Annotated in this window: 59 protein-coding genes (1 of these 59 only partly in view); 39 read left to right on the forward strand and 20 right to left on the reverse strand. The window is 56.2% G+C overall.

Annotated features, from left to right (window positions below):
* Nucleotides 1-340: 340 nt before the first annotated feature.
* The gene (panM, locus tag ACMWKK_RS20955; protein ID WP_112781577.1) at nt 341-724 is read right to left on the reverse strand and encodes an aspartate 1-decarboxylase autocleavage activator PanM; all 384 of its coding nucleotides are present in this window, start codon (nt 722-724) and stop codon (nt 341-343) included.
* Nucleotides 725-1,148: 424 nt separating this feature from the next.
* Between panM and livK the strand changes: the two genes are divergently transcribed.
* The 10 genes from livK (at nt 1,149) to ugpQ (ending at nt 11,213) form a co-directional block, all read left to right on the forward strand.
* A complete protein-coding gene (gene livK / locus ACMWKK_RS20960) occupies nt 1,149-2,258 on the forward strand; it encodes a high-affinity branched-chain amino acid ABC transporter substrate-binding protein LivK (RefSeq protein ID WP_045328899.1) in 1,110 nt (369 codons plus the stop codon).
* A 46-nt stretch (nt 2,259-2,304) separates the two neighbouring features.
* Complete coding sequence (gene livH / locus ACMWKK_RS20965; RefSeq protein ID WP_008500099.1) at nt 2,305-3,231, forward strand: high-affinity branched-chain amino acid ABC transporter permease LivH; 927 nt, start codon at nt 2,305-2,307, stop codon at nt 3,229-3,231.
* The gene (locus ACMWKK_RS20970) at nt 3,228-4,505 is read left to right on the forward strand and encodes a high-affinity branched-chain amino acid ABC transporter permease LivM (protein WP_045328897.1); all 1,278 of its coding nucleotides are present in this window, start codon (nt 3,228-3,230) and stop codon (nt 4,503-4,505) included. Before livH ends, ACMWKK_RS20970 begins: the two co-directional genes overlap by 4 nt.
* Nucleotides 4,502-5,269 carry a high-affinity branched-chain amino acid ABC transporter ATP-binding protein LivG gene (livG, locus tag ACMWKK_RS20975; RefSeq protein WP_023310024.1) on the forward strand — a complete coding sequence of 256 codons (768 nt, stop codon included), beginning with the start codon at nt 4,502-4,504 and terminating at the stop codon, nt 5,267-5,269. The genes ACMWKK_RS20970 and livG overlap by 4 nt, the downstream gene beginning before the upstream one ends.
* 1 nt (nt 5,270) lies before the next feature.
* A complete protein-coding gene (gene livF / locus ACMWKK_RS20980) occupies nt 5,271-5,984 on the forward strand; it encodes a high-affinity branched-chain amino acid ABC transporter ATP-binding protein LivF (protein WP_072265650.1) in 714 nt (237 codons plus the stop codon).
* A 246-nt stretch (nt 5,985-6,230) separates the two neighbouring features.
* The gene (ugpB, locus tag ACMWKK_RS20985) at nt 6,231-7,547 is read left to right on the forward strand and encodes a sn-glycerol-3-phosphate ABC transporter substrate-binding protein UgpB (RefSeq protein ID WP_032644689.1); all 1,317 of its coding nucleotides are present in this window, start codon (nt 6,231-6,233) and stop codon (nt 7,545-7,547) included.
* Nucleotides 7,548-7,668: 121 nt separating this feature from the next.
* Nucleotides 7,669-8,556, forward strand: coding sequence for a sn-glycerol-3-phosphate ABC transporter permease UgpA (gene ugpA / locus ACMWKK_RS20990; RefSeq protein ID WP_023618241.1), 888 nt, complete (start codon nt 7,669-7,671; stop codon nt 8,554-8,556).
* On the forward strand, nt 8,553-9,398 hold the full coding sequence (gene ugpE / locus ACMWKK_RS20995; protein ID WP_028015153.1) for a sn-glycerol-3-phosphate ABC transporter permease UgpE: 846 nt from the start codon (nt 8,553-8,555) through the stop codon (nt 9,396-9,398). The genes ugpA and ugpE overlap by 4 nt, the downstream gene beginning before the upstream one ends.
* Before the next feature lies 1 nt (nt 9,399).
* Nucleotides 9,400-10,470 (forward strand): sn-glycerol-3-phosphate import ATP-binding protein UgpC, encoded by a 1,071-nt coding sequence (locus tag ACMWKK_RS21000; protein WP_112781576.1) that lies wholly within the window; start codon nt 9,400-9,402, stop codon nt 10,468-10,470.
* Nucleotides 10,467-11,213, forward strand: a complete 747-nt coding sequence (gene ugpQ, locus ACMWKK_RS21005) for a glycerophosphodiester phosphodiesterase (RefSeq protein ID WP_112781575.1) — start codon at nt 10,467-10,469, stop codon at nt 11,211-11,213. The genes ACMWKK_RS21000 and ugpQ overlap by 4 nt, the downstream gene beginning before the upstream one ends.
* On the opposite strand, the gene ACMWKK_RS21010 is transcribed toward ugpQ, so the two are convergent.
* Nucleotides 11,197-11,574, reverse strand: coding sequence for a DUF2756 family protein (locus tag ACMWKK_RS21010; protein WP_045328887.1), 378 nt, complete (start codon nt 11,572-11,574; stop codon nt 11,197-11,199). The two genes, ugpQ and ACMWKK_RS21010, sit on opposite strands and share 17 nt — an antisense overlap.
* A 123-nt stretch (nt 11,575-11,697) precedes the next feature.
* Between ACMWKK_RS21010 and ggt the strand changes: the two genes are divergently transcribed.
* Nucleotides 11,698-13,443, forward strand: a complete 1,746-nt coding sequence (ggt, locus tag ACMWKK_RS21015) for a gamma-glutamyltransferase (protein ID WP_181663681.1) — start codon at nt 11,698-11,700, stop codon at nt 13,441-13,443.
* Between the two features lie 86 nt (nt 13,444-13,529).
* Here ggt and yhhY read toward each other — a convergent pair whose 3' ends face one another.
* Nucleotides 13,530-14,018: an N-acetyltransferase gene (gene yhhY / locus ACMWKK_RS21020; protein WP_112781574.1), complete on the reverse strand. Its 489-nt coding sequence runs from the start codon at nt 14,016-14,018 to the stop codon at nt 13,530-13,532.
* 256 nt (nt 14,019-14,274) lie between these two features.
* On the opposite strand from yhhY, the gene ACMWKK_RS21025 reads away from it, so the two are divergent.
* The 5 genes from ACMWKK_RS21025 to gntU all read left to right on the forward strand — a co-directional run bounded on the left by ACMWKK_RS21025 (nt 14,275) and on the right by gntU (nt 19,216).
* Nucleotides 14,275-15,312: an oxidoreductase gene (locus ACMWKK_RS21025; protein WP_112781573.1), complete on the forward strand. Its 1,038-nt coding sequence runs from the start codon at nt 14,275-14,277 to the stop codon at nt 15,310-15,312.
* A gap of 123 nt (nt 15,313-15,435) precedes the next feature.
* Complete coding sequence (locus tag ACMWKK_RS21030; protein WP_008503360.1) at nt 15,436-16,131, forward strand: pirin family protein; 696 nt, start codon at nt 15,436-15,438, stop codon at nt 16,129-16,131.
* A 91-nt stretch (nt 16,132-16,222) separates the two neighbouring features.
* A complete protein-coding gene (gene gntR / locus ACMWKK_RS21035; protein WP_021242747.1) occupies nt 16,223-17,218 on the forward strand; it encodes a gluconate operon transcriptional repressor GntR in 996 nt (331 codons plus the stop codon).
* Nucleotides 17,219-17,344: 126 nt separating this feature from the next.
* The gene (gntK, locus tag ACMWKK_RS21040) at nt 17,345-17,872 is read left to right on the forward strand and encodes a gluconokinase (RefSeq protein WP_045328885.1); all 528 of its coding nucleotides are present in this window, start codon (nt 17,345-17,347) and stop codon (nt 17,870-17,872) included.
* Nucleotides 17,873-17,875: 3 nt separating this feature from the next.
* On the forward strand, nt 17,876-19,216 hold the full coding sequence (gntU, locus tag ACMWKK_RS21045) for a gluconate transporter (RefSeq protein ID WP_014833577.1): 1,341 nt from the start codon (nt 17,876-17,878) through the stop codon (nt 19,214-19,216).
* A 118-nt stretch (nt 19,217-19,334) separates the two neighbouring features.
* Here the strand turns inward: gntU and plsB are convergent, their stop codons facing one another.
* Complete coding sequence (gene plsB / locus ACMWKK_RS21050; protein WP_112781572.1) at nt 19,335-21,755, reverse strand: glycerol-3-phosphate 1-O-acyltransferase PlsB; 2,421 nt, start codon at nt 21,753-21,755, stop codon at nt 19,335-19,337.
* 154 nt (nt 21,756-21,909) lie between these two features.
* Between plsB and ACMWKK_RS21055 the strand changes: the two genes are divergently transcribed.
* From ACMWKK_RS21055 to ACMWKK_RS21070, 4 genes are all read left to right on the forward strand, one after another.
* Nucleotides 21,910-22,278: a diacylglycerol kinase gene (locus ACMWKK_RS21055; RefSeq protein WP_045328882.1), complete on the forward strand. Its 369-nt coding sequence runs from the start codon at nt 21,910-21,912 to the stop codon at nt 22,276-22,278.
* A gap of 108 nt (nt 22,279-22,386) precedes the next feature.
* Nucleotides 22,387-22,995, forward strand: a complete 609-nt coding sequence (gene lexA, locus ACMWKK_RS21060; RefSeq protein WP_045328881.1) for a transcriptional repressor LexA — start codon at nt 22,387-22,389, stop codon at nt 22,993-22,995.
* Nucleotides 22,996-23,058: 63 nt separating this feature from the next.
* Nucleotides 23,059-24,396, forward strand: coding sequence for an MATE family efflux transporter DinF (dinF, locus tag ACMWKK_RS21065; RefSeq protein ID WP_112781571.1), 1,338 nt, complete (start codon nt 23,059-23,061; stop codon nt 24,394-24,396).
* Between the two features lie 120 nt (nt 24,397-24,516).
* Nucleotides 24,517-24,726 (forward strand): CsbD family protein, encoded by a 210-nt coding sequence (locus tag ACMWKK_RS21070; RefSeq protein ID WP_024906712.1) that lies wholly within the window; start codon nt 24,517-24,519, stop codon nt 24,724-24,726.
* A 47-nt stretch (nt 24,727-24,773) separates the two neighbouring features.
* Here ACMWKK_RS21070 and zur read toward each other — a convergent pair whose 3' ends face one another.
* Nucleotides 24,774-25,286, reverse strand: a complete 513-nt coding sequence (gene zur, locus ACMWKK_RS21075) for a zinc uptake transcriptional repressor Zur (protein WP_032644700.1) — start codon at nt 25,284-25,286, stop codon at nt 24,774-24,776.
* Nucleotides 25,287-25,401: 115 nt separating this feature from the next.
* Here zur and ACMWKK_RS21080 point away from each other — a divergent pair, with 115 nt between their 5' ends.
* Together ACMWKK_RS21080 and ACMWKK_RS21085 are read left to right on the forward strand one after the other, a co-directional pair.
* Nucleotides 25,402-25,890, forward strand: coding sequence for a cupin domain-containing protein (locus ACMWKK_RS21080; RefSeq protein ID WP_112781570.1), 489 nt, complete (start codon nt 25,402-25,404; stop codon nt 25,888-25,890).
* Nucleotides 25,891-26,062: 172 nt separating this feature from the next.
* Nucleotides 26,063-27,373 carry a conjugal transfer protein TraF gene (locus ACMWKK_RS21085; RefSeq protein WP_112781569.1) on the forward strand — a complete coding sequence of 437 codons (1,311 nt, stop codon included), beginning with the start codon at nt 26,063-26,065 and terminating at the stop codon, nt 27,371-27,373.
* Nucleotides 27,374-27,407: 34 nt separating this feature from the next.
* On the opposite strand, the gene ACMWKK_RS21090 is transcribed toward ACMWKK_RS21085, so the two are convergent.
* A complete protein-coding gene (locus ACMWKK_RS21090; RefSeq protein WP_023334163.1) occupies nt 27,408-27,743 on the reverse strand; it encodes a type II toxin-antitoxin system HicB family antitoxin in 336 nt (111 codons plus the stop codon).
* Nucleotides 27,740-28,003, reverse strand: coding sequence for a type II toxin-antitoxin system HicA family toxin (locus ACMWKK_RS21095; protein WP_112781568.1), 264 nt, complete (start codon nt 28,001-28,003; stop codon nt 27,740-27,742). The genes ACMWKK_RS21090 and ACMWKK_RS21095 overlap by 4 nt, the downstream gene beginning before the upstream one ends.
* A 147-nt stretch (nt 28,004-28,150) precedes the next feature.
* Between ACMWKK_RS21095 and dusA the strand changes: the two genes are divergently transcribed.
* Together dusA and pspG are read left to right on the forward strand one after the other, a co-directional pair.
* Nucleotides 28,151-29,146, forward strand: a complete 996-nt coding sequence (gene dusA, locus ACMWKK_RS21100; RefSeq protein ID WP_112781567.1) for a tRNA dihydrouridine(20/20a) synthase DusA — start codon at nt 28,151-28,153, stop codon at nt 29,144-29,146.
* A 136-nt stretch (nt 29,147-29,282) separates the two neighbouring features.
* Nucleotides 29,283-29,525 (forward strand): envelope stress response protein PspG, encoded by a 243-nt coding sequence (pspG, locus tag ACMWKK_RS21105; RefSeq protein ID WP_014882144.1) that lies wholly within the window; start codon nt 29,283-29,285, stop codon nt 29,523-29,525.
* Between the two features lie 184 nt (nt 29,526-29,709).
* Here pspG and ACMWKK_RS21110 read toward each other — a convergent pair whose 3' ends face one another.
* The gene (locus ACMWKK_RS21110; protein ID WP_112781566.1) at nt 29,710-30,693 is read right to left on the reverse strand and encodes a quinone oxidoreductase; all 984 of its coding nucleotides are present in this window, start codon (nt 30,691-30,693) and stop codon (nt 29,710-29,712) included.
* Between the two features lie 66 nt (nt 30,694-30,759).
* Between ACMWKK_RS21110 and dnaB the strand changes: the two genes are divergently transcribed.
* The gene (gene dnaB / locus ACMWKK_RS21115) at nt 30,760-32,172 is read left to right on the forward strand and encodes a replicative DNA helicase (RefSeq protein ID WP_023310046.1); all 1,413 of its coding nucleotides are present in this window, start codon (nt 30,760-30,762) and stop codon (nt 32,170-32,172) included.
* 16 nt (nt 32,173-32,188) lie between these two features.
* Entirely contained in the window at nt 32,189-33,268 is a 1,080-nt protein-coding gene (gene alr / locus ACMWKK_RS21120; protein ID WP_112781565.1) for an alanine racemase, read from the forward strand.
* 42 nt (nt 33,269-33,310) lie between these two features.
* On the opposite strand, the gene ACMWKK_RS21125 is transcribed toward alr, so the two are convergent.
* Nucleotides 33,311-33,865 carry a hypothetical protein gene (locus ACMWKK_RS21125; RefSeq protein ID WP_112781564.1) on the reverse strand — a complete coding sequence of 185 codons (555 nt, stop codon included), beginning with the start codon at nt 33,863-33,865 and terminating at the stop codon, nt 33,311-33,313.
* Nucleotides 33,866-34,167: 302 nt separating this feature from the next.
* Between ACMWKK_RS21125 and ACMWKK_RS21130 the strand changes: the two genes are divergently transcribed.
* Entirely contained in the window at nt 34,168-34,761 is a 594-nt protein-coding gene (locus ACMWKK_RS21130; protein WP_223239951.1) for a response regulator transcription factor, read from the forward strand.
* 92 nt (nt 34,762-34,853) lie between these two features.
* On the opposite strand, the gene ACMWKK_RS21135 is transcribed toward ACMWKK_RS21130, so the two are convergent.
* The 7 genes from ACMWKK_RS21135 to ACMWKK_RS21165 all read right to left on the reverse strand — a co-directional run bounded on the left by ACMWKK_RS21135 (nt 34,854) and on the right by ACMWKK_RS21165 (nt 38,358).
* Nucleotides 34,854-35,138 carry a hypothetical protein gene (locus ACMWKK_RS21135; protein WP_045328856.1) on the reverse strand — a complete coding sequence of 95 codons (285 nt, stop codon included), beginning with the start codon at nt 35,136-35,138 and terminating at the stop codon, nt 34,854-34,856.
* A gap of 1 nt (nt 35,139) precedes the next feature.
* A complete protein-coding gene (locus tag ACMWKK_RS21140) occupies nt 35,140-35,544 on the reverse strand; it encodes a hypothetical protein (protein ID WP_045328855.1) in 405 nt (134 codons plus the stop codon).
* A gap of 71 nt (nt 35,545-35,615) precedes the next feature.
* A complete protein-coding gene (locus ACMWKK_RS21145) occupies nt 35,616-36,152 on the reverse strand; it encodes a hypothetical protein (RefSeq protein WP_127902846.1) in 537 nt (178 codons plus the stop codon).
* 24 nt (nt 36,153-36,176) lie between these two features.
* Nucleotides 36,177-36,659 carry a ribonuclease domain-containing protein gene (locus ACMWKK_RS21150; protein ID WP_112781563.1) on the reverse strand — a complete coding sequence of 161 codons (483 nt, stop codon included), beginning with the start codon at nt 36,657-36,659 and terminating at the stop codon, nt 36,177-36,179.
* A gap of 14 nt (nt 36,660-36,673) precedes the next feature.
* On the reverse strand, nt 36,674-37,123 hold the full coding sequence (locus ACMWKK_RS21155; RefSeq protein WP_112781562.1) for a lysozyme: 450 nt from the start codon (nt 37,121-37,123) through the stop codon (nt 36,674-36,676).
* On the reverse strand, nt 37,123-37,725 hold the full coding sequence (locus ACMWKK_RS21160; protein ID WP_112781561.1) for a DUF2589 domain-containing protein: 603 nt from the start codon (nt 37,723-37,725) through the stop codon (nt 37,123-37,125). Before ACMWKK_RS21160 ends, ACMWKK_RS21155 begins: the two co-directional genes overlap by 1 nt.
* 75 nt (nt 37,726-37,800) lie before the next feature.
* Nucleotides 37,801-38,358, reverse strand: coding sequence for a DUF2589 domain-containing protein (locus ACMWKK_RS21165; protein WP_045328850.1), 558 nt, complete (start codon nt 38,356-38,358; stop codon nt 37,801-37,803).
* Between the two features lie 206 nt (nt 38,359-38,564).
* Here ACMWKK_RS21165 and tyrB point away from each other — a divergent pair, with 206 nt between their 5' ends.
* From tyrB to ACMWKK_RS21185, 4 genes are all read left to right on the forward strand, one after another.
* Nucleotides 38,565-39,758: an aromatic amino acid transaminase gene (gene tyrB, locus ACMWKK_RS21170; protein WP_048994414.1), complete on the forward strand. Its 1,194-nt coding sequence runs from the start codon at nt 38,565-38,567 to the stop codon at nt 39,756-39,758.
* A gap of 270 nt (nt 39,759-40,028) precedes the next feature.
* Complete coding sequence (gene aphA, locus ACMWKK_RS21175; RefSeq protein WP_112781560.1) at nt 40,029-40,742, forward strand: acid phosphatase AphA; 714 nt, start codon at nt 40,029-40,031, stop codon at nt 40,740-40,742.
* A 113-nt stretch (nt 40,743-40,855) separates the two neighbouring features.
* Nucleotides 40,856-41,272 (forward strand): secondary thiamine-phosphate synthase enzyme YjbQ, encoded by a 417-nt coding sequence (locus ACMWKK_RS21180; protein ID WP_045328847.1) that lies wholly within the window; start codon nt 40,856-40,858, stop codon nt 41,270-41,272.
* Nucleotides 41,273-41,274: 2 nt separating this feature from the next.
* Nucleotides 41,275-41,628, forward strand: a complete 354-nt coding sequence (locus tag ACMWKK_RS21185; RefSeq protein WP_045328846.1) for an MmcQ/YjbR family DNA-binding protein — start codon at nt 41,275-41,277, stop codon at nt 41,626-41,628.
* A gap of 3 nt (nt 41,629-41,631) precedes the next feature.
* Here the strand turns inward: ACMWKK_RS21185 and uvrA are convergent, their stop codons facing one another.
* The gene (uvrA, locus tag ACMWKK_RS21190) at nt 41,632-44,454 is read right to left on the reverse strand and encodes an excinuclease ABC subunit UvrA (protein WP_045328845.1); all 2,823 of its coding nucleotides are present in this window, start codon (nt 44,452-44,454) and stop codon (nt 41,632-41,634) included.
* Nucleotides 44,455-44,705: 251 nt separating this feature from the next.
* Between uvrA and ssb1 the strand changes: the two genes are divergently transcribed.
* Nucleotides 44,706-45,236: a single-stranded DNA-binding protein SSB1 gene (gene ssb1, locus ACMWKK_RS21195; RefSeq protein ID WP_006177466.1), complete on the forward strand. Its 531-nt coding sequence runs from the start codon at nt 44,706-44,708 to the stop codon at nt 45,234-45,236.
* Nucleotides 45,237-45,298: 62 nt separating this feature from the next.
* On the opposite strand, the gene ACMWKK_RS21200 is transcribed toward ssb1, so the two are convergent.
* Nucleotides 45,299-45,580, reverse strand: a complete 282-nt coding sequence (locus ACMWKK_RS21200) for a YjcB family protein (RefSeq protein ID WP_032644710.1) — start codon at nt 45,578-45,580, stop codon at nt 45,299-45,301.
* A 536-nt stretch (nt 45,581-46,116) separates the two neighbouring features.
* Here ACMWKK_RS21200 and ACMWKK_RS21205 point away from each other — a divergent pair.
* Entirely contained in the window at nt 46,117-47,682 is a 1,566-nt protein-coding gene (locus tag ACMWKK_RS21205; protein WP_045328775.1) for an EAL domain-containing protein, read from the forward strand.
* A 6-nt stretch (nt 47,683-47,688) separates the two neighbouring features.
* On the opposite strand, the gene soxS is transcribed toward ACMWKK_RS21205, so the two are convergent.
* Nucleotides 47,689-48,015, reverse strand: coding sequence for a superoxide response transcriptional regulator SoxS (soxS, locus tag ACMWKK_RS21210; RefSeq protein WP_013095071.1), 327 nt, complete (start codon nt 48,013-48,015; stop codon nt 47,689-47,691).
* A gap of 98 nt (nt 48,016-48,113) precedes the next feature.
* On the opposite strand from soxS, the gene soxR reads away from it, so the two are divergent.
* The 4 genes from soxR to ACMWKK_RS21230 all read left to right on the forward strand — a co-directional run bounded on the left by soxR (nt 48,114) and on the right by ACMWKK_RS21230 (nt 53,226).
* Nucleotides 48,114-48,572: a redox-sensitive transcriptional activator SoxR gene (soxR, locus tag ACMWKK_RS21215; protein ID WP_014882155.1), complete on the forward strand. Its 459-nt coding sequence runs from the start codon at nt 48,114-48,116 to the stop codon at nt 48,570-48,572.
* A gap of 540 nt (nt 48,573-49,112) precedes the next feature.
* Nucleotides 49,113-49,784, forward strand: coding sequence for a glutathione S-transferase family protein (locus tag ACMWKK_RS21220; RefSeq protein ID WP_112781403.1), 672 nt, complete (start codon nt 49,113-49,115; stop codon nt 49,782-49,784).
* Nucleotides 49,785-50,079: 295 nt separating this feature from the next.
* Complete coding sequence (gene ghxP / locus ACMWKK_RS21225) at nt 50,080-51,429, forward strand: guanine/hypoxanthine transporter GhxP (protein ID WP_008503390.1); 1,350 nt, start codon at nt 50,080-50,082, stop codon at nt 51,427-51,429.
* Between the two features lie 150 nt (nt 51,430-51,579).
* Nucleotides 51,580-53,226 (forward strand): Na+/H+ antiporter, encoded by a 1,647-nt coding sequence (locus tag ACMWKK_RS21230; RefSeq protein ID WP_047716125.1) that lies wholly within the window; start codon nt 51,580-51,582, stop codon nt 53,224-53,226.
* A 74-nt stretch (nt 53,227-53,300) separates the two neighbouring features.
* On the opposite strand, the gene ACMWKK_RS21235 is transcribed toward ACMWKK_RS21230, so the two are convergent.
* Nucleotides 53,301-54,188: a LysR family transcriptional regulator gene (locus ACMWKK_RS21235; RefSeq protein ID WP_045328768.1), complete on the reverse strand. Its 888-nt coding sequence runs from the start codon at nt 54,186-54,188 to the stop codon at nt 53,301-53,303.
* Between the two features lie 102 nt (nt 54,189-54,290).
* Between ACMWKK_RS21235 and ACMWKK_RS21240 the strand changes: the two genes are divergently transcribed.
* The gene (locus ACMWKK_RS21240) at nt 54,291-54,701 is read left to right on the forward strand and encodes a CidA/LrgA family protein (protein ID WP_044597314.1); all 411 of its coding nucleotides are present in this window, start codon (nt 54,291-54,293) and stop codon (nt 54,699-54,701) included.
* Nucleotides 54,694-54,945 carry the start of an LrgB family protein gene (locus ACMWKK_RS21245; RefSeq protein WP_045328765.1) on the forward strand. The gene runs 438 nt beyond the window's last position, so the window shows 252 of its 690 coding nt (coding positions 1-252); its start codon is at nt 54,694-54,696; the stop codon falls past the right edge of the window. The genes ACMWKK_RS21240 and ACMWKK_RS21245 overlap by 8 nt, the downstream gene beginning before the upstream one ends.

A 54,945-nucleotide genomic window follows, 5' to 3' on the forward strand; every position in this document is an offset into this window, starting at 1 on the left:
GGGAGCCCGGGTCGCCAGGGTGGTGGCGATTGAGCCACCCTGGCACGTTCACCGGTCATGTCGTCACAGAGTAGCAAGGCACATGAAGTGAACGGAATGACCACTACAGCCGTATGTTCCCCCCCTCACCCCAACCCTCTCCCTCAATGGAGAGGGGGCCGACTGTGCTGGCATTATTTTGTGGGGATCCCTCTTCCCGTGGGAGAGGGCCGGGGTGAGGGCAACAGACCGCACAATTCAGGCCGCACAGCCCCTCTTTTGCCCGGTGGCGCTTCGCTTACCGGGCCTACAAACCGCAGTTCGTAGGCCGGGTAAGGCGAAGCCGCCACCCGGCTTTTTTTTAGCGCTTCGCCCACCCGCTCTCCTGAGCCGTAAACCCTAACGCCTGCATAAACGCCGCCATCACGCCGCGATCTTCCACGCCCACGTCGGCCATCCACCATGAGGTTACGCTCGGGTTTTCGCGGATCGCTTCTTCAATTAAATACTGTCCCACGCCGCGACGGCGGGTGACGTCACGCACGCGCAGCGAGTCCAGCGCCCCTTCCGTACCGCTCAGGGTGACGCGAACCGCTGCCAGCAGGCGCTCGTTAAAGCGGGCGGCATAAATGCGGTGGGTCTCATCCACGCGCAGTGATGAAGGGGAATATTCCGGCCAGATCTTGCCCAGGTCGATATGATCCTGGTCGCTAAAGGTCACCAGACGCACGATAGTCAGTTTCATTAGCTACTTGTCCAAATCAAATTGAGTAGGGGCAGTGTACTCAATTTATCCACCCAGCGGCTTCCTCTTTTTATTCTCATTAACCAGGTGATTAGTTTTTTGGCAACGCGATGGGCAGTCTGAAAACACATGGATCGAAAAATAAGCAGAATTTTAACCTGAATGGTAGTGATTTATTCGGCGCTTTGTACCGTTATTTTATGCTGCAAACTCTACTTTTAGTTGTTTATCTCTGCCTGATTTCAGAATATTATCTTTGCTTAATCGCCTGAAAAATAGAGATTTTAGTCTGGTTTTTGGCAAAAACCTGCGCTAAACCATTAAAGGCACTGGTAAAAATAGCGTTGTTCATTAAAAGTACAGAATGCTTTTTAACCATAATAAAACAAAATATAAACACGACATCACGAATGGGGATTCAGAGATGAAAAGGAACGCGAAAACATTTATCGCGGGAATGGTTGCACTGTCGATCTCGCATGCCGCTATGGCGGAGGACATTAAAGTTGCGGTAGTGGGCGCAATGTCCGGCCCCGTTGCCCAGTGGGGTGACATGGAGTTCAACGGCGCGCGCCAGGCCATCAAAGACATCAACGCGAAGGGCGGCATTAAGGGCGACAAGCTGGTGGGCGTGGAATATGACGACGCCTGCGATCCAAAACAGGCCGTCGCGGTCGCTAACAAAATCGTCAACGACGGTATCCAGTATGTGATTGGCCACCTGTGCTCATCCTCCACCCAGCCCGCGTCTGACATCTACGAAGACGAAGGCATCCTGATGATCACCCCCGGCGCGACCAACCCGGAGCTGACCCAGCGTGGCTACCAGCACATCATGCGTACCGCCGGTCTGGACTCCTCCCAGGGGCCAACCGCCGCCAAATACATCCTTGAAACCGTCAAGCCTCAGCGCATTGCCATCATTCATGACAAGCAGCAGTACGGCGAAGGCCTGGCGCGCTCCGTACAGGACGGCCTGAAAAAAGGCGGCGCAAATATCGTCTTCTTCGACGGCATTACCGCCGGTGAGAAAGACTTCTCCGCGCTGATCGCCCGTCTGCAAAAAGAGAACATCGACTTCGTTTACTACGGCGGCTACTACCCGGAGATGGGTCAGATGCTGCGTCAGGCGCGCGCCACCGGCCTGAAAACCCAGTTTATGGGGCCAGAGGGCGTGGGCAATGCCTCGCTGTCGAACATCGCGGGGGATTCTGCAGAAGGCATGCTGGTGACGATGCCAAAACGCTATGACCAGGATCCGGCCAACAAGGCTATCGTGGATGCGCTCAAGGCGCAGAAGAAAGATCCGAGTGGTCCATACGTCTGGATCACCTACGCCGCCGTGCAGTCTCTGGCCACCGCGCTGGAGCGTACCGGCAGCAAAGAACCGCTGGATCTGGTGAAGGATTTAAAAGCACACGGGGCGAACACCGTGATTGGGCCGCTGAACTGGGATGAGAAAGGCGATCTGAAGGGATTTGAGTTTGGTGTCTTCAAGTGGCACGCCGACGGGTCTTCCTCGGCCGCCAAATAATTATCCCACCGCCCGGACCGCCGGGCGGGTATAAAAAGGTTTGCATATGTCCGAGCAGTTTCTCTATTTCCTGCAGCAGATGTTTAACGGCGTTACGCTGGGAAGCACCTACGCGCTGATCGCCATCGGCTATACGATGGTTTACGGCATTATCGGCATGATTAACTTCGCCCACGGCGAGGTCTACATGATCGGTAGCTATGTCTCCTTTATGATTATCGCCGCCCTGATGATGATGGGCATCGACAGCAGCTGGCTGCTGGTCGCCGCCGGGTTTGTCGGCGCGATTGTGATTGCCAGCGCCTACGGCTGGAGCATCGAGCGCGTGGCCTACCGGCCGGTGCGCAGCTCCAAACGCCTGATTGCGCTGATTTCCGCGATCGGGATGTCCATCTTCCTGCAAAACTACGTCAGCCTGACCGAAGGCTCGCGCGACGTGGCGCTGCCGAGCCTGTTTAACGGCCAGTGGATTGTGGGGGCCAGTGAAAACTTCGCCGCTTCTATTACCACCATGCAGCTCGTCATCTGGGTTGTGACCTTTATTGCGATGCTCGCCCTGACGCTGTTCATCCGCTACTCGCGGATGGGGCGCGCCTGCCGCGCCTGTGCGGAAGATCTGAAGATGGCGAGCCTGCTCGGCATCAACACCGACCGCGTGATTGCTCTGACCTTCGTGATCGGCGCCGCGATGGCTGCCGTTGCAGGTGTCCTGCTAGGCCAGTTCTACGGCGTAATCAATCCGTATATCGGCTTTATGGCCGGGATGAAAGCCTTCACCGCGGCGGTGCTGGGCGGCATCGGCAGTATTCCGGGCGCGATGATCGGCGGCCTGATCCTGGGCGTGGCGGAGGCGCTCTCTTCGGCGTATCTGAGCACGGAATATAAAGACGTGGTGTCGTTTGCCCTGCTGATTCTGGTTCTGCTGGTGATGCCTACCGGTATTCTGGGCCGTCCGGAGGTAGAGAAAGTATGAAACCGATGCATTTTGCGATGGCGCTGCTCTCTGCCGCCATGTTCTTCGTGCTGGCGGGCGTCTTTATGGGCGTCCAGCTAGGTCTGGACGGGACGAAGCTGGTGGTGGATACCGCTCCCGATATCCGCTGGGAGTGGGTATTTATCGGCACTGCCGTGGTGTTCCTGTTCCAGCTGCTGCGTCCGCTGTTCCAGAAGTCGCTGAAAAACGTCTCCGGGCCGAAGTTCGTCCTGCCGGCAATCGACGGTTCTACCGTGAAGCAGAAGCTGTTCCTCGTGGCGCTGCTGGTGGCCGCCGTGGCGTGGCCGTTTGTGGTCTCGCGCGGAACCGTGGATATCGCTACCCTGACCATGATCTACGTGATTCTCGGTCTCGGCCTGAACGTGGTGGTGGGGCTCTCTGGCCTGCTGGTGCTCGGCTACGGCGGCTTCTACGCCATCGGCGCCTACACCTTCGCGCTGCTGAACCACTATTACGGCCTCGGCTTCTGGACCTGCCTGCCGCTGGCGGGGCTGGTCTCTGCCGCCGCAGGTTTTCTGCTCGGCTTCCCGGTGCTGCGCCTGCGGGGTGACTACCTGGCGATTGTGACCTTAGGCTTCGGCGAAATCGTCCGTATCCTGCTGCTGAACAACACCGACGTGACCGGCGGCCCGAACGGCATCAGCCAGATCCCGAAACCGACCTTCTTCGGCCTGGAGTTCAGCCGGACCGCCCGCGAAGGCGGCTGGGACACCTTCAGCAACTTCTTCGGCGTGAAGTATGACCCGTCCGACCGCGTCATCTGGCTCTATCTGGTGGCGTTGCTGCTGGTAGTGATCACCCTGTTCGTGATTAACCGCCTGCTGCGCATGCCGCTGGGCCGCGCGTGGGAAGCGCTGCGCGAAGATGAGATTGCCTGCCGCTCCCTGGGCCTGAACCCGACCCGCATCAAGCTGACCGCGTTCACCATCAGCGCCGCGTTTGCCGGTTTCGCCGGAACGCTGTTTGCCGCGCGTCAGGGCTTCGTCAGCCCGGAATCGTTCACCTTCGCCGAATCCGCCTTTGTGCTGGCGATCGTGGTGCTGGGCGGGATGGGCTCGCAGTTTGCCGTTATCCTCGCGGCCATTCTGCTGGTGGTCTCGCGCGAGCTGATGCGCGACTTTAACGAATACAGCATGTTAATGCTGGGTGGTTTGATGGTGCTGATGATGATCTGGCGTCCGCAGGGCCTTCTGCCGATGACCCGTCCACAGCTGAAGCTGAAGAACGGGCAAGCAAAAGGAGAGCAGGCATGAGTCAGCCATTATTATCCGTTAACGGGCTGATGATGCGTTTTGGCGGCCTGCTGGCGGTCAACAACGTGAATCTGGATCTGCACAAGAAAGAGATTGTCTCCCTTATTGGCCCCAACGGCGCGGGGAAGACTACGGTCTTCAACTGCCTGACCGGCTTCTACAAGCCGACGGGCGGCACCATCATGCTGCGCGACCAGCACCTTGAAGGGCTGCCGGGCCAGCAGATTGCCCGCATGGGCGTGGTGCGTACCTTCCAGCACGTGCGTCTGTTCCGCGAGATGACGGTGATTGAGAACCTGCTGGTGGCACAGCATCAGCAGCTGAAAACCGGGCTGTTCTCCGGCCTGCTGAAAACCCCCGCCTTCCGCCGCGCCCAGGATGAGGCGCTCGACCGCGCCGCCACCTGGCTCGACCGCATCGGCCTGCTGCAGCACGCCAACCGTCAGGCGAGCAACCTGGCCTACGGCGACCAGCGTCGCCTGGAGATTGTGCGCTGCATGGTGACCCAGCCGGAGATCCTGATGCTCGACGAACCGGCGGCAGGGCTCAACCCGAAAGAGACCAAAGAGCTGGACGAGCTGATTGCCGAGCTGCGCGATAGCCACGACACCACTATCCTGCTGATTGAGCACGACATGAAGCTGGTAATGGGTATTTCTGACCGTATCTACGTGGTCAACCAGGGCACTCCGCTGGCAAACGGCACGCCGGAAGAGATCCGCAACAACCCGGACGTGATCCGCGCATACCTGGGCGAGGCATAAGATGGAAAAAGCGATGTTAACGTTCGACAAGGTCAACGCGCACTACGGCAAGATCCAGGCGCTGCACGACGTCAGCCTGCATATCCATCAGGGGGAAATCGTCACCCTGATTGGCGCCAACGGCGCGGGAAAAACCACGCTGCTCGGCACCCTGTGCGGCGACCCGCGCGCCACCAGCGGGCGGATTGTGTTTGATGGCAAAGACATTACCGACTGGCAGACCGCAAAAATCATGCGCGAGGCGGTGGCGATTGTCCCGGAAGGGCGCCGCGTGTTCTCCCGCATGACGGTGGAAGAGAACCTGGCGATGGGCGGCTTCTTCGCCCATCGCGATGAATACCAGACCCGCATCAAGTGGGTGTACGAGCTCTTCCCGCGCCTGTGGGAGCGCCGCATCCAGCGTGCGGGCACCATGTCCGGCGGTGAGCAGCAGATGCTGGCAATTGGCCGCGCGCTGATGAGCCAGCCGCGCCTGCTGCTGCTGGACGAGCCGTCGCTCGGTCTGGCACCGATCATCATCCAGCAGATCTTCGACACCATCGAGCAGCTGCGTAAAGAGGGGATGACCATCTTCCTCGTCGAGCAGAACGCCAACCAGGCGCTGAAGCTCGCCGACCGTGGCTACGTGCTGGAGAACGGCCGCGTGGTGCTGGAGGATACCGGCGACGCGCTGCTGGCGAACGAAGCGGTGCGGAGCGCTTACCTGGGCGGCTGAGCCGTCTGTATCGCCCGGTGGCGCTGCGCTTACCGGGCCTACGGAATCGACCAGGCCGGGTAAGGCGTAGCCGCCACCCGGCTTTTTTTACCACTACACCCCTTCACACAACCATCATCCCCCTGACGCCTGGCTGTCACTTATCTGTAAACAAACAGTTATTTTTCTGTCATTCGAGCATGTCATGTTACCTCGCGAGCATAAAACGCGTGATATCGCGCATCCGGCACAATAAGAGAGATGACAATGACATCGTTACGACACACAGCTTTGGGTCTGGCACTGGGTCTGGCTTTTGCGACAAACGCAATGGCTGTGACGACCATTCCATTCTGGCATTCCATGGAAGGGGAGTTGGGTAAAGAAGTTGACTCCCTGGCGCAGCGTTTCAACGACACCCATCCGGATTACAAGATTGTGCCGGTGTATAAAGGCAACTACGAGCAGAGCCTGAGCGCAGGGATTGCCGCTTTCCGTACCGGCAACGCGCCAGCGCTGTTACAGGTTTATGAAGTGGGCACCGCCACCATGATGGCCTCCAAAGCCATCAAGCCGGTCTATGAAGTGTTCAAAGAAGCCGGTATCAACTTCGATGAATCGCAGTTTGTGCCGACCGTAGCGGGTTACTACACCGATTCCAAAACCGGGCACCTGCTGTCTCAGCCGTTTAACAGCTCCACGCCGGTGCTGTACTACAACAAAGACGCCTTCAAAAAAGCGGGTTTAGACCCGGAGCAGCCGCCAAAAACCTGGCAGGACCTTGCGGAATACACCGCGAAGCTGAAAGCGGCGGGGATGAAGTGCGGCTACGCCAGCGGCTGGCAGGGCTGGATCCAGATTGAAAACTTCAGCGCCTGGCACGGCCTGCCGGTGGCGACCAAAAACAACGGCTTCGACGGCACCGACGCGGTACTGGAGTTCAACAAGCCGGAGCAGGTGAAGCACATCGCGCTGCTGGAAGAACTCAACAAGAAGGGCGATTTCAGCTACTTCGGCCGTAAAGACGAATCCACCGAGAAGTTCTACAACGGCGACTGCGCCATTACCACCGCGTCTTCCGGTTCGCTGGCGGACATCCGTCACTACGCCAAATTCAACTACGGCGTGGGCATGATGCCGTACGACGCTGACGTGAAGGGCGCGCCGCAGAACGCCATCATCGGCGGAGCGAGCCTGTGGGTGATGCAGGGCAAAGACAAGGGCACCTACAAAGGCGTGGCCGAGTTCCTCGACTTCCTTGCGAAGCCTGAGATTGCCGCTGAATGGCACCAGAAGACCGGCTACCTGCCGATCACCAAAGCCGCATACGACCTGACCCGCGAGCAGGGCTTCTACAGCAAAAACCCGGGCGCGGATATCGCGACGCGTCAGATGCTGAACAAGCCGCCGTTGCCGTTCACTAAAGGCCTGCGCCTGGGCAACATGCCGCAGATCCGCACCATCGTGGATGAAGAGCTGGAAAGCGTCTGGACCGGGAAGAAAACGCCACAGCAGGCGCTGGATTCCGCGGTAGAGCGCGGGAACCAGCTGCTGCGCCGCTTTGAGCAGTCGACCAAATCGTAATTCAAACCCGCCCCTCACCCTAACCCTCTCCCCTTTGGGGAGAGGGCCGGGGTGAGGGGGACGTTTTGTAGGCCGGGTAAGGCGTAGCCGCCACCCGGCATTGTTCAGGAACCCAATCTCCATGTCATCATCCCGTCCGGTGTTCCGTTCCCGCTGGTTGCCCTATCTTCTGGTCGCGCCTCAGCTGGTCATCACCGTTATCTTCTTTATCTGGCCTGCGGGCGAAGCGCTGTGGTACTCGGTACAAAGCGTCGATCCGTTCGGGCTTTCCAGCCAGTTTGTGGGCCTGGACAACTTCACCGCGCTGTTCCATGACAGCTACTACCTTGACTCCTTCTGGACGACGATGAAGTTCAGCGCCCTGGTCACCGTCAGCGGCCTGGTCGCCTCGCTGTTCTTCGCCGCGCTGGTGGACTACGTGGTGCGCGGCAGCCGCCTGTATCAGACCCTGATGCTGCTGCCGTACGCCGTGGCGCCCGCCGTCGCCGCCGTGCTGTGGATTTTCCTGTTTAACCCCGGTCGCGGGCTGATTACCCACTTCCTGGCCGAGTTCGGCTACGACTGGAACCACGCCCAGAACAGCGGCCAGGCGATGTTCCTGGTGGTGTTCGCCTCGGTGTGGAAGCAGATCAGCTACAACTTCCTGTTCTTCTTTGCCGCGCTGCAGTCCATCCCGCGTTCGCTGGTGGAAGCGGCCGCCATTGACGGCGCGGGGCCGATTCGCCGCTTCTTCAGGCTGTCGCTGCCGCTGATCGCCCCGGTGAGCTTCTTCCTGCTGGTGGTTAACCTCGTGTACGCCTTCTTCGACACCTTCCCGGTGATCGACGCGGCGACCGCAGGTGGCCCGGTGCAGGCGACCACGACGCTTATCTATAAAATTTACCGCGAAGGCTTCGCCGGGCTGGATCTCTCCGCCTCAGCCGCGCAGTCCGTCGTGCTGATGTTCCTCGTCATCATCCTCACGGTGGTGCAGTTCCGCTATGTTGAAAGTAAGGTGCGCTACCAATGATTGAGAACCGTCGCGGGCTGACGATTTTCAGCCATACCATGCTGATTTTAGGGATTATCGTCATTCTGTTCCCGCTGTACGTGGCGTTCGTCGCCGCCACGCTCGACACCAAAGCGGTGTTCGACACGCCGATGACGCTCATCCCCGGCGGGCATCTTTTCGAGAACATGAAGACCATCTGGACCCAGGGCGTAGGTGCCAACAGCGCGCCGTTCTGGCTGATGATGCTCAACAGCTTCATCATGGCGTTCGGCATTACCGTCGGCAAAATCACGGTGTCGATGCTCTCGGCCTTCGCCATCGTCTGGTTCCGCTTTCCGCTGCGCAACCTCTTCTTCTGGATGATCTTTATCACCCTGATGCTGCCGGTGGAGGTGCGAATCTTTCCGACGGTGGAGGTGATTGCCAACCTGAAGATGCTCGACAGCTATGCGGGCTTAACCCTGCCGCTGATGGCCTCGGCGACCGCCACCTTCCTGTTCCGCCAGTTCTTTATGACCCTGCCGGACGAGCTGATTGAAGCCGCGCGCATCGACGGCGCGTCGCCGATGCGCTTCTTCCGCGACATCGTGCTGCCGCTGTCGAAAACCAACCTTGCGGCGCTGTTTGTGATCACCTTTATCTACGGCTGGAACCAGTACCTGTGGCCGCTGCTGATTATTCAGGACGTCAACCTTGGCACCGCCGTGGCGGGCATCAAAGGCATGATCGCCACCGGCGAAGGCACCACTCTCTGGAACCAGGTGATGGCGGCGATGCTGCTCACCCTTATCCCACCCGTAGTCATTGTTTTAGCCATGCAGCGCGCGTTTGTCCGCGGCCTGGTCGATAGCGAGAAATAAGATGGCAGGTTTAAAACTTCAGGCAGTAACCAAAAGCTGGGATGGCAAAACCCAGGTCATTCAGCCGCTGACGCTCGACGTGGCGGACGGGGAATTTATCGTGATGGTGGGCCCGTCCGGCTGCGGCAAGTCCACCCTGCTGCGCATGGTGGCGGGGCTGGAGCGCGTGACCTCCGGGGATATCAGGATTGACCGCCAGCGCGTTACCGAGATGGAGCCCAAAGATCGCGGCATCGCGATGGTGTTCCAGAACTACGCCCTCTATCCGCACATGAGCGTGGAGGAGAACATGGCCTGGGGGCTGAAAATCCGCGGCATGGGCAAAGGCCATATCGAGGAGCGGGTGAAGGAAGCGGCCCGCATTCTGGAGCTGGACGGCCTGCTCAAGCGCCGCCCGCGCGAGCTTTCCGGCGGCCAGCGCCAGCGCGTGGCGATGGGGCGCGCCATCGTGCGCGACCCGGCGGTATTCCTGTTCGACGAGCCGCTCTCTAACCTCGACGCCAAGCTGCGCGTGCAGATGCGTCTTGAGCTGCAGCAGCTGCATCGTCGTCTGAAAACCACGTCCCTGTACGTGACCCACGATCAGGTAGAGGCGATGACCCTCGCCCAGCGGGTGATGGTGATGAACAAAGGCATCGCCGAGCAGATTGGCACCCCGGTGGAAGTGTACGAGAAGCCGGCCACCCGCTTTGTGGCGAGCTTTATCGGCAGCCCGGCGATGAACCTGCTGGAAGGGCGTATCAGCAGCGCGGGCACGCATTTTGAGCTGGAAAGCGGGATGGCATTGCCGATCAGCTGGTACTATCGTGGCTACGCCGGGCGTAAGATGACGCTCGGGATCCGCCCGGAACATATCGGTTTAACCACTCAGGCGGACGGTGGCGTGCCGCTGGTGATGGACACGCTGGAGATGTTGGGTGCAGATAACCTGGCGCACGGGCGCTGGGGTGAGCAAAAAATGGTGGTGCGCCTGGCACATCAGGAGCGCCCGAAAGCAGGCAGCACGCTGTGGCTGCACCTGCCGGAAAATCATCTGCACCTCTTTGACGGTGAAACAGGACAACGAGTATGAGCAACTGGCCTTATCCCCACGTCGTCGCCCACCGCGGCGGCGGTAAGCTGGCGCCGGAAAACACGCTGGCGGCGATTGACGTCGGCGCGCGCTACGGCCACACGATGATCGAATTCGACGCCAAGCTGTCGAAGGACGGCGAGATCTTCCTGCTGCATGACGATAACCTCGAACGCACCAGCAACGGCTGGGGCGTGGCGGGCGAATTGCCGTGGCGCGATCTGCTGAAAGTAGACGCCGGAAGCTGGTACAGCGGCGAATTCAAAGGTGAACCGCTGCCGCTGCTGGCGGAAGTGGCGGACCGCTGTCGTCAGCACGGCATGATGGCAAACATTGAGATTAAACCGACCACCGGCACCGGGCCGCTGACGGGCAAAGTGATTGCCCTGGCCGCGCGTGAGCTATGGGAAGGGATGACGCCGCCGCTGCTGTCATCATTTGAAATCGACGCGCTGGAAGCGGCTCAGGCGGCGGTGCCGGAACTGCCGCGCGGGCTATTGCTGGACGAATGGCGTGAAGACTGGCGCGAGCTGACGACCCGTTTAGGCTGCGTCTCGATCCATCTGAACCATAAGCTGCTGGATGAGGCGCGGGTGAGAATGCTCAAAGACGCGGGGCTGCATATTCTGGTCTATACCGTCAATAAACCCCAGCGTGCAGCCGAACTGCTGCGCTGGGGCGTGGACAGCATCTGTACCGATGCGATTGACCTGATCGGCCCGGACTTTAGTTCTGCGGATTAAGCATACTGCCGTTCGACTGCGGCGGCAGCATATGCTGCTGTCCGCTGCCTGAGGAGGTCATCCCGCCTAACATGCCGCCGTTTTTATTGGGCAGCGGCTGCTCGCGCACCTGTCCCTGCTGCACGCGCTGGGTATTGGCGTTCATCTGATTTTGCAGGCTCTGCTGCTGCATCTGGGTCTGGGTTCTCAACTGCTGGTTAAGCATCCCTTTTTGCTGCTGCTGCTGGCTCATCATCTCGGTCTGCATGCGCTGCTGGCTCGGGATAACATACCCCTGCTGGTTCGGATTGTTCATGGTGTTGAGTGGCTGTGCGAGCGCGGCAAACGGGATAAGCGCCGTAAGAATCAGTAAGCGTTTCATTGTCATCTCCTCCTTTTGAGGTCTCTCTTAAGTTTACCCCGATTTCACCATGACGATGATTTTTTAGGAGTTGTGAACCAGGCTTAAGCGGGGAATATGGATCCCTTCACCTGGAGAACAATAATGATGAAACCAACGTTTTTGCGCTGGGTAGCCATTGCCGCGCTGATGGCAGGCGGGACATTTAGCGTGGCGGCCAACCCACCCGCAGCACCTCCGGTCTCTTACGGCGTGGAGGAAGATGTTTTTCATCCCGTGCGGGCAACCCACGGCATGGTGGCATCCGTGGATGCGCTGGCAACCCAAGTGGGCGTCGATATTCTCAGGCAGGGCGGTAATGCGGTGGATGCCGCGGTCGCCGTCGGCTATGCGCTGGCGGTCACGCACCCGCAGGCGGGGAACCTGGGCGGCGGCGGCTTTATGATGCTGCGCACCAAAGACGGCAAAACCACCGCCATCGACTTCCGCGAAATGGCGCCTGCTCAGGCGTCCCGCGATATGTTCCTCGACGATCAGGGCAACCCTGACAGCAAAAAATCCCTGACCTCCCATCTCGCCTCCGGCACGCCCGGCACCGTGGCGGGCTTCTCGCTGGCGCTGGAAAAATACGGCACGATGCCGCTGAACAAAGTGGTGCAGCCAGCCATTAAATTGGCCCGAGACGGTTTTGTGGTCAACGACGCGCTGGCGGACAACCTCAAAACCTACGGCAGCGAAGTGATTCCGAACCACGAAAACAGCAAGGCCATCTTCTGGAAAGACGGCGAGCCGCTGAAGAAGGGCGATAAGCTGGTGCAGAAGAACCTCGCCAAAAGCCTGGAGCTGATTGCGGAGCACGGTCCGGACGCCTTCTATAAAGGGGCGATTGCCGACCAGATTGCCGAAGAGATGAAGAAAAACGGTGGCTTGATCACCAAAGCGGATCTGGCCGAGTACAAGGCGGTGGAGCGCGAGCCGATTAGCGGCACCTATCGCGGCTACGAAGTCTTCTCCATGCCGCCGCCGTCCTCCGGGGGCATTCACATCGTGCAGATCCTGAATATTCTCGAAAACTTCGATATGCATAAGTTCGGCTTCGGCAGCGCGGACGCCATGCAGGTGATGGCGGAAGCGGAAAAACGCGCCTACGCCGACCGCTCGGAATACCTCGGCGATCCGGACTTCGTGAAGGTGCCCTGGCAGGCGCTGACCAATAAGGCGTATGCCAAATCCATTGCCGACGAAATCGACATGAACAAGGCGAAGCCGTCGAGCGAGATCCGCCCCGGAAAGCTGGCGCCGTATGAAAGCAACCAGACCACCCACTTCTCGGTGGTGGATAAAGACGGTAATGCGGTGGCGGTGACCTATACGCTTAACACCACCTTCGGCACCGGGATTGTGGCGGGCAACAGCGGCATCCTGCTGAACAACGAGATGGATGACTTCTCCGCCAAGCCTGGCGTGCCGAACGTCTACGGGCTGGTCGGCGGCGATGCGAATGCGGTCGGGCCGAAGAAGCGACCGCTGTCCTCCATGTCGCCTACCATCGTAGTAAAAGAGGGCAAAACCTGGCTGGTAACCGGCAGCCCGGGCGGCAGCCGGATTATCACCACGGTATTGCAGATGGTGGTGAACAGTATCGATTTTGGGATGAATGTCGCCGAAGCCACCAATGCGCCGCGCTTCCATCACCAGTGGCTGCCGGACGAACTGCGCGTCGAGAAGGGCTTTAGCCCGGACACCATTAAACTGCTGGAGCAGCGCGGGCAGAAGGTCGCGGTGAAAGAGGCGATGGGCAGCACCCAGAGCATTATGGTTGGGCCGGACGGGGCGCTGTTTGGCGCATCGGATCCGCGTTCGGTGGATGATTTGACGGCGGGGTATTGATGTATCGCCCGGTGGCGCTGCGCTTACCGGGCCTACAACTGCACGAACGTAGGCCGGGTAAGGCGAAGCCGCCACCCGGCAAATCACTACTTCATCCGCGCCATATAATACGCGTCCACATACTCGCCGTTGCGCAGGGCGAATTTCCTGCCGGTGCCTTCGATTTCAAAACCGAAACGCTGATACAGCGCAACGGCGGCCGCATTATCCGCAAAAACCGTGAGCTCGATGCGTTCAACGCGCAGCCAGTTGTCGCACATATCAATCATGGTGCGCATCAGCGCGCTGGCAACTCCCCGGTTTTGCCACTGCGCGCCGACACAAATCCCAAAATCAGCCACATGGCTGCGGCGTGGGCGTTGCGCGACGGCGATGCACAGATGCCCGGCGACATGACCGTCTATACAGGCGACCAGTTGCTTAATGCCGGGCTGGTCGGTGAGTCGTTCTTGCCACATTTGCTCAGACGGATGAGGAACCTGTAGTGTGTTGTGGTACACCTCCGGTTGGGCGTGGATCTGACGAATGGCGTCATAATCTTTCGGTTCCGCATGGCGTATCACTATCTCACTCATTCCTTTATCCTCAGTCAGTTAAAAGTCCCTTCCAACATCAATGACTTTAAAATGTGCGTCAACTGCTAATTTTTGCAAAAAGTATTGGACAGGTGCGAATGAGAATAATTATTATTGCTCTGCATTCAGGAAGACCGCTACGGGAACCTGAAAGCACGACATTGCTCACATTGCTTCCAGTATTACTTTAGCCAGCTTTTAGCTGGCTTTTTTTTTGTTATGGTTAGACTCAGTAACCTTCCAAAAGGACTGAGCCATGACGCTACATTGCGCATTTGTTGGATTTGGTAAAAGCACGACCCGCTACCACCTGCCGTATGTTCTCAACCGTAAAGACCGCTGGCACGTGGCCCATATCTACCGCCGCCGCGCGAAGCCGGAAGAGCAATCTCCGCAGTATTCCCACATCCATTTCACCAGCGATCTGGATGATGTGCTTAACGACCCGCAGGTCAAACTGGTTGTCGTCTGCACCCACGCCGACAGCCACTTCGACTACGCGAAGCGTGCGCTGGAAGCGGGCAAAAACGTGCTGGTAGAAAAGCCCTTCACCCCGACGATTGCCGAAGCAAAAGCGCTGTTCGCGCTGGCGAAAAGTAAAGGACTGACCGTCACGCCGTATCAGAACCGCCGCTTTGACAGCTGCTTCCTGACGGCGAAAAAAGCGATTGAAAGCGGCAGGCTCGGCGACATCGTGGAAATTGAAAGCCACTTTGATTACTACCGCCCGGTGGCGGAGACCCAGCCCGGCCTGCCGCAGGACGGCTCGTTCTATGGTCTGGGCGTACACACCATGGACCAGATCATCTCCCTCTTTGGCCGACCGGACCACGTAGCGTATGACATCCGCAGCCTGCGTAATAAAGCCAACCCGGATGACACCTTTGAAGCGCAGCTGTTCTACGGCGACCTGAAGGCCATCGTCAAAACCAGCCATCTGGTGAAGATCGACTACCCGAAATTTATCGTTCACGGCACTAAAGGTTCGTTTATCAAATACGGTATCGACCAGCAGGAGACCAGCCTGAAGGCCAATATCATGCCCGGTGAACCCGGCTTTGCCGCGGACGATTCCGTGGGCGTGCTGGAGTATGTGAACGATGAGGGCGTAACGGTCAAAGAAACGCTGAAACCGGAAACCGGCGACTATGGCCGCGTCTATGATGCGCTGTTTGAGACCCTCACAAACGGCACGGCGAATTACGTCAAGGAATCTGACGTTCTGACCAACCTCGAAATCCTTGAGCGGGCCTTCGAACAGGCTTCTCCTGCCACGGTAACCCTCGCTAAATAAGCAAAAATGGCTCCTCTGTACTTGTTCACAATTTTTGAACAGAGGAGTCAATTTTCACCCTCTATCATCCCAGGCCGTTTGCGTCCACACTTACTCCATCGAAACGAACTGAGGGTGAAAACAATGATCTACTTACGCAAAGCAAACGAACGTGGTCACGCGAATCATGGCTGGCTGGACTCATGGCATTCATTCTCGTTTGCCGACTACTACGACCCGAACTTCATGGGCTTCTCCGCACTGCGCGTGATTAACGACGACGTGATTGATGCAGGCCAGGGCTTCGGTACCCACCCGCACAAAGACATGGAAATTCTGACCTATGTGCTGGAAGGGGCGGTGGAGCACCAGGACAGCATGGGCAACAAAGAGCAGGTGCCGGCGGGCGAGTTCCAGATCATGAGCGCGGGTACCGGGGTGCGTCACTCCGAGTACAACCCGAGCAAAACGGAAAAACTGCACCTGTATCAAATCTGGATCATTCCAGAAGAGACCGGCATCACGCCGCGCTACGAGCAGCGCCGCTTCGACGCCAAACAGGGTAAACAGCTGGTGCTGTCCCCGGATGCGCGTGAAGGTTCCCTGAAAGTGCATCAGGACATGGAACTGTACCGCTGGGCGCTGGCGAAAGATGAACAGTCCGTGCACCAGATTGCCGCTAACCGCCGCGTCTGGATCCAGGTGGTGAAAGGCGAAGTGTCCATCAACGGCACCAAAGCAACCACCGCCGATGGTCTGGCGATCTGGGATGAGCAGGCAATCTCCGTGCATGCCGACAGCGAAAGCGAAATTCTGCTGTTTGATCTGCCGCCGGTCTAAATAATTTCTCAACCTTCCCTTTAAACGGGGAAGGTTGAGCTTTGTCCGTGATAAACTGAGCAAATCTCTCTCTTCAAGATTTCTCAGGACGATGAAAAAGAAACGCCCCGTACTTCAGGATGTCGCCGATCGCGTCGGTGTGACCAAAATGACGGTCAGCCGGTTTTTACGTAACCCGGAACAGGTTTCCGTGGCGTTGCGTGGCAAGATTGCCGCAGCCCTTGATGAACTGGGTTATATTCCCAACCGCGCACCCGATATTCTCTCCAATGCGACCAGCCGCGCGGTGGGCGTTCTGCTTCCTTCCTTGACCAATCAGGTTTTCGCCGAAGTATTACGCGGAATTGAAAGCGTCACCGATGCGTTTGGCTACCAGACCATGCTCGCCCACTACGGGTACAAGCCGGAACTCGAAGAAGAGCGTCTTGAATCCATGCTTTCCTGGAACATTGACGGCCTGATTTTAACCGAACGTACCCACACCGCCCGCACGCTCAAAATGATTGAAGTGGCCGGTATCCCGGTAGTGGAGCTGATGGACAGCCAGTCGCCGTGCCTCGACATCGCCGTCGGCTTTGATAACTTCGAGGCGGCGCGCCAGATGACGGCGGCCATCATCGCCCGCGGGCATCGTCATATCGCCTACCTGGGTGCGCGCCTTGATGAACGTACTATCATCAAACAGAAGGGATACGAGCAGGCGATGCTCGACGCGAACTTAACCCCGTACAGCGTGATGGTGGAGCAGTCCTCTTCCTATACGTCGGGTATTGAGCTGATGCGTCAGGCGCGACGCGAGTATCCGCAACTGGACGGTATTTTCTGTACCAACGATGACCTTGCGGTCGGCGCGGCGTTTGAGTGTCAGCGTCTGGGGCTGAAGATCCCTGATGATATGGCGATCGCCGGTTTCCACGGCCACGACATTGGTCAGGTCATGGAGCCGCGTCTGGCAAGCGTCCTGACCCCGCGTGAACGTATGGGCCGCATTGGCGCAGAACGCCTGCTGGCGCGCATTCGTGGCGAGACGGTGACGCCAAAAATGTTAGATTTAGGTTTCACCTTGTCACCGGGTGGATCTATTTGAACTGACAAATTTGAAGTAGCTCACACTTATTCACTTCGCGCACGTTTGGATATTGCTTCTCTTTTGCCCCGGCAGGACAATGTTACCGATAACTGTTACCCGTAACAATTGACTGAGGGACACCCTTTGAGCACGACTAACCACGATCACCACGTCTACGTCCTGATGGGCGTTTCCGGTAGCGGGAAATCAGCCGTGGCCAGCGAAGTGGCGCATCAACTCCATGCTGCGTTTCTTGATGGCGACTTCCTCCACCCGCGCAGCAACATCATGAAAATGGCCTCCGGCGAGCCGCTGAACGACGACGACCGCAAACCGTGGTTGCAGGCGCTGAACGACGCCGCGTTTGCTATGCAGCGCACCAACAAAGTTTCCCTGATCGTCTGCTCCGCGCTGAAAAAAACCTACCGCGACCTGCTGCGCGACGGCAACCCGAACCTCTCTTTCATCTACCTGAAAGGGGACTTCGAGGTGATTGAAAGCCGCCTGAAGGCGCGTAAAGGTCACTTCTTCAAAACCCAGATGCTGGTCACGCAGTTCGACGCGCTGCAGGAGCCGGGTGAAGACGAGAAAGACGTCTTAGTGGTTGATATCGATCAGTCACTGGAAGGTGTTGTTGCCAGCACCATCGAGGTCATTAATAAAAGGCAGTAAGTTTTGAGTACATTAACGCTAGTTTTGACAGCAGTGGGTTCAGTATTGCTGCTGCTGTTTTTAGTGATGAAGGCGCGTATGCACGCCTTTGTTGCTTTAATGGTGGTTTCTATTGGTGCAGGTCTCTTTTCCGGTATGCCGCTCGACAAGATCGCCGCGACGATGGAAAAAGGGATGGGCGGCACGCTGGGCTTCCTGGCGATTGTGGTCGCGCTGGGCGCGATGTTTGGCAAGATTTTGCACGAGACGGGCGCGGTCGACCAGATTGCCGTCAAGATGCTGAAATCCTTTGGCCACAGCCGCGCGCACTATGCGATTGGCCTGGCGGGCCTGATTTGCGCGCTGCCGCTGTTCTTCGAAGTGGCCGTTGTGCTGCTGATCAGCGTCGCGTTCTCCATGGCGCGCCATACCGGCACCAACCTCGTGAAGCTGGTCATTCCGCTGTTTGCGGGCGTGGCGGCGGCCGCAGCGTTTCTGCTGCCGGGGCCTGCGCCGATGCTGCTGGCGTCCCAGATGCACGCCGACTTTGGCTGGATGATCCTGATTGGCCTGTGCGCTGCAATCCCGGGGATGATTATTGCCGGCCCGCTGTGGGGCAACTTCATCAGCCGTTACGTTGAGCTGCACATTCCGGATGACATCACCGAGCCGCACCTTGGCGAAGGCAAAATGCCGTCCTTTGGCTTCAGCCTGTCGCTGATCCTGCTCCCGCTGGTGCTGGTTGGCCTGAAAACCATCGCCGCGCGCTTTGTGCCGGTAGGCTCTACCGCGTACGAATGGTTTGAGTTCATCGGTCACCCGTTTACGGCGATCCTGGTGGCGTGCCTGGTGGCGATTTACGGCCTGGCAATGCGTCAGGGGATGCCGAAAGATCGCGTGATGGAGATCTGCGGTGCGGCGCTGCAGCCTGCGGGGATTATCCTGCTGGTGATCGGTGCCGGCGGCGTGTTCAAGCAGGTGCTGGTGGATTCCGGCGTGGGTCCGGCACTGGGCGAAGCGCTGACCGGGATGGGCCTGCCGATTGCGGTAACCTGCTTCGTACTGGCTGCGGCGGTGCGTATCATCCAGGGGTCCGCCACCGTGGCGTGTTTAACCGCCGTGGGTCTGGTGATGCCGGTGATTGAACAGCTCAACTACTCCGGCGCCCAGATGGCCGCGCTCTCTATCTGTATCGCGGGCGGTTCGATTGTGGTCTCTCACGTTAACGACGCGGGCTTCTGGCTGTTCGGTAAGTTTACCGGTGCCACCGAAGCGCAAACCCTCAAGACCTGGACGCTGATGGAAACCATCCTCGGCACGACGGGTGCAATTGTCGGGATGATTGCCTTTACGCTGCTCAGCTAAATGCGGTGATGTAATAAGGCTCAAAAATAAGGCCCGGTAGCGTTTAGCGCTTACCGGGCCTTTATATTATGCGGAATGCCAGGCCGGGTCAGGTGAAATACCGCCCGGCCTTTTCACATCATTCGCCCTGCGTGGCGCTCTCAATCGTTAAGCGCACGTCAGAGGTAATCAGCTCTGCCAGCATCTGGTACACCTTCAGCGTCTCTTCCGGCTCGGCATCGCCCGTATCGCTGATGAAGCCTTCATCGCGCAGCGTCAGCACCAGGGAGCTGAAGACCGCTTTGTCGAAGAATTCCGGAGCGTTAATGCCGTGCAGCACCGACAGGCGCTGGGCCAGCGTCCGGCTCTCTTTCTCCAGCGTACCGCGGTTGATAGACGGGTTCGCACTCAGCAGCCAGAACGTGATGGCGTAGCGCTGCAGCGTTTCGCGCGCACCGGCCGCCAGTAGCTGCAGCGTACGGGAGCGTGACGGATTGATGTGCAGCTCGTCGTTGTTCAGGGTAATCAGCCCCTGGCGACGCATCTCTTCCGTCATCTTATCCAGTTCTGTCGCCAGCTCATCCTTACTCCAGCGCAGGAACAGCTCCGCTTTCAGCATCGGATAGATGGTCTCAAGATGGCGCAATAGCTCCTGACGGGAGATATGACGATGCTGGGTAATAATGGCGGCCATGAGCGACGGCAGCATCAGCATATGCGTGATGTTGTTGCGGTAGTAGGTCATCAGCACTGCCTGCTCGCGCGGCAGAATGATGATGTCGCCGATGGTGTCCTTTTCGACCTCAAACTTGTTCATCTGCAACGCGTGATCGATAAGCTCGCTGGCGGTAGCAGAAGGCACGGTTGAGTCAACGGAATACGGCACGTTGCGCATCATGTCCAGGTAGCAGTCCAGCTGCTCTGTAAGCTGTTCGCGGGTCAGCGAGCGCTGACGCGAAGCCAGCAGCGCCGTACAGCACAGGTTCATGGCGTTAGCCGCACCGGCGTTGTTAATGCGCACCATCAGCTCGGACGCGATGCCGTTGACCGTTGGCGTCAGCCAGGCTGGACGAATCGCTTCGATAGGATCGATGGACTCGCGCCACTCCGGAACGTGATGGTTCAGGTACGTCATCAGCGGCATCGGTTCGCCGAAGTTTACGTAACCCTGACCCAGATTACGCAGCTTGCTCAGGCCGCGCAGCATCTGCGGCAGGCTCTCTTTCTCTTTGGTCGCCCCGCGCAGCTCTTTGGCGTACGTGCCCACTTCCATCACGTGCTCGTAGCCGATGTAAATAGGCACCAGCGTGATTGGACGCGTTCCGCCGCGCAGCATCGCCTGGATGGTCATCGACAGCGTGCCGGTCTTCGGATCGAGAAGACGTCCGGTACGCGAACGTCCGCCCTCCACAAAGTACTCCACGGAATAGCCGCGGCTGAACAGCTCGCCCAGGTACTCGCGGAACACGGTGGAGTAGAGCTTGTTGCCTTTGAAGGTACGACGGATAAAGAACGCGCCCAGGCGGCGGAAGATCGGGCCTGCTGGCCAGAAGTTCAGGTTGATTCCGGCTGCGATGTGCGGCGGCACCAGCCCCTGATGATAGAGCACGTAAGAGAGAAGCAGGTAGTCCATGTGGCTGCGGTGGCAGGGAACATAGACAATCTCATGGCCATCATGCGCCAGCTGACGCACGCGCTCGGCGTTATGAACGTTGATGCCCTGATAGAGGCGGTTCCACGTAAAGCCGAGAATACGATCGGACAGGCGAATCATCTCGTAAGAGAAGTTCGCGGCAATCTCTTCCATCAGCGCAATGGCGTTCTGTTGGGCTTTCTCATGCGAAATTTTCTTGCTGCGCGCTTCGTCTTCAACGGCGCGGGCAATCGCTTTGGAGGCCAACAGCTTGTTGAACAGATCCTGACGCGCCGGGAGGCGTGGCCCTACGGCAGCCAGGCGCTGACGGGCGAAGTGCATGCGCGCCACGCGCGCCAGTTTTTGCGCAATGATTTTGTCGGTGCCGTGCTCGTCCGCCATGCGACGCAGCGAAACCGAAGGGGAGAAGCGCACAAAGCTGTCGCGCCCCAGCCAGGAGACCGCGAAGAACTTCTGGATGCCGTTAAGCATGCGCAGCGGCGGGTTCTCTTCACCTTTTTCACGGCCCGGACGGCGACCAAACATCACCGAGACCGGCACCATCTGCACGTCCAGATCGGGGTTGCTGCGGTGCAGGTCGAGATAGTCGTGGAACAGCTTGATGGACTCTTCTTTTGGCGTGTAATAGGTAAACACGCGCGGTCCACCGTGAATGAACACGTAGCGCGGCAGCAGCGTGCCGTCGACTTCCAGCGGTTCAAGCGGGTCAGGTAAGTCATGCGCCAGACACTGGGCGCGAAGCGTCAGTAAGTCTGCCTTCGAGTTATAAGGCAAAACGTACATAATAGGACGCGACGTATCGAGTCCCAATTCCAGCGCGGGTTCTGCTGGGATAGACTTGCTTTTTACCAGGATGCTTAATGGTAAATTAAGTAATTTGTAGTAAATTCGTGGCCAGCCGGACATAAACGATGTAAAGCCTCTGGTTAATAATGCAATTGCGGCGCAAGGATAACAGAAAGCGCGCAAAATTTCTGTTGTTACCCGTCATACTTCAGGCTGTAGCGAAACGCGCTACCATTCCTGTTACTGACGCTTTTTTTCTTAAAAGGTTCTTTTAATGGCCAATAATACCACTGGGTTAACGCGTATCATCAAAGCCGCCGGCTATTCATGGAAAGGTTTCCGTGCCGCGTGGATCAACGAAGCCGCTTTTCGCCAGGAGGGCGTCGCCGCTATCATCGCGGTGATCGTCGCCTGTTTCCTTGATGTAGATGCCGTGACCCGCGTGCTTCTCATCGGTTCTGTACTTCTGGTGATGATAGTGGAAATTCTCAACAGCGCTATTGAGGCCGTGGTCGACCGGATCGGCTCTGATTTCCACGAGCTTTCCGGCCGCGCGAAAGATATGGGCTCTGCCGCTGTGCTGCTGGCGATTATCACTGCAGTCATTACCTGGGTCACGTTGCTTTGGTCACATTTCCGATGAGCCTCGAGGAATAATTAAGTCCCTGGTTTTTTGTGCAGTTTTTGGTTCCAAAATCACCTTTGACTGTATATACTCACAGCATAACTGTATATACACCCAGGGGGCGGAATGAAAGCGTTAACGACCAGGCAGCAAGAGGTGTTTGATCTCATTCGGGATCATATCGGCCAGACGGGTATGCCACCCACGCGTGCGGAAATCGCGCAGCGTCTGGGCTTCCGTTCTCCAAATGCTGCCGAAGAACACCTGAAAGCGCTGGCACGTAAGGGCGTAATTGAGATTGTCTCGGGCGCGTCACGGGGTATCCGCCTGCTGGTGGAAGAAGAGACCGGGATTCCGCTGGTGGGGCGTGTTGCTGCCGGTGAGCCTTTACTGGCACAGCAGCATATTGAAGGCCACTATCAGGTTGATCCTGGCATGTTCAAACCGAGCGCTGATTTCCTGCTGCGCGTCAGCGGCATGTCGATGAAAGACATCGGTATTCTTGATGGCGATCTGCTTGCAGTACATAAAACACAGGATGTGCGTAACGGCCAGGTGGTTGTGGCGCGTATCGATGACGAAGTGACCGTTAAGCGTTTGAAAAAACAGGGCAACAGCGTTCAGTTGCTGCCTGAAAACAGCGAGTTCTCGCCCATTGTGGTCGATCTCCGCGAACAGAACTTCTCTATCGAAGGACTGGCGGTTGGGGTCATTCGCAACGGTGAATGGCTGTAATCTCTTCCTGACAGGCTATGGCTTCGCTGTAGCCTGCTTCACTCTCCACTCCCGGTATTTTTCATGTCACTGCTGACGGCATCCGATAAGGCATTGTGGCGTCTTGCACTGCCGATGATTTTCTCCAATATTACCGTGCCCTTGCTGGGGCTGGTCGACACTGCCGTTATCGGCCATCTGGATTCACCGGTGTATCTTGGCGGCGTGGCAATTGGCGCGACGGCAACCAGCTTCCTGTTTATGCTGCTGCTCTTTTTGCGCATGAGCACCACCGGACTCACGGCGCAGGCGTATGGTGCGAAAGACCCGTTGCGTCTGGCGCGCGCGCTGGTCCAGCCGCTGATCCTTGCGCTTGGCGCGGGGACGTTAATCGTTTTATTGCGTGCGCCCCTGATCGACCTTGCGCTCCATGTTGTAGGCGGCAGCGAGGCTGTGCTGACCCAGGCGCGACGTTTCCTTGAAATCCGCTGGCTCAGCGCGCCCGCCTCGCTGGCTAACCTGGTTCTGCTGGGGTGGCTGCTGGGGGTACAGTATGCCCGCGCCCCCGTGATTTTGCTGGTGGTGGGCAATCTGCTCAACATTGTGCTGGATGTCTGGCTGGTCATGGGCCTGCATATGAACGTGCAGGGCGCGGCGCTGGCGACGGCAATTGCTGAATACGGAACCTTTATTATTGGTTTGTGGATGGTCTGGCGGGTGCTGGCGATGCGCGGGATCTCCCTGGCGCTCCTTAAAACCGCATGGCGCGGTAATATTCGTAAGCTGCTGGCGCTTAACCGGGACATCATGCTGCGTTCGTTGCTGCTTCAGCTCTGTTTCGGCGCGCTGACGGTTTTTGGGGCTCGCCTGGGGCCCGAAATCGTCGCGGTTAACGCGGTACTGATGACGCTTCTGACCTTTACCGCCTACGCGCTGGACGGCTTTGCCTATGCGGTAGAAGCCCATTCCGGGCAGGCCTACGGTGCTCGTGAAAGCGGGCAGCTTCGGGACGTCTGGCGGGCAGCCTGCCGCCAGTCCGGTCTGGTGGCGCTGGCGTTTGGCCTGGCTTACGCCTGCTTTGGCGAGCAGATTGTCGCGTTGCTTACGTCTCTCCCTGCGCTGCGTGAACTGGCGAGCCACTATCTCATCTGGCAAGTCATCTTACCGGTGGTCGGCGTCTGGTGTTATCTGCTGGACGGCATGTTCATTGGCGCGACGCGCGGGGCGGAAATGCGTAACAGCATGGCCGTCGCGGCGGCAGGGTTTGGCCTGACGCTGCTGACGCTCCCCTGGCTGGGCAATCACGGTTTATGGCTGGCGCTGGCGGTGTTTCTCTCTCTGCGAGGCCTGTCGCTGGCCTTTATCTGGCATCGCCACTGGCAAAACAATACCTGGTTCTCCTCCCGCCACGATATATCGTGACGGTTAAAGATTCCGAATATGAAAACCACCGCCGAATCCTTAACTACAATAATTATCACGTCCAGCAGAAAAGAACGTAACGGACGTTACGACCCGACGCTTAACTAAGAGGACACGATGATGAATAAAGACGAAATCGGCGGCAACTGGAAGCAGTTCAAAGGTAAAGCGAAAGAAAAGTGGGGTAAGCTGACCGATGACGATATGACCGTCATTGAAGGTAAACGCGATCAGCTTGTCGGTAAAATTCAGGAACGTTACGGCTATGCGAAAGATCAGGCGGAAAACGAAGTCAAAGACTGGGAAACCCGTAACGACTACCGCTGGTAACGCGAAATAACCCACAGGGCGGCTCTAAGCCGCCTTTTCTTTTGTCGTTAACGCGGCTTTTTCTTCACCAGTATAGAGTGGTCGTGTTGACACGCATCCTGATGCCGACAGGCTTCCACCTCAACACACGCGGAGCATAATCCGTGTGCTTCAATCACATTATGCCGCAGGGCAAAACCCATTCTTGCCGCCAGCGTATGCATAATGTCCTCCACGCCTTCCGCAGCTTCTTCTTTCACCACGCCACAGCGGTCGCAGATAAACATAGCGGATGTGTGGGTAGGCTGATCGAAAAGATGACACAGCACGTAGCTATTCGTCGACTCGACTTTATGGACAAAACCCTGTTCCAGCAGGAAATCCAGCGCGCGATACACCGTGGGTGGTTTCGCCTGGGGTTCGCTTTCACGAAGCAGGTCCAGCAGATCGTAGGCGCTGATTGCCCCCTGTTGCAGACTCATCAGGCGTAACACTTCAAGGCGCTGCGGAGTCAGGCGCACATTGCGTTGCGCGCACAGCTTTTCGGCCTGCGCTAACAGCTCTTTTGTGGACTTATCCATGCAGCACTCCGGATGTAATAGGACGGACAACCCCCACTTTACCATGTTCTGGTAAAAACACCGAGATCCGCCAGTCTGTGCTATACCTGACCCATCGCAAACCGGGAGATTCATAATGGAAAGACCTGACTGTATTCGGCACTGGCGCGACGTGGAAGGCGCGGATGACTCGACCTATCCAGATAGCGATGAGCGGTTTTCTATTGGCGCACCGCTGGCCCGCAGGCTTGGGCTCGGGCGCATCGGCATTCATCATGAGCGGCTACCGCCCGGGCGCAGGACGTCCTACCCGCACGCGGAAAGCGATGAAGAAGAGTTCGTTTACGTGCTCGAAGGCTATCCGGAAGCGTGGATTAATGGCTATTTATGGAAACTGGAACCGGGGGACAGCGTGGGGTTTCCTGCCGGAACGGGTGTCTGCCACACCTTTATCAATAACACGGACGACGAGGTGCGGTTGCTGGTCGTGGGCGAGGCCAACAAGAAGCACAATCGCATCTACTATCCGCTTAACCCGGTGTATGCCGCCACCCGCGAGGACCGCTGGGTAGACCACCCACCCCAGTTTTTTGGACCGCATGATGGAAAACCTGGGAAAAAATAATTTCCTCTTCTATAAATATTGAGGGCCGTCACAAAATATAACAGGCCGTAAGGGAGTTTTACTTAGGGACAGAAATAGCGGGTCTTTTACTCCTTATTCACAGCAATAGTTCGTTCCTGTTTGGGTGATAACAGACAGGGGTTATTTCATAACAGACTATAACGGGCATACTGTGAAAAAAAATTTTAAATTTTCAGTGGTTAGCATTGCTGTTTCTTTGTTTATGGCAAATCAGGCGGGAGCAGCCAATACCTGGACAGAATCACGGAGTGACGCCATGGGCGGCACGGGCGTTGCCTCTGGGAGCTATGGCAGTGGGGCGTTAATTAACCCGGCGCTGTTGGCAAAGGCAAAACCGGACGATGATGTGACGGTCATTCTGCCATCCGTTGGGGTGCAGGTGACGGATAAAGACAATCTTCAGGACGAGATTGATAACATCAACGATAAAATCAATCATTACAAGGACGTGGTGAAGAATCTCACGCCAAGAGAAATTATCACCAATCCAATAGGTTCCATTAATCAGTTCCAGGGCGCGGCCAAAGATCTGGCCGACGAGCTGGACTATCTCAACGGCAAAACCGCTCGCGCAACGGCAGGCGCGGGGCTCGCCGTGAGTATCCCTAACGATGTGCTTTCCGTGGCCTTTATGGCGAAAGGGTACGCCCATGGCCGGGTGAGTTCGTCTATCGATCAGCAAGATATTGATTATCTGCGTGGTATTCAACGAAGCAATGTCGTGGCAGCCGGTGTTGCCCTGGATGCTGCGCTGAACGGCACGGACCAGATCACGAAAAACCTCAACTCGACGGCGTCCGGCCGGGCGGCGATAGTGTCCGACTATGGTATCGCCGTTGCCCGTCAGTTCGATCTTGGCGGCGTCCCGGTTTCCGTGGGGGTTACGCCAAAACTGCAAAAAACCTGGGTCTATAACTACACCACCTCAATCTACGATTACGACAGTAACAAGTGGAACGACAGCCGCTACCGCACTGACGATACGGGCTTCAACGTCGATGCCGGTATTGCGGCTGATTTCGGCGAACACTGGACGGTCGGCGTGAGCGGTCAAAACCTGATGTCGCGCGATATCGACACCAAAGATATCCGTATCCGCAACGGCCGTACGGGAGAAGTGGTGAGCTATAAAGACACCTATCAGATCCGTCCCCTGGTGACCGCCGGTGCCGCCTGGCACAACGATCTGGTCACGCTGACCGCCGATGGCGATCTGACGGAAACCAAAGGCTTCAAGAGCGAAGATACGTCGCAGTATGTTGGCGTCGGTGCCGAGGTAACGCCGCTGAGCTGGCTGGCGGTGCGTGCGGGTTATCGCGCGGACGTGAAGGGTAACGACAGCAACGTCTTTACCGGCGGTGTCGGTTTCGCACCGTTTAGCACCGTGCATGTTGACCTGATGGGCCTGTATGGTGAAGACGAAACCTGGGGCGCAGGGGCTCAGCTGAGCATGACGTTCTAAACACAAAGGGCACCCTTGCTGGTGCCCTTTACACTTATCCGTGTGCTGCTTTAGCCAGCGTATCGTTGATCCATTGATTCACGCTTTTACCAGAAACTTCAGCGGCAATGCTGATCGCTGAATGGACTTCCGGCGAGATGCGCAAACTGATTTTTCCGCTAGCTGGTCGCAAGGGCTCTCGGCCCTGCTCAGCACAATAAGCCAGATAATCATCAACTGCTTCTTCAAACGCTTTACGTAGGGCAGCAACGTTATCAGCATGAAAACCGATAACATCTCTTATGCCAGCAACATGCCCTACGAAGCAGAGATCTTCATCACTGTAATCTATTTTTGCGGCATAGCCTTTATAAGTCATAGTGTTAATCATGGAGAGACCCCTGTTGCGATGAGAAAAGCCATTGCGTCGCGAACCTGATAAACCTTCGCTTCTTTATCCGGATGGGGACGATGAAACGAAGCCACAACTCCATTGATTTCGAATCTTACCCTTGAGCCGTTACCTTCCGAGGCTTTCGCCCCCAATGCGATAAAAAGCGCTTCAATTCTGCGCCATTCCAGAGAACTGGGTGTAGGCGCAGAGAAAATCAACTGCAATGTTTTTTGGTGGCGGGCGTTCAATGTTTTCATAGTTCATAGATTCCATTTTAATTTTCTTCCCCGCCAAAGTTGAAATAAATGATATCACTTTTTGATATCATATCAAGCCAGATCGTATCCTTTTTGTGCGTGTGCTATAGTAGCGCCCCTTTTCCACCAGATGCTTAAAACTTCGCCATGTCGTCAGAATCACAGACCGCTTTCCCTGCACACCGTTTCTCCATTGCGCCGATGCTCGACTGGACGGACAGACACTGCCGCTATTTCCTGCGCCAGCTCTCCCGCCATACGCTGCTGTACACCGAAATGGTGACCACGGGCGCAATCATCCACGGGAAGGGCGACTATCTGGCCTATAGCGAAGAAGAGCATCCGGTTGCATTGCAGCTGGGCGGCAGCGATCCGGCCGCGCTGGCGCAGTGTGCGAAGCTGGCGGAAGCGCGCGGCTACGACGAGATCAACCTCAACGTTGGCTGCCCGTCCGACCGCGTGCAAAACGGCATGTTCGGCGCGTGCCTGATGGGCAACGCCCAGCTGGTGGCGGACTGTATCAAGGCGATGCGCGATGTCGTCTCCATTCCGGTCACTGTCAAAACCCGGATCGGAATTGACGACCAGGACAGCTACGAGTTCCTGTACGATTTCATCAACACGGTGTCCGGCAAAGGCGAGTGCGAGATGTTTATCATCCACGCTCGTAAAGCCTGGCTCTCTGGCCTCAGTCCGAAAGAGAACCGTGAGATCCCGCCGCTGGACTATCCGCGCGTGTATCAGCTAAAGCGTGACTTCCCGCACCTGACGATGTCGATCAACGGCGGCATTAAGTCGCTGGAAGAGGCCAAAGCGCATCTGGCACATATGGATGGCGTGATGGTCGGACGCGAGGCGTATCAGAACCCGGGCATTCTGGCGACGGTCGATCGCGAAATCTTTGGCGTTGAAGGCGCAGACACCGATCCGGTTGCCGTCGTGCGCGCCATGTATCCTTATATTGAGCGCGAGCTGAGCAACGGCACGTATCTCGGCCACATTACCCGCCATATGCTGGGCCTGTTCCAGGGCATTCCGGGCGCGCGGCAGTGGCGTCGTTATCTTAGTGAAAATGCGCATAAAGCCGGTGCCGATATTGAGGTTCTGGAACATGCTCTGCGACTGGTCGCAGACAAGCGATAACTTTCGCTAAAAGTTCGTCAAATTCACCACGCCCTGCCTGTTATCGCGGGGCGTTTTGCTTTTATAACAATGAGTTAAGTTTGGCATGATTCTTGTAATACAAACTGTATTACTCGGGAACTCGTGGGAGAGCACCATGCTGGAACTACTTTTTGTGATTGGCTTTTTTGTCATGCTGCTAGCGACAGGCGTTTCGCTGCTCGGCATTCTGGCTGCGCTTGTCGTGGCGACGGTGGTGATGTTTATCGGCGGGCTGTTTGCCCTGACCATTAAGCTTCTGCCGTGGCTGCTGCTGGCCATTGCGGTGGTATGGGCGATACGGGCGATTAAATCGCCAAAACTGCCGACTTATCAGCGCAATAACCGCTTCCGTTACTAAGGTATTGAGGGGTTCGTCACATACTTGTAACTTTCCCGGCAGCATGGCTTAGAACAGAATAGGATTTACTTATCGAATCTGTCACTATGGCTGCCGCTACAGAATTCATCGTGCTGTACCCTACATACAGCCGAACTAAAAAAAGAAAGGGCTTCCCACGGGAAGCCCAATTTCTTTTTGGGGCTCAGGGAATCAACAGGCTCGATCCCTGCGTCGCCCGACTCTCCAGCACCTCATGCGCGCGCTGCGCCTCGGTCAGCGCATATTTCTGCGCGTCGGCTACGTCCACCTTAATTACGCCGCTGGCGATCAGCGAAAACAGCTCGTTGCTGGCTTCCTCGAGTTCTTCCCGACTGGTGATGTAACCCTGCAGGGAAGGGCGCGTCACGTAGAGCGAGCCTTTCTGGTTCAGAATACCCAGGTTAACGCCCGTCACCGCGCCAGACGCGTTCCCGAAGCTCACCATCAGCCCACGACGCTGCAGGCAGTCCAGCGACGCTTCCCAGGTATCTTTGCCCACCGAGTCATACACCACGCGCACTTTTTTGCCGCTGGTGATCTCCTTCAGCCGCTCAACGATGCTCTCTTCGCGATAGTTAATCACCTGCCAGGCACCCGCCTGCAGCGCGCGCTGCGCTTTTTGGGCATTGCCCACGGTGCCGATCAGCTTCGCGCCCAGCGCTTTTGCCCACTGACAGGCGATGAGCCCAACCCCGCCCGCCGCGGCATGAAACAGGAACTGCTCGTCGGGTTTAATTTCATAGGTTTTGCGCAGCAGGTAGTAAACCGTCAGACCCTTCAGAAACGACGCCGCCGCCTGTTCAAAGGAGATAGCGTTGGGCAGCAGGGCGGCTTTATCCGCCGGTACGTTGTGGATGGAGCTGTAAGCGCCCAGCGCAGATTGCGCATACACCACGCGGTCGCCCTCTTTAATATGCTTCACCGCGCTGCCCACTTTGATGACGATGCCGGCCGCTTCGGTGCCCAGGCCGCTCGGCAATGACGGAGGCGGGTAGAGGCCGCCGCGAATGTACGTGTCGATGTAGTTGATGCCGATGGCTTTGTTTTCAACCTGGATTTCGTTCTCGCCAGGCGCTGCGGGGGTAAACTCCACCGCTTTCAGTACGTCCGGACCGCCGTGTTTCTGGAACTCAATGCGCGTTGCCATGCTCCCTCCGTCAGAAAAATATGGTAATCTTTCGACCCACTCTTTATCTCGGTAACTCCATTCACTATGGCAGGAAACAAACCCTTCAACAAACAGACTGAACCTCGCGAGCGTGATTTCCAGGTCGCAGGGTTAAAAGTCCCGCCGCACTCGATTGAAGCGGAACAGTCGGTGTTGGGCGGTTTAATGCTGGATAACGAGCGCTGGGACGACGTCGCCGAGCGCGTCGTGGCGGAAGATTTCTACACCCGCCCGCACCGCCACATCTTCACCGAAATGGCGCGTCTGCAGGAGTCGGGCAGCCCGATCGATCTCATCACGCTGGCGGAGTCGCTGGAGCGTCTGGGGCAACTCGACAGCTGCGGTGGGTTTGCCTATCTGGCAGAACTGTCAAAAAACACGCCAAGTGCGGCGAACATCAGCGCTTACGCCGATATCGTGCGCGAACGTGCCGTTGTCCGCGAGATGATCTCGGTGGCGAACGAGATCGCCGAAGCCGGTTTTGATCCGCAGGGTCGCACCAGCGAAGACCTGCTCGACCTTGCCGAGTCCCGCGTCTTCAAAATCGCCGAAAGCCGCGCCAACAAGGACGAAGGCCCAAAAAATATCGCCGATGTCCTCGACGCCACCGTTGCCCGTATCGAACAGCTGTTCCAGCAGCCGCACGACGGCGTCACCGGCGTGAACACCGGCTATGACGATCTCAACAAGAAAACCGCCGGCCTGCAGCCGTCGGATTTGATTATCGTCGCCGCGCGTCCGTCGATGGGTAAAACGACATTTGCGATGAACCTCGTCGAAAATGCGGCGATGCTGCAGGATAAGCCGGTACTCATCTTCAGTCTTGAGATGCCCTCCGAGCAGATCATGATGCGTTCCCTGGCGTCGCTGTCGCGCGTCGACCAGACCCGCATCCGTACCGGCCAGCTCGACGATGAGGACTGGGCGCGCATCTCCGGCACCATGGGGATTCTGCTGGAAAAACGTAATATCTACATTGATGACTCTTCCGGCCTGACGCCGACGGAAGTCCGTTCCCGCGCGCGCCGCATCGCCCGTGAACACGGCGGCATTGGCCTTATCATGATCGACTACCTTCAGCTGATGCGCGTACCGTCGCTCTCCGACAACCGTACGCTGGAAATTGCAGAAATTTCCCGCTCGCTCAAGGCGTTAGCCAAAGAGCTGCACGTGCCGGTCGTCGCGCTATCGCAGCTCAACCGCTCTCTGGAACAACGTGCCGACAAGCGCCCGGTCAACTCCGACCTGCGTGAATCCGGCTCCATCGAGCAGGATGCCGACTTAATCATGTTTATCTACCGTGATGAGGTTTATCACGAGAACAGCGATCTGAAAGGGATCGCCGAAATTATTATTGGTAAACAACGTAACGGCCCGATCGGGACGGTGCGTCTGACCTTTAACGGACAGTGGTCGCGTTTCGACAACTATGCCGGTCCTCAATATGATGATGAGTAATTTCTAAGGAATTCAAATGCAAGCGGCAACTGTTGTGATTAACCGCCGCGCTCTGCGACACAACCTGCAACGTCTGCGTGAACTGGCGCCCGCCAGCAAGCTCGTTGCAGTCGTGAAAGCGAACGCTTACGGACACGGTCTTCTAGAGACCGCGCGAACGCTCCCCGATGCCGACGCCTTTGGCGTTGCCCGTCTCGAAGAAGCCCTCCGCCTGCGCGCGGGAGGGATTACCCAACCCATACTGCTCCTCGAAGGCTTTTTCGAAGCCAGCGATCTGCCGACCATCGCTGACCAGCATTTGCACACGGCGGTACATAACGAAGAACAGCTAACCGCACTCGAAACCGCCGAACTGAGCGAGCCGGTGACCGTCTGGATGAAGCTCGACACGGGCATGCACCGTTTGGGCGTACGTCCGGAAAGCGCGGAAGCGTTTTATCAGCGCCTGTGCCGGTGCAAAAACGTGCGCCAGCCGGTGAATATTGTCAGCCACTTCGCCCGTGCCGATGAGCCCGAGTGCGGGGCGACCGAGCGGCAGCTGGATATCTTCAATACCTTCTGCGAAGGCAAGCCGGGGATGCGCTCGATTGCGGCTTCCGGTGGGATCCTGCTGTGGCCGCAGTCGCACTTCGACTGGGCGCGGCCGGGCATTATTCTTTACGGCGTGTCGCCGCTGGAGAACAAGCCCTGGGGGCCGGACTTTGGCTTTAAGCCCGTCATGTCGCTCGTTTCAAAGCTGATTGCCGTGCGTGAGCACAAAGCGGGAGAGCCGGTGGGCTATGGCGGCACCTGGACCAGCGAGCGCGACACGCGTCTCGGCGTGGTGGCGATGGGTTACGGAGACGGTTATCCGCGTGCCGCACCGTCGGGTACGCCGGTTCTGGTCAACGGTCGCGAAGTGAAGATCGTCGGCCGCGTGGCGATGGACATGATTTGTGTTGATCTCGGGCCGGAAGCCCAGGATAAAGCGGGCGATGATGCGGTGCTGTGGGGTGAAGGACTGCCCGTTGAGCGCATTGCTGAAATCACGAAAGTGAGTGCTTACGAACTTATTACGCGCCTGACGTCAAGGGTGGCGATGAAGTACCTGGATTGATCCATAAACAACGGTGGCTCCTGGGGAGCCACCGCCACCGCTTTAAGGACGAAGCAGCATCACAAAAGTTCCTGCAATAATGGGTTGCCCGTTTGCTCTGTTAATCACCCGTACCGCGTGTTGCCCCTGATGTTCAACAACATCAATGTCCAGGTTTGCATAGTGCTCAATGTGCACCTGGTTAATGTCCGGGGAGGGGATCACATGAACAAACCCATTACTGGTCCGGTAAATCACTGTCGCATGCCCGACGCCAATAATCATTGCGCTATAGTCAGCCAGATAGTGCTGGACTTCCAGCGCTAGCGCCTCACGATTTACATCATCTCCCAGCATTGACGGAGTGATGATCCTGCAGCCAGCCCCCTTAAGATCGGTACGTGCCAGGTTGCGATTAACATCATCTTCATTCGGCGCCTGCATCGCGAGACCGGGAAGATGGTGGGCAACCTGAAGGGCATCCCACTGGTTTTCGAGAATATCGTTGCGGGAATAGGTGCCGAAATTAGCCAGAACCATCTGCAGGCAATTCGGGAAGCACGAATTCTGAAAAGCCATATTTTTATAATAGAAACCATATTGATTTGACCACGGCATATCTTTCTCCTCAGTTAATTGTGTTTACAGCACAGAAATAATAGGTAGTAGCGATATGGATGAATATATGCCCTGTGGGAAATGCTATTTTTCGTAGAAAATGATGCAAAACATTATTTGTGGATTTCATCCCTGCTTCATCATGATGTTAGTCATGCTGCATATGATATTTGACCTATGGCAAATGAAGTTTTATAAGATTTCAATTAGCGCTCATACTCATTTTCGGAATATCTGGATGTTAATAATCATAATCTAAAAGAATGGTTCTTGGATGAGGTTAAGTTGAAATGAATATATTAATGATCGATGAACTACCGATCTACATTCATGGTATGAAAAATGAACTGAAGAGAGTCATGCCAGAATGTACTTTTTCTGCTACTAACAGCTACGAAGATGCAAAAGAAATGCTCAAGTCAGCGCCAGTTTCGATTGTGTTGCTTGATGGCGATATGGACTATTCAAAATTTATTGAAGAGATTGAGCTTGAATGGCCGACTGTGCCGGTAGTGATCATGTTCCGTAAAGCGTGTGAGCGCAATTTTAACCTTTATCAGCATCATAATATTAGAGGTGTATTCACAAAATCACTCTCTGCAGAAAAAATAGTGCAAGTTATCAATGTAGTATTATCGGGCGTTATCTGTATTCCAGAGCAGGTTATTATGAGTAGTACCGCGACGACAGTTAATTCACCCGTTCTCATGCTTAGCCAGCGGCAAAAAGAAGTACTGAGCTTGTTGGCAAGGGGCGGGACAAACAAGCAAATCGGAAGAGAGCTGAACATTAGCGCAGGTACCGTTAAGGTTCACCTGGAATCAATATTTCATCGTTTGCAGGTGAATAACCGTACGCAGGCAGCAAGGTTGTATTTTAAATACATTGATAAATGAGTTGTCTTTTCTATTCTGTTGTATCCTGAAATGATTTCATTTAAAAATGCGTGACGGCGATGGCGTTTGTCACGCATTTTGTTATGTTGGATCTATTTTGATAAAAAGAAACGAATAATGATTATTAATGTTCCAGCATCCTGAAGAAACCAGAAAGGGATGCTAGCGCTCAAGTTATCATGGCCTGTCAGTAAGCTTTCAATGTTCAATCCACTTTGTGCAAATAGTCCAAAAGCTATCGCAGCAAAGCCTATTTTATAAGGAATAGGTTGTTTTTTTATTCTACTACTGTAAGCACAAAAGAGGATAATAAAAGATATGACAAGGTCCAGCATGATTGTGATAAACAACATCCACCAGTCCGTTACGCTACTCATTCTAATCCTCTTTATCATTATTAATCAGGGTTGCATCGGGAAGTGCTTCATTACGTACTCTTTTTTTGATAACTGAGGCAACATCAAAAATATCCTGCTGCTCGTGGCGGCGGAAAAAGTTAGCCAGCCAAACAATAAGACCATTGCTCATTGCTCCCAGGATATAACCTAATCCCAGGGTGATATCCGACTGGTTTAAATCAATCTTCAACCATCTTGCAGTAAGGCCGCCTAACGCTACGGCGGCACCCATACTGATTCCTCCAAAGATAATGCCTGCAATGAACTTGCTGTGCTGATGCAAGCGCTGTGGTTGCCAAAAAAAAGATATACTGACACCACCGAATAATCCTGCAAGAGCCAGGAGTGAAGCACTAATTAAAGCTGGAGGAACGGAGGTATTCATGTCAATCTCCTCATTGATAACAAGACCCTCGCAGAAGGGTCTTGTTGTGAATAAAAACCCCATTATTACGACTATTTGACATAATTGATCAATGTTTGACCGACGCCATTTATAAATTTTTGCTGTTTATAGCTTTGTAGCGTTACGTTACCAACCAGACCGTTTGGTATAATGATTTCCATATCGTTACTCTCCTCGTTATTGAAGCATTTAAAGTAGAAACGATAGCGGGCCAGTGTGGGTATTAACAAATCGCTATCCGCTACAGGGATTTCTATTCTGCGCAATGCTTCTTTAATTTCTTTTAGTAATGCCGTTTTGTCCTGCGCAGGGGATTTAAGTCTCTCATCGTGGCATACAATAATACGTGCAGGTTCACTAATGTTCACGATATTAAGGTAGGCCATTCCATTCCCTGCCTTGTCGGCGCAGTCTGGCATATAGCCAAGTGTCAGGGTTTCTGTACTGCCAACATAAAATCCAGACCATTCCGCATCATTTTTTGTTTCGTTACGATATTTCGTCGAATCCCAGTCCTTTGCTCTAAATATACAGGCCTTGTAGCCAAGGACGCCTGCTGGAAGACACTCTGTTTTCAGTTCCATCATGCTTCTCCGATATTAACGTATGGATTAATTACAGGAATTTACTTCCACTAAATGTTGGTATTTATCGGTGGTGAGATAACGCTGAGGCCCGGAAAGTGTATAGATCAGTCGCTTGGACCCCCGGTATCCTTTAGAGACATCTATATCGGCGCTAAACCAGGATTGCGATAAAGGGAGTTTCGGGTTGGTATAATTATCCCCACCAATCCATTTGTTATTGGTGGGTTTAAGCCCCCAAAGTGTTTCTGTTTCATTACCCGACCAGCCCAGACGTTTCGCTTCATCGCTGGTGATGTAGCGGGACGGCAGCCGCCCCGTTTGTGTGAGACTGCGCAATGTTTTTGCCAGGTCATCCACATCATTTATTCGGGCGGTGCCCTGTAAAGAAAGGAAGGTATTAACGTCCTTAATCTCATTCTCGCAGGTGGGTAACGCTGCATTGACCTGCATAACGACCATCAGGGATGCAAAGAAAACCACTTTTTTTAAAGCCACAGATAACGTCATATTGACCTCCAGATTTAACCAAGAAATAACTTCATTTCCGCCTCGCGGCGACGCGTCAGGCCGGACAAGACCTTCCCGCCTGCCTTATTCCAGCTTTTGAACTGCAGCGCTGCGGCCTGAACATCGCCCACGTTGAATTTTTTGAGTAGCGTGGATTTCTTTAAATTGCCCACGCCAAGGTTGAAGGCGAATGAAACCAGTGCGTCGAATTGAGCCTGCGTTGCTGGTTGGTTCAGCAGTTTTTTTACCCCGTCCTCGGTGCGTTTCAGATCTCTGCGCAGCAGATCTTTGGCTTCGCCAGTGGTGATTTTGGTCAGCTTTTCCATCTCCTCTTTGAGGATCAAATGGCCGTAGCCGATCGTCCATAAACCTACGGCATCGCGATAACGCTCCAGCTTCAATCCTTCAAACTGGCAAATCAGCTGAATACCCTTGTCACCTGTACGTTCTGGTTGTTTTTGCATTACGAAGTCTCCTCTGCTTTCGGACGGGGAATCACCTTGTTGGTGTATTCGTCAATCAAGCGCATAACGCTTTCCGGTGGCTCAAGCGCGGTAAATTGCATCTCCACATCGACGTGGCGACTGTCACGCCCGCCTTTGTTATCGCTTGAAGGCGAAAGGCTAACGTGAAAGCGGCCAAATTCGTTTTCACCGGACTGACGAGAAGGTGCCTGCATGCCTTCCGTGCGGATCGTCAGGTTGACCTTCATTTTTTCCAGCATCAGCCCGCGCGGCGTTGAAAGCGCGACTAAGGGCAGGTCAAAGTAGTGTTGTTCATCCAGCGTCAGCTGTACCGTGCGTGGAATCAACGAACCGTCTTCAGCGGGTTCGAAAAAGGGATCCAGCGCCTTCATATACTGCTGAGCAATCAGCTCATTGGCCGCCGTGGCCGCGTACTGCATTCCGCGCGTGATATCTTCAAGCGAGATTGGCACGCCGGGAATATCGGCTGGCGGCTTAGGATGTGTATTTTCTTGTGCCGGCGGCGTACCTTCATCCTCTTTGCCCGTTTTGTTTTCCGGCTCTTCATCCCTGCCGCCGCGCAGCCATTTTTTAAAAGACATATTTCGCTCCTGGAAAAAGGGCTACCCGGATAGCCCCTGCGTTACGGAATCGCCCGTATGTCGCGGCGTGGAAGATTATTGCGCAGCGACAGGCTTGGTTTTGGCGTTGGTTAGGTACTCAATTACGCGCTGCAGAGCTTCTGGTGGCTCCTGGCGTTTAATCTGGGTATGGATGGAGTATTTAGCGCGTGTATCGGTCGAGCGGGTCTGCTCCGATTTATGGGAGACTTTGCCGGTCATTTTTGCTTTGAATACGCCCCAGCCGATGGACGCTTCTACGGAGGCCTCCGCTTCAGTACTGCTGGAACTGGCTTCGCTTTGGCTCACTTCCAGCTCAAAGTCGATGGTGCCGTCTTCGATACAGATGATAGGGTGTGTGATCGCCGCCAGCAGCGGAATGCTCATCTTGCGGGTCACGCTGCCTTTGTTTACACCTTGCTCGTCTACCACGGTTTCGTCGTAGTCGAATTCGATCGCGACGGCTTTGCCGTCTTTAATACAAACTGAGAGCAGAAAGTCGGTATAAGACTTGCTCGCCTGAACCTGTGCTTTGATCATCGCCTGCAGAGGACCGCCGATCATATGCTCCAGCGGCAGGGCGTTAATGACTGAACCAATAAATTGTGAATCCATGATGTGAACTCCTTGAATCAGTGAATGCGCGGTTGCGCAGAAGTCACTTTATGGAAAGCGGGAAGGGGAAAATATTGGGTAAATGTCAGGGCCAGAGGACGCAAACAACCTATGCCGATCGCAGGATAATCTTAAGGGGTGGTGTTGCGTGATATTCCGGTTTATTGTTGAAATCCCTGCCTCATCGAATTCCGGAGAACCATCGCGTGTTTCAGAAAGTTGACGCCTATGCCGGCGACCCTATCCTCTCCTTAATGGAGCGTTTCAAAGAAGATCCTCGCAGCGACAAAGTGAACCTCAGCATCGGTCTGTATTACAACGAGGACGGTATTATTCCTCAATTAAACGCCGTTGCTGAAGCCGAAGCGCGTCTGAACGCGGCTCCACACGGTGCTTCTCTTTATCTGCCGATGGAAGGGCTGAACGCCTATCGCAACACCATTGCGCCGCTGCTGTTCGGGGCCGATCACGCGGTGCTCGCGCAAAAACGCGTGGCGACTATCCAGACGCTGGGCGGCTCGGGCGCGCTGAAGGTGGGGGCGGACTTCCTGAAAAAATACTTCCCGGATTCAGGCGTGTGGGTCAGTGACCCGACGTGGGAAAACCACGTTGCGATCTTCGAGGGCGCAGGCTTTGAGGTGGCGACCTATCCGTGGTTCGACAGCGAAACTAACGGCGTGCGCGTTGAGGCGCTGCTGGAAAAACTGAACACCCTGCCGGCGCGCAGCATTGTGCTGCTGCATCCATGCTGCCATAACCCGACCGGTGCGGATCTCACCCACGATCAGTGGGATGCGGTGATAGAGGTGCTTAAGGCCCGCAACCTGATCCCGTTCCTCGACATTGCCTATCAGGGCTTTGGCGCGGGTATGGAAGACGATGCTTACGCCATCCGCGCCGTGGCCAGCGCCGGGCTGCCTGCTCTGGTGAGTAACTCCTTCTCTAAAATTTTCTCCCTCTACGGCGAGCGCGTTGGCGGTCTGTCCGTGGTGTGTGAAGACGCAGAAGCGGCGGGTCGCGTGCTGGGTCAACTGAAGGCGACGGTACGCCGCATCTACTCCAGCCCGCCAAACTTTGGTGCGCAGGTGGTGGCGACGGTTCTCGGTGACGAAAAGCTGAAAGCCAACTGGCTCGCCGAAGTGGAATCCATGCGTAAGCGCATTCTGTCGATGCGTCAGGAGCTGGTTAACGTTCTGAAAGAGGCCGTGCCGGGGCATAACTTCGACTATCTGCTCAAGCAGCGCGGGATGTTCAGCTATACCGGACTGAGCGCGGCGCAGGTCGATCGCCTGCGCGAAGAGTTCGGCGTCTACCTGATCGCCAGCGGCCGTATGTGCGTGGCGGGTCTGAATGCCAGCAACGTCCACCGCGTAGCGCAGGCGTTTGCCGCAGTGATGTAAGTATTCACTTACTTGTATGCTATATGTAGGCCGGGTAAGGCGCAGCCGCCACCCGGCTTTTTTGTTCGCGCCGGTGCCGGTCATTCGCCCGGTGGCGCTTCGCTTACCGGGTCTGCGCGTTTCTTCTGCGCTTTGTGATCGCCTTCTTTTTTATTCCGCTCCATAAGCAAAAACTCCTTCCCTTCACCTCCCGCTGGGGTTATGGTCGGATAGTTTTTTGACCATTCGCTCAAAATAAAACGATAACAAGCTGAATATTCAGGGGAAAATATGCGCAAGATCACACTGGCGCTCAGCGCCGCCTGCTTATTGTTCTCACTTAATAGCGCCGTCGTCGCGCGCGCTTCTGCACCGACGCCGCTTTACACCGGCACCACCGCCGCCATGCTTGCCGAGCAGGCGCCTATTCACTGGGTCTCCGTGGCCCAAATCGAAAACAGCCTGGTGGGCCGTGCGCCAATGGCCGTGGGCTTTGACATTGACGATACCGTGCTGTTCTCCAGCCCCGGCTTCTGGCGCGGTAAGAAAACGTATTCACCGGACAGCGAAGCGTATCTGAAGAACCCGGAGTTCTGGGAAAAAATGAATAACGGCTGGGACGAGTACAGCATCCCGAAAGAGGTTGCCCGTGCGCTGATTGCCATGCACGTGAAGCGCGGCGACAGCATTTATTTTGTGACCGGCCGCAGCCAGACCAAAACGGAAACCGTCTCTAAAACGCTGCAGGATGATTTCCAGATCCCGGCAGCCAGCATGAACCCGGTTATTTTTGCCGGCGACAAAGAGGGTCAAAACACCAAAACCCAGTGGCTGGAACAGAAGAACATCAAAATATTCTATGGCGATTCGGATAATGACATTACCGCCGCGCAGGACGTGGGAGCCAGAGGTATCAGGGTGTTACGCGCCTCTAACTCAACCTATCGACCGCTGCCGATGGCCGGAAAGTTTGGCGAAGAGGTGATCGTCAATTCGGAGTATTGAGCCCCTGGCAGCGTGTTTGACGATTTTTTGATCAATTCTCGCTGCCGCGGGTTTTACCTTTCGTCTTCTTGCTGCACACTTAGAAAGATTCGTCTTTCATCATGGAGCAGCACATGTGGTACCAACAGACTCTGACCTTAAGCGCTAAACCACGCGGATTTCACCTGGTGACGGAGGAAGTCATCGGGCAACTTCGCGATCTGTCGCGGGTCAAAACGGGTTTGCTGCATCTGCTGCTTCAGCACACGTCAGCCTCTCTTACGCTGAATGAAAATTGCGATCCCACCGTCCGGTCTGATATGGAAAACCATTTTCTGAAGAGCGTCCCGGACAATGCGCCTTACGAGCATGATTATGAGGGGGCGGACGATATGCCTTCGCATATTAAATCCTCTTTGCTCGGCGTATCGCTGATGCTGCCGGTTCACAACGGGCGGCTGGTGTTGGGTACGTGGCAGGGGATCTGGCTGGGAGAGCATCGCATTCACGGTGGTTCGCGTAAAATTATCGCCACGCTACAAGGGGAATAAAGATGACAATTTCGGAGATACTTCAGTACTGCATGGGCAAGCCCGGCGCGGAGCAGAGCGTTCACAGCGACTGGAAGGCCACGCAGGTTAAGGTGGGTGATGTGCTGTTTGCAATGGTGAAAGAGGTGGACGGCCGTCCGGCGGCATCGCTGAAAACCAGCCCGGAACTGGCGGATTTACTCCGTCAGCAGCATGACGACGTGAGGCCGAGCAAGCACCTCAATAAGGCGCACTGGAGCACCGTCTATCTGGATGGTTCAATTCCAGGCTCGCAAATTTACTACCTGGTGGATGCGTCCTATCAGCAGGCGGTTGAGCTGCTGCCGGAATCCACCCGACAGCAGCTCTCCGTGTGACAATTACAGCAACGGTTTGAGGAAGCGCGCGGTGTGCGAGGCTTCGCACTCTGCAACGGTCTCTGGCGTACCGGAAACGAGAATTTCACCGCCGCCGCTGCCGCCTTCCGGGCCGAGATCGACAATCCAGTCCGCGGTTTTAATCACGTCCAGGTTATGTTCGATGACCACGATGGTGTTGCCCTGATCGCGCAGCTGATGCAGCACGTCGAGCAGCTGCTGGATATCGGCAAAGTGCAGGCCGGTGGTCGGCTCGTCCAGAATGTAGAGCGTCTGGCCGGTGCCGCGTTTTGACAGCTCGCGCGCCAGCTTCACGCGCTGGGCTTCACCGCCGGACAGCGTGGTTGCCGACTGCCCCAGACGAATGTAGGTCAGGCCGACGTCCATCAGCGTCTGCAGCTTACGCGCCAGCGCGGGAACGGCATCAAAGAATTCCCGCGCCTCTTCGATGGTCATGTCCAGCACTTCGTGGATGGTCTTGCCCTTGTACTTAATCTCCAGCGTTTCGCGGTTATAGCGTTTGCCTTTGCACTGGTCGCACGGGACGTAGATATCCGGCAGGAAGTGCATCTCAACCTTGATCACGCCGTCGCCCTGGCACGCTTCGCAGCGACCTCCGCGCACGTTAAAGCTGAAGCGTCCTGGCGTATACCCGCGCGAACGCGCTTCCGGCACGCCGGCAAACAGTTCGCGTACGGGCGTGAAGACGCCGGTATAGGTCGCCGGGTTAGAGCGCGGGGTTCGGCCAATCGGGCTCTGGTCAATGTCGATAACCTTATCGAAATGCTCCAGCCCCTGGATGTCGCGGTACGGCGCAGGCTCGGCCAGCGTCGCGCCGTTCAGCGCCGTCTGCGCAATCGGGAACAGGGTATCGTTGATCAGCGTCGATTTACCGGAACCGGACACGCCGGTGATACAGGTAAACAGGCCAACCGGCAGCGTCAGGGTGACGTCTTTCAGGTTGTTGCCGCGCGCGCCGGTCAGCTTCAGCACTTTTTCCGGGTCGGCCGCCACGCGCTGTTTCGGGACTTCAATCTTGCGCTTGCCGCTCATGTACTGGCCGGTCAGCGACTCGGGCACCGCCATAATGTCCTTCAGCGTCCCTTCCGCAACGACCTGACCACCGTGCACGCCTGCGCCCGGACCAATGTCGATGACGTGGTCAGCCGCGCGGATCGCATCTTCATCGTGCTCGACCACGATCACCGTGTTGCCGAGGTTGCGCAGGTGGACCAGCGTGCCGAGCAGACGCTCGTTGTCGCGCTGGTGAAGGCCGATGGAGGGCTCGTCCAGCACGTACATCACGCCTACAAGACCCGCGCCAATCTGGCTCGCCAGGCGGATACGCTGGGCTTCACCGCCGGAGAGCGTTTCCGCCGAGCGGGAAAGCGTCAGGTAGTTCAGGCCGACGTTCACCAGGAACTTCAGGCGATCGCCAATCTCCTTCAGCACTTTTTCGGCAATTTTCGCACGCTGGCCGGAGAGCTTCAGGTTGTTGAAGAAGTCCATCGCGTGGCCGATGCTCATGTCTGAGATGGTCGGCAGCGCCGTATTTTCCACAAACACATGGCGCGCTTCGCGACGCAGGCGCGTGCCCTCACAGGTGGCGCAGGAGCGGTTGCTGATGAACTTCGCCAGTTCCTCGCGCACCGCGCTGGACTCGGTCTCTTTGTAGCGGCGCTCCATATTGTGCAGCACCCCTTCAAACGGGTGGCGACGCACGGAGGTATCGCCGCGATCGTTCATGTACTTGAACTCGATGTTCTCTTTACCGGAACCGAACAGGATCACTTTGTGCACGTTCGGGCTCAGGCTGGCCCACGGCGCTTCAACGTCGAACTTGTAGTGCTCTGCCAGCGACTTCAGCATCTGGAAGTAGTAGAAGTTACGTTTATCCCAGCCGCGAATGGCGCCGCCCGCCAGGGACAGTTCGGGATTCTGGATCACGCGGTCCGGGTCGAAATACTGCTGCACGCCGAGGCCGTCACACGTCGGGCACGCGCCCGCCGGGTTGTTAAAGGAGAACAGGCGCGGTTCCAGCTCGCGCATGCTGTAGCCGCAAATCGGGCAGGCGAAGTTGGCGGAGAAGAGCAGCTCTTCCGCTTTCGGGTCGTCCATGTCGGAAACCACGGCGGTGCCGCCGGAGAGTTCCAGCGCCGTTTCGAACGATTCCGCCAGGCGCGTAGCGAGATCGTCGCGCACCTTGAAGCGGTCAATCACGACTTCAATGGTGTGCTTCTTCTGCAGTTCCAGCTTGGGTGGATCCGACAGGTCGCACACTTCACCGTCGATACGGGCGCGGATATAGCCCTGGCTTGCCAGGTTTTCCAGCGTTTTGGTGTGTTCACCCTTACGCTCTTTAATAATCGGTGCCAGCAGCATCAGGCGTTTGCCTTCCGGCTGCGACAGCACGTTATCCACCATCTGGCTCACGGTCTGTGCCGCCAGCGGGACGTCGTGGTCCGGGCAGCGCGGTTCACCCACGCGAGCATACAGCAGACGCAGGTAGTCATGGATTTCGGTAATGGTACCGACCGTTGAGCGCGGGTTATGCGAGGTGGACTTCTGCTCGATAGAGATAGCAGGCGACAACCCTTCAATATGGTCGACATCCGGTTTTTCCATCAGCGACAGGAACTGACGCGCGTACGCAGAGAGTGATTCAACGTAACGACGCTGTCCTTCGGCATACAAAGTGTCGAAAGCCAGTGAGGATTTGCCAGACCCCGAAAGCCCGGTCACGACAATGAGCTTGTCGCGAGGGATTATGAGGTTGATATTCTTGAGATTGTGGGTGCGGGCGCCCCGAACTTCGATCTTATCCATTCACCTTTCCCGGTTGGAACACGGATTGCCTGGTTTGTTTGAAGGACAAACGGCTGTCAGAAACGGCTAATTATGACACAATTTGACCTGTTTGAATATACAGTATTGGAATGCATTTTCTGATTCGCTGTGTAACAATGTCGAGTCCGCGAGAGATTTCTGAACCGACTACGCAACTATGCAAATTGCCGCGTGGAAATGGTACACTCGCGCGTTTACACTATTAAGAAACGTATTCAGGAGACACGAACATGGCCAGCAGAGGCGTAAACAAGGTGATTCTCGTCGGTAATCTGGGCCAGGACCCGGAAGTACGCTACATGCCGAGTGGTGGCGCAGTTGCCAACATTACGCTGGCTACTTCCGAATCCTGGCGTGATAAAGCGACCGGTGAGATGAAAGAGCAGACCGAATGGCACCGCGTTGTGCTGTTTGGCAAACTGGCTGAAGTGGCCGGTGAATATCTGCGTAAAGGTTCTCAGGTCTATATCGAAGGCCAGCTGCGTACCCGCAAATGGACCGATCAGTCCGGCGCTGAGAAGTACACCACTGAAGTGGTGGTGAACGTGGGCGGCACCATGCAGATGCTGGGTGGCCGTCAGGGCGGTGGCGCACCGGCGGGTGGCGGTCAGAACCAGCAGCAGGGCGGTTGGGGTCAGCCTCAGCAGCCGCAGGGCGGCAACCAGTTCAGCGGCGGCGCGCAGTCTCGTCCGCAGCAGCAGTCTGCTCCGGCACCGTCTAACGAACCGCCAATGGATTTCGACGACGACATTCCGTTCTGATTTCCGAGTGCTTGAAACAAAAAACCCAGACTCTCGTCTGGGTTTTTTTATTCCATCAGTGATCAGGTAATCACCATCGGCCAGTCTGGCGGCGTGTGGCTCATCGCCTCAACCATCACCACTTTAATATTTTCCCAGACGGCAGCGATATCCACCAGGGTGATGCCAAGCAGGCCCGTCGCGAACCAGCATGCGGCCCCAAGCCCCAGTAGGGTGCTGATTACCGCAAGACCGGCATAGTCGGATTTACGAAACTGAATGTTCAACGTGCTGGCTAAAAACATCAGTACCGCACTCAACAAAGGCCAGCGCAGGAGAACCATGCTGGTAGTAATGGCTGCCATAAACCCATCCTCTACAAAACAGACGAACTGAATGAAACGGTGTTTCTCGTTACAGAATATGTGTGAACTATATCACGTTTGTTGATTTATTCGCCAGTGTCTGTGCAATCAAAAAAGGGGATTTTGCAGGCATGCCGTGCCTTCGATGCACGAGGAGCTGATCCACAACGCGCCGTTAAGGTCCTTTGGGCACGTGGCGCTGCCCGCAATTCGGTTTTTATAAGAGGGGCATTATTCTCAGCCGAACCTGAAAATATTGTGGTGAAGGCTGATTATTTATAAATCAAAAATGGTCTGTTGTGTTATCTTCGCGCCAGACCGGGCGGGCTGGATAATTATTTTCCTTAATTGAAACTGAACGAATACTTACAGTTTAACTTACGGGAAAATATTATCGTCATAACGAAATTTAAGATTTTTAATACGAAAAGTCAGTTGCTAACTTCGCATGATTCATGCAACGTAATCACCTGTTTAACACAGCATCCGGCCTTCATTACTACAGGCGTACAACATGCAGGGATATAGGGCGGGAAATGAATCGTAGCGCGCGGCGCAAAATGCTCAGAGTGGTAGGGATCATCATGGTAGTTATGCTGCCGGTGATGCTTGCGCTATGGTTTGCCCAGCTACGTGCCGTGTCGGAAACAAGCGCCCAGCTACGCACATTTGCTGAACTGGCTTTAGACAAAACAGAGCTGGTTATTCAGCAGGTTGATCTGGCGCGTGACGAGGCTGAAAAATATCGGGGTGGCCTTTGCACGCCGGGCCATCGTCAATATATGCTGAACGTTGTTCGCGGCCGCCTGTTTGTCGCCGATTTAATTTACGCGGAAGGTCAGAATTTTCTTTGTTCGACCGTTTTTACACCGGATCGCCCCTACGCCATTCCCGTCGCTAATTACACGCGTAAACCTGACGTCGCTATCTATTATTATCGCGATACCCCATTTTATACTGGCTATAAAATGACATATATGCAGCGCGGGAATTATGTGGTGGTTGTCAATCCGCTTTCATACAGCGAAGTCATGTCCGCGGATCATTCTCTTTCGTGGGGCGTGTACGACACGGTAACCAATGCGTTCTTTTCCGTCAGTCAGAAAGCCAATGTTGCTTTATTAAATTCGATGATTCGGGATAAGGAATCGGTATTTCAAAAAGATAACCGTTTCTATACCGTCGTGAAGTCGCCAAAACGGCCTATTGCCGCTATCGTGTCGACGTCAAATAAACGTTTTTATGAAACGCTCTATCATCAGGCGACGCTGACGCTGCCGCTGGGGATGATCTGCAGCATTATTATTTTGCTGGTCTGGTCCCGTACCCACCGCGAGCTTAACTCGCCGGGGCGTCTGCTGCACCGGGCGCTGAACAAACGTCAGCTTTGCCTGCATTATCAGCCGATTATTGATATTAAGAATAACCAGTGCGTGGGGGCAGAGGCGCTGTTACGCTGGCCGGGTTTTAACGGGCAGGTGATGAGCCCGGCGGAGTTTATTCCGCTGGCGGAAAATGAGGGGATGAGCGAGCGGATTACGGACTATGTCGTTGAAGAGGTATTCAACGATCTGGGCCATTTCCTGGCCGAGCATCCGCATCTCTATATTTCGATTAACCTGTCGGCGACGGATTTCCACTCCTCGCGGCTGATTGCCATGATTTCCGACAAGGCCCGCCACTACGCTGTCCGCGCGCAGCAAATCAAAATCGAAGTGACGGAACGCGGTTTTATCGATGTGCCTAAAACCACGCCGGTGATTCAGGCCTTCCGTCAGGCGGGGTATGAAGTCGCCATCGATGATTTCGGAACCGGTTACTCGAACCTGCACAACCTCTACTCGCTGAACGTGGATATTTTGAAAATCGATAAATCGTTTATCGATACCTTAACGACCAACAGCACCAGCCACCTGATCGCCGAGCATATTATCGAGATGGCGCAAAGCCTGCGGCTGAAAACCATTGCGGAAGGGGTCGAGACGGCAGAGCAGGTGAGCTGGCTGTTGAAGCGCGGCGTTCAGTTTTGTCAGGGATGGCACTTCGCGAAAGCGATGCCGCCCCAGGAATTCATGACCTGGCAGCAGCAACCTTTGCACTGAGGGTGATTAATTCAGCTGATGGCGATAGTCGCTTGGCGTGCGGTCAAACTCGCGGCGAAACACGCGGGAAAAGGTTTGTTGCGACACATAGCCCAGGTCCATCGCAATATCAAAAATTGGCCGCTGCGTTGAGCGTAGCGCCTGTGCCGCCAGCAGCAGCCTGCGCTGGCGAATGTACTCACCCAGCGTCTGATGCATGACCGTGCGGAACATTCTCTGTAAGTACCATTTCGAATAGCCCGACTTTTTGGCGACCACATCAATGTTCAACGGTTGGTCGATATGTTCATCAATCCATTCAATAAGCGTCTGAATAATTTGCTGATGCGACATAAGGTTGCCCCTCTGTAGATACAACTATCTCGGTTAATTCGTCGTTTTCTCTGCGGGGGAGTATAATTCCTCAAGTTAACTTGAGGTAAAGAGGTTTTATGGAAAAGAGATTGCCGCGCATTAAAGCGCTGTTAACCCCCGGCGAAGTGGCGAAGCGAAGCGGCGTTGCGGTATCTGCACTCCACTTCTATGAAAGCAAAGGGTTAATCAAGAGCATCCGTAACGGGGGCAACCAGCGTCGCTATACCCGCGACGTGCTTCGCTACGTGGCGATTATCAAAATTGCGCAACGAATCGGAATTCCCCTGGCCACGATCGGGGAGGCATTTGGCGTGCTGCCGGAAGGCCACACGCTGAGCCCGAAAGAGTGGAAAGAGCTGTCGTCCCAGTGGCGTGAAGAGCTGGACAGGCGTATTCATACGCTGGTCGCCCTGCGTGACGAGCTGGATGGCTGCATTGGCTGCGGCTGCCTGTCGCGCAGCGACTGCCCGTTGCGTAACCCCGGCGACAGGCTGGGCGAGCAGGGAACGGGGGCGCGACTGCTGGAGGAAGAGTAAGTCTCTGCGGCCTGCGCGTCGGGTGGCGGCTGCGCCTTACCCGACCTACGGAAACTGTTTGTCGGGTGGCGGCTGCGCCTTACCCGACCTACGGAAACTGTTTGTCGGGTGGCGGCTGCGCCTTACCGGACCTACGGAAACTGTTTGTCGGGTGGTGGCTGCGCCTTACCGGACCTACGGAAACTTTTTGTCGGGTGGCGGCTACGCCTTACCCGACCTACAAAACCGAGAACGTAGGCCGGGTAAGCGAAGCGCCACCCGGCGAAAAGCATCATAAAGAACTAAAGCGCCACAAAGGGCGCTTTAGTTTTTCCCGGTCTTTGTCTTTCACTCTATCCCGCTGGTTCACGGGAGGGTTTCCCCCGACATCAGCACCCCTCAGTGTCGAGCAGGTTGGGGAGGTTCCGGATTGTGCTGATACTTTAATTCTATGCAAGCCCCGTTTTTTCGCCAGCGCCGCTGACCGGTTTTTAGCCGAATTTTTTTCGCGGTGTTGTTCAATTTTCTATAGTTAAAAAGTATGAATAACAGGAGAAAGCCATGCTCACGGTACACCACCTTAACCAGTCGCGCTCTCACCGCGTGATCTGGGCGCTGGAGGAACTCGGTCTGCCTTATGAGATCGTTCACTACCAGCGCGAAAAGAACATGCTGGCACCGGAGGCGCTCAAAAAGGTGCATCCGTTGGGCAAATCACCGGTCATCGAAGATAACGGACTGGTCCTTGCGGAGTCGGGTGCCATTCTGGAGTACCTGCAGGAAACGTACGACGCCGGGTCACGCCTTAAGCCTCTGGATCCGGCGCATAAGGTGCAGTACCGCTTCTGGCTGCATTACGCCGAAGGCTCGCTGATGCCGCTGCTGTTAATGAAGCTGGTCTTCAACAGCCTCGGCAAGCCGCCGGTGCCGTTTGGCCTCAGAACCCTGGGCAAAGCGCTGGGGCAGGGGGTGCAGAAAGCGTATCTCAACCGTCAGCTGGAAACCCATGCGCGCTTCATTGAGGCGCATCTTGCGAAAAACAGCTGGTTTGCCGGGGATGCGCTCAGCATGGCCGACATTCAGATGAGCTTCCCGATCTTTGCCCTGCTGGCGCGCGGCGGTATCAACAACCTGCCGCATACTCAGGCATGGAAGGCAAGGGTAGAGACCCGCCCCGGCTGGCAAAGAACCCTGGAACAGGGTGGGCCTTTATCCATCCCGGGTGAGGACTGAAAATGTAAACAAATTGCGCATAGACGATAACGTTTGCGCATCCTCTGTTTATTTCTTCAGCGTCATAAGGGAATTTTAGCGAAAAACGATAAAGTTCAGTTGAAAAGGGCGGGGATTAGGCTAGATAATCGTTTGCCTTAATTTGACCACCCGTTTGTAAGCGCGGAGCTAAACGTTTGCTTTTTTTGTGACGCCCTTTCGTCACAAACGCAACACAAGGATTTGACGTTCAGCTGGCAGTGGCGTCTCCACCTCGCTTACGGACTTCCTAAAAAACTCTCAGGGGATGTTTTCTATGTCTACGCCATCTGCGCGTACCGGCGGTTCACTTGACGCCATGTTTAAAATTTCGGCTCGCGGCAGCACCGTGCGCCAGGAAATCGTTGCCGGTTTGACAACGTTTCTGGCGATGGTTTATTCCGTCATCGTTGTGCCGGGCATGCTGGGCAAAGCGGGCTTCCCGCCAGCGGCTGTGTTTGTGGCGACCTGCCTCGTGGCCGGCGTGGGCTCCATCGTGATGGGCCTGTGGGCGAACCTGCCGCTGGCAATTGGTTGCGCCATCTCTCTGACCGCGTTCACCGCGTTCAGCCTGGTGCTGGGCCAGCACATCAGCGTACCGGTTGCGCTGGGCGCCGTGTTCCTGATGGGGGTGCTGTTTACCGTGATTTCAGCGACGGGCATCCGCAGCTGGATTTTGCGCAACCTGCCGCAGGGCGTGGCGCACGGTACCGGTATCGGCATCGGCCTGTTCCTGTTGCTTATCGCCGCTAACGGCGTTGGTCTGGTCATCAAGAATCCGCTGGACGGTCTGCCGGTCGCCCTCGGTCATTTCGCCAGCTTCCCGGTGATCATGTCGCTGATCGGTCTGGCGGTGATTATCGGTCTGGAAAAACTGAAGGTCCCGGGCGGTATTCTGCTGACCATTATCGGTGTTTCCATTGTCGGCCTGATTTTCGACCCTAACGTCCACTTCTCCGGCATTTTCGCCATGCCGTCGCTGAGCGATGACAAAGGCAACTCCCTGATTGGCAGCCTGGATATTGTCGGCGCGCTGAACCCGGTGATCCTGCCAAGCGTGCTGGCGCTGGTGATGACCGCCGTGTTTGACGCGACCGGTACCATTCGTGCGGTGGCCGGTCAGGCTAACCTGCTGGATAAAGACGGTCAGATTATTGACGGCGGCAAAGCGCTGACCACCGACTCCCTGAGCAGCGTTTTCTCAGGCCTGGTGGGTGCGGCACCGGCGGCGGTGTATATCGAGTCCGCAGCGGGTACGGCGGCAGGCGGTAAAACCGGCCTGACGGCGATCACCGTGGGCGTGCTGTTCATGCTGATCCTGTTCCTCTCTCCGCTCTCCTATCTGGTTCCGGCGTACGCGACCGCGCCAGCGCTGATGTACGTTGGCCTGCTGATGCTGAGCAACGTGGCGAAAATCGACTTTGCGGACTTCGTGGACGCCATGTCAGGCCTGATTACCGCGGTCTTTATCGTGCTGACCTGCAACATCGTGACCGGCATTATGATCGGCTTCGCGTCGCTGGTGATTGGTCGTCTGGTTTCCGGTGAATGGCGCAAGCTGAACGTGGGCACCGTGGTCATCGCCGTGGCGCTGGTGGCGTTCTACGCGGGCGGCTGGGCAATCTAAATTGGCCTTTGATGCGAAAACGGGTGGCTCGGGCCGCCCGTTTTTATTTTCAGGACTCATCCTGTTGCCTTTTGCGTTACTCTGAGGAAGATAGAATAAAAGGCACGACGCCTTCCGGAGTACATAAGCAACACAGCAAACAGGGAACGCATGGAAATCTTCTTCACAATACTTATCATGACCCTTGTGGTCTCGCTATCCGGGGTGGTTACACGCGTACTGCCCTTTCAGGTCCCCCTGCCATTAATGCAAATTGCCATCGGCGCGCTGCTGGCGTGGCCGACGTTTGGCCTGCACGTGGAATTTGACCCCGAACTGTTCCTCGTGCTGTTCATTCCGCCACTGCTGTTTGCCGATGGCTGGAAAACGCCCACGCGCGAATTCCTTGAGCACGGGCGAGAAATCTTCGGCCTGGCGCTGGCGCTGGTGGTGGTCACCGTCGTCGGGATTGGTTTTCTGATCTACTGGACGGTGCCGGGTATTCCTTTAATCCCGGCCTTTGCGCTGGCCGCCGTGCTGTCGCCAACCGATGCCGTGGCGCTGTCCGGCATTGTGGGTGAAGGCCGCATTCCGAAGAAAATCATGGGGATTTTACAGGGGGAGGCGCTGATGAACGACGCCTCCGGCCTGGTCGCACTGAAGTTTGCCGTGGCCGTTGCGATGGGCACGATGGTCTTTACCGTTGGCGGCGCGACCCTGGAATTCTTCAAGGTGGCCATTGGCGGCATTCTGGCGGGCTTCGTGGTGAGCTGGCTGTACGGCCGCTCATTGCGCTTCCTCAGCCGCTGGGGCGGCGATGAGCCTGCTACCCAAATCGTACTGCTGTTCCTGCTGCCGTTTGCCTCTTATCTGATTGCAGAACACATCGGCGTGTCGGGCATTCTGGCGGCGGTGGCGGCGGGGATGACCATCACCCGTTCCGGCGTAATGCGCCGCGCGCCGCTGGCCATGCGCCTGCGCGCCAACAGCACCTGGGCCATGCTGGAGTTTGTCTTTAACGGCATGGTGTTCCTGCTGCTGGGCCTGCAGCTGCCGGGCATTATGGAATCCTCGCTGGTGGCGGCCGAAGCCGACCCGAACGTGGAAGTCTGGATGCTGTTTACCGACGTCGTGCTGATCTACCTGGCGCTGATGCTGGTGCGTTTCGGCTGGCTGTGGACGATGAAAAACTTCAGCGTGCGCTTCCTGAAGAAAAAGCCGATGGAGTTCGGCGCGTGGACAACGCGTGAGCTGCTGATCGCCTCCTTTGCGGGCGTTCGCGGGGCGATCACCCTTGCCGGTGTGCTCTCGATTCCGCTGCTGCTGCCGACGGGCGACGTCTTCCCGGCGCGCTACGAGCTGGTCTTCCTGGCGGCGGGCGTGATTCTGTTCTCCCTGTTTGTTGGGGTGATTATGCTGCCGATTTTACTTCAGCATATTGATGCCGGTGATTCGACCCAGCAGCATAAAGAGGAGCGTATTGCCCGGGCGGCCACCGCCGAAGTGGCGATTGTCGCGATCCAGAAAATGGAAGAGCGTCTGGCCGCGGATGCGGAAGAGAACATCGACAACCAGCTGCTGACGGAAGTGAGTTCCCGCGTGATTGGTAACCTGCGCCGCCGCGCGGACGGGCGTAACGATGTGGAAAGCTCGCTGCAGGAGGAAAACCTGGAGCGCCGGTTCCGCCTGGCGGCGCTGCGTTCAGAGCGTGCCGAGCTTTACCATCTGCGCGCCACGCGCCAGATCAGCAACGAAACGCTGCAAAAGCTGCTCCACGATCTGGACCTGCTGGAAGCGTTGTTGATAGAGAATCAGTAGCTTTTTGCCCGGTGGCACTGCGCTTACCGGGCCTACGAAACCTGTAGGCCGGGTAAGGCGAAGCCGCCACCCGGCTATTCAGACCGCACCCAAAACCCCTTACAGCACTCCAGCCACGCCTGCGCGCTCTGCGACAGATACACCCCTTCACGCCAGATCATCCCCAGCTGCCAGTGCAGCTCGCTCTCCAGCGGGATCCAGCGCAGCGTATTTTTATCCAGCCGCTCGCAAATCGGCTGCGGCAGAATGGCAATCCCCACGCCGGCCTGCACCATCGCCGCCAGGAAATCCCACTGTCCGCTGCGCACCGCAATGCGCGGCTTCACGTTATGTTGGTTGAACAGCGTCATCAGCTGACGGCTTAAGGCGAAGTCTTCGTTGTAGATCAGCAGGGGATGTTCACCGAGCAGCTCGGGCTTTACCGAGTCAATCTTCAGCCAGTCTCCGGAGCGTGGCGCCAGGACGCAAAGCGGATGGCTAAACAGCGGCAGGGTTGCCAGACCGCTCTCCTCCTCCACGGGCAGGGCGGTCATTGCCACGTCGAGTTCGCCGTTGGTGACGGCCTGCTGGACGGTTAAGCCACCAAACTCCGAAATCTTCAGCTCAACGCCGGGATAGCGCTGGCGAAACAGGCTAATCGGTCCGGCCATCATCATGCCGACCATGGGCGGAATGCCGAGGCGAAGCACCCCTTTGGTCAGATGATTAATATCGCCCAGCTCCGCTTCCAGCTGGCGGAACTCCGCCAGAATCGCCAGCCCGCGTTCGAACACCACGCGTCCGGTGTCGGTCAGCAGCAGCTTGCGGCCGTCGCGGATCAGCAGGGTACAGTTCAGTTCATCTTCGAGGTTTTTCAGCATCTTGCTGATGGTTGGCTGGGTAACGAACAACTTCTCCGCTGCGCGGGTAAAACTTTGCTGGCGAACCACCTCGACAAAATAGCGCAGCGTTCTTATGTCCATGATTATTCCTCGAAACTATACCTTTGATGATTTTAATTCATTTCTTTCACTGACGTGCGCTCACTATACTGGCGCCTCGTCTCATTTTTGAGGAAAACCCCCATGGCCGTGGCGTTAAGCCGTGTTACGCCTGCCGTTGTGCAACGACTCCAGGTCCCGGTTCAGGTACTGCTCTACGCGGGACTGTTCGTTTTCGCCGAATATCTTGTCGGCTGGCTGCATCTGCCGCTGCCTGCCAATCTTGTCGGGATGCTGCTGATGTTGACGCTCATCCTCTGTCGCGTGATCCCCCTCAACTGGGTGCGCGCCGGGGCGCGCTGGCTGCTGGCGGAGATGCTGCTGTTCTTTGTCCCTGCCGTGGTGGCGGTGGTGAACTATGCGCAGCTGCTGATGGTGGATGGCTGGCGGATCTTCGCGGTTATCGCGCTGAGTACGCTGATGGTGCTGGGGGCGACGGCCTGGGTGGTGGACAACGTCTACCGGTTTGAAATCAGCAGGCACAAACATGACTAATTTTCAGGTCAGCATCCTGTGCCTGGTGGCGACGCTGGCGATCTACTTTGCCAACAAGCGGCTGTATCGTCGTTTTCATGCCCTGCCGCTGATGCCGCTGGTCTTCACGCCGATCCTGCTGGTGATGATGCTGGTCTTCGGCCATATCTCCTGGCAAAACTACATCGGTGAATCCCACTGGCTGCTGTGGCTGCTCGGCCCGGCGACCATCGCCTTTGCCGTACCGGTTTACGACAACCTGGCG

The organism is Enterobacter sp. 01-M-03-SI-ECC, from assembly GCF_047530215.1.
Lineage (GTDB): Bacteria > Pseudomonadota > Gammaproteobacteria > Enterobacterales > Enterobacteriaceae > Enterobacter > Enterobacter chengduensis.

Excerpts from the sequence above, each read along its gene's own strand:
- ACMWKK_RS21185 (WP_045328846.1), top strand. The coding sequence starts at position 41,275 with ATGACAATTTCGGAGATACTTCAGTACTGCATGGGCAAGCCCGGCGCG.
- livK (WP_045328899.1), top strand. The coding sequence starts at position 1,149 with ATGAAAAGGAACGCGAAAACATTTATCGCGGGAATGGTTGCACTGTCG.
- ugpQ (WP_112781575.1), top strand. The coding sequence starts at position 10,467 with ATGAGCAACTGGCCTTATCCCCACGTCGTCGCCCACCGCGGCGGCGGT.
- ACMWKK_RS20970 (WP_045328897.1), top strand. The coding sequence starts at position 3,228 with ATGAAACCGATGCATTTTGCGATGGCGCTGCTCTCTGCCGCCATGTTC.
- ACMWKK_RS21205 (WP_045328775.1), top strand. The coding sequence starts at position 46,117 with ATGAATCGTAGCGCGCGGCGCAAAATGCTCAGAGTGGTAGGGATCATC.
- ACMWKK_RS21150 (WP_112781563.1), bottom strand. The coding sequence starts at position 36,659 with ATGACGTTATCTGTGGCTTTAAAAAAAGTGGTTTTCTTTGCATCCCTG.
- ACMWKK_RS21230 (WP_047716125.1), top strand. The coding sequence starts at position 51,580 with ATGGAAATCTTCTTCACAATACTTATCATGACCCTTGTGGTCTCGCTA.
- yhhY (WP_112781574.1), bottom strand. The coding sequence starts at position 14,018 with ATGAGTGAGATAGTGATACGCCATGCGGAACCGAAAGATTATGACGCC.
- ACMWKK_RS21145 (WP_127902846.1), bottom strand. The coding sequence starts at position 36,152 with ATGATGGAACTGAAAACAGAGTGTCTTCCAGCAGGCGTCCTTGGCTAC.
- ACMWKK_RS21220 (WP_112781403.1), top strand. The coding sequence starts at position 49,113 with ATGCTCACGGTACACCACCTTAACCAGTCGCGCTCTCACCGCGTGATC.
- livH (WP_008500099.1), top strand. The coding sequence starts at position 2,305 with ATGTCCGAGCAGTTTCTCTATTTCCTGCAGCAGATGTTTAACGGCGTT.
- ggt (WP_181663681.1), top strand. The coding sequence starts at position 11,698 with ATGATGAAACCAACGTTTTTGCGCTGGGTAGCCATTGCCGCGCTGATG.
- ACMWKK_RS21160 (WP_112781561.1), bottom strand. The coding sequence starts at position 37,725 with ATGTCTTTTAAAAAATGGCTGCGCGGCGGCAGGGATGAAGAGCCGGAA.
- ACMWKK_RS21125 (WP_112781564.1), bottom strand. The coding sequence starts at position 33,865 with ATGCCGTGGTCAAATCAATATGGTTTCTATTATAAAAATATGGCTTTT.
- ACMWKK_RS21130 (WP_223239951.1), top strand. The coding sequence starts at position 34,168 with ATGATCGATGAACTACCGATCTACATTCATGGTATGAAAAATGAACTG.
- ACMWKK_RS21165 (WP_045328850.1), bottom strand. The coding sequence starts at position 38,358 with ATGGATTCACAATTTATTGGTTCAGTCATTAACGCCCTGCCGCTGGAG.
- ugpA (WP_023618241.1), top strand. The coding sequence starts at position 7,669 with ATGTCATCATCCCGTCCGGTGTTCCGTTCCCGCTGGTTGCCCTATCTT.
- ACMWKK_RS21240 (WP_044597314.1), top strand. The coding sequence starts at position 54,291 with ATGGCCGTGGCGTTAAGCCGTGTTACGCCTGCCGTTGTGCAACGACTC.
- ACMWKK_RS21140 (WP_045328855.1), bottom strand. The coding sequence starts at position 35,544 with ATGAATACCTCCGTTCCTCCAGCTTTAATTAGTGCTTCACTCCTGGCT.
- ACMWKK_RS21135 (WP_045328856.1), bottom strand. The coding sequence starts at position 35,138 with ATGAGTAGCGTAACGGACTGGTGGATGTTGTTTATCACAATCATGCTG.
- ugpB (WP_032644689.1), top strand. The coding sequence starts at position 6,231 with ATGACATCGTTACGACACACAGCTTTGGGTCTGGCACTGGGTCTGGCT.
- dnaB (WP_023310046.1), top strand. The coding sequence starts at position 30,760 with ATGGCAGGAAACAAACCCTTCAACAAACAGACTGAACCTCGCGAGCGT.
- ACMWKK_RS21030 (WP_008503360.1), top strand. The coding sequence starts at position 15,436 with ATGATCTACTTACGCAAAGCAAACGAACGTGGTCACGCGAATCATGGC.
- zur (WP_032644700.1), bottom strand. The coding sequence starts at position 25,286 with ATGGATAAGTCCACAAAAGAGCTGTTAGCGCAGGCCGAAAAGCTGTGC.
- aphA (WP_112781560.1), top strand. The coding sequence starts at position 40,029 with ATGCGCAAGATCACACTGGCGCTCAGCGCCGCCTGCTTATTGTTCTCA.
- livF (WP_072265650.1), top strand. The coding sequence starts at position 5,271 with ATGGAAAAAGCGATGTTAACGTTCGACAAGGTCAACGCGCACTACGGC.
- uvrA (WP_045328845.1), bottom strand. The coding sequence starts at position 44,454 with ATGGATAAGATCGAAGTTCGGGGCGCCCGCACCCACAATCTCAAGAAT.
- pspG (WP_014882144.1), top strand. The coding sequence starts at position 29,283 with ATGCTGGAACTACTTTTTGTGATTGGCTTTTTTGTCATGCTGCTAGCG.
- panM (WP_112781577.1), bottom strand. The coding sequence starts at position 724 with ATGAAACTGACTATCGTGCGTCTGGTGACCTTTAGCGACCAGGATCAT.
- soxR (WP_014882155.1), top strand. The coding sequence starts at position 48,114 with ATGGAAAAGAGATTGCCGCGCATTAAAGCGCTGTTAACCCCCGGCGAA.
- ACMWKK_RS21090 (WP_023334163.1), bottom strand. The coding sequence starts at position 27,743 with ATGATTAACACTATGACTTATAAAGGCTATGCCGCAAAAATAGATTAC.
- ACMWKK_RS21235 (WP_045328768.1), bottom strand. The coding sequence starts at position 54,188 with ATGGACATAAGAACGCTGCGCTATTTTGTCGAGGTGGTTCGCCAGCAA.
- ACMWKK_RS21155 (WP_112781562.1), bottom strand. The coding sequence starts at position 37,123 with ATGCAAAAACAACCAGAACGTACAGGTGACAAGGGTATTCAGCTGATT.
- plsB (WP_112781572.1), bottom strand. The coding sequence starts at position 21,755 with ATGTCCGGCTGGCCACGAATTTACTACAAATTACTTAATTTACCATTA.
- dusA (WP_112781567.1), top strand. The coding sequence starts at position 28,151 with ATGTCGTCAGAATCACAGACCGCTTTCCCTGCACACCGTTTCTCCATT.
- ACMWKK_RS21000 (WP_112781576.1), top strand. The coding sequence starts at position 9,400 with ATGGCAGGTTTAAAACTTCAGGCAGTAACCAAAAGCTGGGATGGCAAA.
- ACMWKK_RS21010 (WP_045328887.1), bottom strand. The coding sequence starts at position 11,574 with ATGAAACGCTTACTGATTCTTACGGCGCTTATCCCGTTTGCCGCGCTC.
- ACMWKK_RS21070 (WP_024906712.1), top strand. The coding sequence starts at position 24,517 with ATGAATAAAGACGAAATCGGCGGCAACTGGAAGCAGTTCAAAGGTAAA.
- ACMWKK_RS21110 (WP_112781566.1), bottom strand. The coding sequence starts at position 30,693 with ATGGCAACGCGCATTGAGTTCCAGAAACACGGCGGTCCGGACGTACTG.
- lexA (WP_045328881.1), top strand. The coding sequence starts at position 22,387 with ATGAAAGCGTTAACGACCAGGCAGCAAGAGGTGTTTGATCTCATTCGG.
- ssb1 (WP_006177466.1), top strand. The coding sequence starts at position 44,706 with ATGGCCAGCAGAGGCGTAAACAAGGTGATTCTCGTCGGTAATCTGGGC.
- alr (WP_112781565.1), top strand. The coding sequence starts at position 32,189 with ATGCAAGCGGCAACTGTTGTGATTAACCGCCGCGCTCTGCGACACAAC.
- ugpE (WP_028015153.1), top strand. The coding sequence starts at position 8,553 with ATGATTGAGAACCGTCGCGGGCTGACGATTTTCAGCCATACCATGCTG.
- livG (WP_023310024.1), top strand. The coding sequence starts at position 4,502 with ATGAGTCAGCCATTATTATCCGTTAACGGGCTGATGATGCGTTTTGGC.
- ACMWKK_RS21080 (WP_112781570.1), top strand. The coding sequence starts at position 25,402 with ATGGAAAGACCTGACTGTATTCGGCACTGGCGCGACGTGGAAGGCGCG.
- ACMWKK_RS21200 (WP_032644710.1), bottom strand. The coding sequence starts at position 45,580 with ATGGCAGCCATTACTACCAGCATGGTTCTCCTGCGCTGGCCTTTGTTG.
- dinF (WP_112781571.1), top strand. The coding sequence starts at position 23,059 with ATGTCACTGCTGACGGCATCCGATAAGGCATTGTGGCGTCTTGCACTG.
- gntR (WP_021242747.1), top strand. The coding sequence starts at position 16,223 with ATGAAAAAGAAACGCCCCGTACTTCAGGATGTCGCCGATCGCGTCGGT.
- ACMWKK_RS21095 (WP_112781568.1), bottom strand. The coding sequence starts at position 28,003 with ATGAAAACATTGAACGCCCGCCACCAAAAAACATTGCAGTTGATTTTC.
- ghxP (WP_008503390.1), top strand. The coding sequence starts at position 50,080 with ATGTCTACGCCATCTGCGCGTACCGGCGGTTCACTTGACGCCATGTTT.
- ACMWKK_RS21180 (WP_045328847.1), top strand. The coding sequence starts at position 40,856 with ATGTGGTACCAACAGACTCTGACCTTAAGCGCTAAACCACGCGGATTT.
- soxS (WP_013095071.1), bottom strand. The coding sequence starts at position 48,015 with ATGTCGCATCAGCAAATTATTCAGACGCTTATTGAATGGATTGATGAA.
- ACMWKK_RS21025 (WP_112781573.1), top strand. The coding sequence starts at position 14,275 with ATGACGCTACATTGCGCATTTGTTGGATTTGGTAAAAGCACGACCCGC.
- ACMWKK_RS21055 (WP_045328882.1), top strand. The coding sequence starts at position 21,910 with ATGGCCAATAATACCACTGGGTTAACGCGTATCATCAAAGCCGCCGGC.